55 protein-coding genes and 4 pseudogenes are annotated in these 56880 nt (G+C 55.7%); 41 read left to right on the plus strand and 18 right to left on the minus strand.

What is annotated here, in order from left to right; translation table 11 throughout:
- Positions 1–183: 183 nt before the first annotated feature.
- Positions 184–1164: a hypothetical protein gene (locus ACR0AU_RS00005; RefSeq protein WP_480438740.1), complete on the minus strand. Its 981-nt coding sequence runs from the start codon at positions 1162–1164 to the stop codon at positions 184–186.
- Between the two features lie 280 nt (positions 1165–1444).
- Between ACR0AU_RS00005 and ACR0AU_RS00010 the strand changes: the two genes are divergently transcribed.
- The 19 genes and pseudogenes from ACR0AU_RS00010 (at position 1445) to ACR0AU_RS00100 (ending at position 20963) form a co-directional block, all read left to right on the plus strand.
- A complete protein-coding gene (locus tag ACR0AU_RS00010; protein WP_480795114.1) occupies positions 1445–1702 on the plus strand; it encodes a hypothetical protein in 258 nt (85 codons plus the stop codon).
- Positions 1703–1711: 9 nt separating this feature from the next.
- The gene (locus ACR0AU_RS00015; protein WP_480795115.1) at positions 1712–2347 is read left to right on the plus strand and encodes a serine hydrolase domain-containing protein; all 636 of its coding nucleotides are present in this window, start codon (positions 1712–1714) and stop codon (positions 2345–2347) included.
- 603 nt (positions 2348–2950) lie between these two features.
- On the plus strand, positions 2951–3358 hold the full coding sequence (gene gloA2 / locus ACR0AU_RS00020; protein ID WP_480795116.1) for an SMU1112c/YaeR family gloxylase I-like metalloprotein: 408 nt from the start codon (positions 2951–2953) through the stop codon (positions 3356–3358).
- A 43-nt stretch (positions 3359–3401) separates the two neighbouring features.
- On the plus strand, positions 3402–4226 hold the full coding sequence (locus tag ACR0AU_RS00025) for a TauD/TfdA family dioxygenase (RefSeq protein ID WP_170733491.1): 825 nt from the start codon (positions 3402–3404) through the stop codon (positions 4224–4226).
- A 213-nt stretch (positions 4227–4439) separates the two neighbouring features.
- Positions 4440–5441 carry a Gfo/Idh/MocA family protein gene (locus ACR0AU_RS00030; protein ID WP_480589767.1) on the plus strand — a complete coding sequence of 334 codons (1002 nt, stop codon included), beginning with the start codon at positions 4440–4442 and terminating at the stop codon, positions 5439–5441.
- Positions 5441–7012 (plus strand): acyl CoA:acetate/3-ketoacid CoA transferase, encoded by a 1572-nt coding sequence (locus ACR0AU_RS00035; RefSeq protein WP_480795117.1) that lies wholly within the window; start codon positions 5441–5443, stop codon positions 7010–7012. The genes ACR0AU_RS00030 and ACR0AU_RS00035 overlap by 1 nt, the downstream gene beginning before the upstream one ends.
- Positions 7009–7776: an enoyl-CoA hydratase/isomerase family protein gene (locus ACR0AU_RS00040; protein ID WP_480795118.1), complete on the plus strand. Its 768-nt coding sequence runs from the start codon at positions 7009–7011 to the stop codon at positions 7774–7776. The genes ACR0AU_RS00035 and ACR0AU_RS00040 overlap by 4 nt, the downstream gene beginning before the upstream one ends.
- Before the next feature lie 4 nt (positions 7777–7780).
- Positions 7781–9304, plus strand: coding sequence for an aldehyde dehydrogenase family protein (locus ACR0AU_RS00045; RefSeq protein WP_480795119.1), 1524 nt, complete (start codon positions 7781–7783; stop codon positions 9302–9304).
- A 56-nt stretch (positions 9305–9360) separates the two neighbouring features.
- On the plus strand, positions 9361–10611 hold the full coding sequence (locus ACR0AU_RS00050) for an ABC transporter substrate-binding protein (RefSeq protein ID WP_170733486.1): 1251 nt from the start codon (positions 9361–9363) through the stop codon (positions 10609–10611).
- A gap of 101 nt (positions 10612–10712) precedes the next feature.
- A complete protein-coding gene (locus tag ACR0AU_RS00055) occupies positions 10713–11606 on the plus strand; it encodes a carbohydrate ABC transporter permease (protein ID WP_170376146.1) in 894 nt (297 codons plus the stop codon).
- Positions 11606–12487: a carbohydrate ABC transporter permease gene (locus ACR0AU_RS00060; RefSeq protein WP_068340098.1), complete on the plus strand. Its 882-nt coding sequence runs from the start codon at positions 11606–11608 to the stop codon at positions 12485–12487. Before ACR0AU_RS00055 ends, ACR0AU_RS00060 begins: the two co-directional genes overlap by 1 nt.
- A 6-nt stretch (positions 12488–12493) precedes the next feature.
- A complete protein-coding gene (locus ACR0AU_RS00065) occupies positions 12494–13606 on the plus strand; it encodes a sn-glycerol-3-phosphate ABC transporter ATP-binding protein UgpC (protein ID WP_170612595.1) in 1113 nt (370 codons plus the stop codon).
- Entirely contained in the window at positions 13603–15093 is a 1491-nt protein-coding gene (locus ACR0AU_RS00070; RefSeq protein ID WP_170612593.1) for a GMC family oxidoreductase, read from the plus strand. The genes ACR0AU_RS00065 and ACR0AU_RS00070 overlap by 4 nt, the downstream gene beginning before the upstream one ends.
- Positions 15090–15848, plus strand: a complete 759-nt coding sequence (locus tag ACR0AU_RS00075; protein ID WP_480795120.1) for a 3-ketoacyl-ACP reductase — start codon at positions 15090–15092, stop codon at positions 15846–15848. The genes ACR0AU_RS00070 and ACR0AU_RS00075 overlap by 4 nt, the downstream gene beginning before the upstream one ends.
- A 16-nt stretch (positions 15849–15864) precedes the next feature.
- Entirely contained in the window at positions 15865–17451 is a 1587-nt protein-coding gene (locus ACR0AU_RS00080; RefSeq protein WP_170635339.1) for a GMC family oxidoreductase N-terminal domain-containing protein, read from the plus strand.
- Between the two features lie 2 nt (positions 17452–17453).
- A complete protein-coding gene (locus tag ACR0AU_RS00085; protein ID WP_170424020.1) occupies positions 17454–17762 on the plus strand; it encodes a Dabb family protein in 309 nt (102 codons plus the stop codon).
- 4 nt (positions 17763–17766) lie between these two features.
- Positions 17767–18936 (plus strand): dihydrodipicolinate synthase family protein, encoded by a 1170-nt coding sequence (locus ACR0AU_RS00090; protein ID WP_480795121.1) that lies wholly within the window; start codon positions 17767–17769, stop codon positions 18934–18936.
- A gap of 5 nt (positions 18937–18941) precedes the next feature.
- On the plus strand, positions 18942–19949 hold the full coding sequence (locus ACR0AU_RS00095) for a LacI family DNA-binding transcriptional regulator (RefSeq protein WP_480795122.1): 1008 nt from the start codon (positions 18942–18944) through the stop codon (positions 19947–19949).
- Positions 19950–20255: 306 nt separating this feature from the next.
- Positions 20256–20963 (plus strand): annotated as a pseudogene (locus tag ACR0AU_RS00100) (IS6 family transposase).
- A gap of 598 nt (positions 20964–21561) precedes the next feature.
- Here ACR0AU_RS00100 and ACR0AU_RS00105 read toward each other — a convergent pair.
- Positions 21562–21708, minus strand: coding sequence for a GntR family transcriptional regulator (locus tag ACR0AU_RS00105; RefSeq protein WP_480795123.1), 147 nt, complete (start codon positions 21706–21708; stop codon positions 21562–21564).
- 82 nt (positions 21709–21790) lie between these two features.
- On the opposite strand from ACR0AU_RS00105, the gene ACR0AU_RS00110 reads away from it, so the two are divergent.
- The 11 genes and pseudogenes from ACR0AU_RS00110 (at position 21791) to ACR0AU_RS00160 (ending at position 31148) form a co-directional block, all read left to right on the plus strand.
- On the plus strand, positions 21791–22798 hold the full coding sequence (locus tag ACR0AU_RS00110; protein WP_480795389.1) for a LacI family DNA-binding transcriptional regulator: 1008 nt from the start codon (positions 21791–21793) through the stop codon (positions 22796–22798).
- Between the two features lie 114 nt (positions 22799–22912).
- Positions 22913–24220, plus strand: a complete 1308-nt coding sequence (locus ACR0AU_RS00115; RefSeq protein WP_170511702.1) for an ABC transporter substrate-binding protein — start codon at positions 22913–22915, stop codon at positions 24218–24220.
- A 120-nt stretch (positions 24221–24340) separates the two neighbouring features.
- Positions 24341–25207, plus strand: a complete 867-nt coding sequence (locus ACR0AU_RS00120) for a carbohydrate ABC transporter permease (protein WP_170800117.1) — start codon at positions 24341–24343, stop codon at positions 25205–25207.
- 10 nt (positions 25208–25217) lie between these two features.
- Entirely contained in the window at positions 25218–26048 is an 831-nt protein-coding gene (locus ACR0AU_RS00125; RefSeq protein ID WP_170403632.1) for a carbohydrate ABC transporter permease, read from the plus strand.
- 12 nt (positions 26049–26060) lie between these two features.
- A complete protein-coding gene (locus ACR0AU_RS00130; protein WP_170383437.1) occupies positions 26061–27065 on the plus strand; it encodes an ABC transporter ATP-binding protein in 1005 nt (334 codons plus the stop codon).
- Positions 27062–27835, plus strand: a complete 774-nt coding sequence (locus tag ACR0AU_RS00135; protein ID WP_480438860.1) for an L-iditol 2-dehydrogenase — start codon at positions 27062–27064, stop codon at positions 27833–27835. The genes ACR0AU_RS00130 and ACR0AU_RS00135 overlap by 4 nt, the downstream gene beginning before the upstream one ends.
- Complete coding sequence (locus ACR0AU_RS00140; RefSeq protein ID WP_170733478.1) at positions 27823–29298, plus strand: mannitol dehydrogenase family protein; 1476 nt, start codon at positions 27823–27825, stop codon at positions 29296–29298. The genes ACR0AU_RS00135 and ACR0AU_RS00140 overlap by 13 nt, the downstream gene beginning before the upstream one ends.
- Positions 29299–29462: 164 nt before the next feature.
- Positions 29463–29720, plus strand: coding sequence for a helix-turn-helix domain-containing protein (locus ACR0AU_RS00145; protein ID WP_480795124.1), 258 nt, complete (start codon positions 29463–29465; stop codon positions 29718–29720).
- A gap of 2 nt (positions 29721–29722) precedes the next feature.
- Entirely contained in the window at positions 29723–29986 is a 264-nt protein-coding gene (locus tag ACR0AU_RS00150) for a hypothetical protein (protein WP_480438732.1), read from the plus strand.
- Between the two features lie 15 nt (positions 29987–30001).
- A pseudogene (locus ACR0AU_RS00155) lies at positions 30002–30409 on the plus strand (glycogen/starch/alpha-glucan phosphorylase); the annotation flags it as partial.
- A gap of 31 nt (positions 30410–30440) precedes the next feature.
- Positions 30441–31148: pseudogene (locus ACR0AU_RS00160) on the plus strand (IS6 family transposase).
- A gap of 258 nt (positions 31149–31406) precedes the next feature.
- On the opposite strand, the gene ACR0AU_RS00165 reads toward ACR0AU_RS00160, so the two are convergent.
- From ACR0AU_RS00165 to ACR0AU_RS00190, 6 genes are all read right to left on the minus strand, one after another.
- The gene (locus ACR0AU_RS00165; protein WP_170733476.1) at positions 31407–32264 is read right to left on the minus strand and encodes an SDR family oxidoreductase; all 858 of its coding nucleotides are present in this window, start codon (positions 32262–32264) and stop codon (positions 31407–31409) included.
- A 63-nt stretch (positions 32265–32327) separates the two neighbouring features.
- Positions 32328–32891, minus strand: a complete 564-nt coding sequence (locus ACR0AU_RS00170) for a TetR/AcrR family transcriptional regulator (RefSeq protein ID WP_170399724.1) — start codon at positions 32889–32891, stop codon at positions 32328–32330.
- A gap of 6 nt (positions 32892–32897) precedes the next feature.
- A complete protein-coding gene (locus ACR0AU_RS00175) occupies positions 32898–33959 on the minus strand; it encodes an NAD(P)/FAD-dependent oxidoreductase (protein WP_170399728.1) in 1062 nt (353 codons plus the stop codon).
- 3 nt (positions 33960–33962) lie between these two features.
- Entirely contained in the window at positions 33963–34646 is a 684-nt protein-coding gene (locus ACR0AU_RS00180; RefSeq protein WP_170399731.1) for an SDR family NAD(P)-dependent oxidoreductase, read from the minus strand.
- Positions 34647–34649: 3 nt separating this feature from the next.
- Positions 34650–35318, minus strand: coding sequence for a cupin domain-containing protein (locus tag ACR0AU_RS00185; RefSeq protein ID WP_170399734.1), 669 nt, complete (start codon positions 35316–35318; stop codon positions 34650–34652).
- A 36-nt stretch (positions 35319–35354) separates the two neighbouring features.
- Positions 35355–35975 (minus strand): glutathione S-transferase, encoded by a 621-nt coding sequence (locus ACR0AU_RS00190; protein WP_170635331.1) that lies wholly within the window; start codon positions 35973–35975, stop codon positions 35355–35357.
- A 160-nt stretch (positions 35976–36135) separates the two neighbouring features.
- Here ACR0AU_RS00190 and ACR0AU_RS00195 point away from each other — a divergent pair.
- Positions 36136–36842: pseudogene (locus tag ACR0AU_RS00195) on the plus strand (IS6 family transposase).
- Positions 36843–36902: 60 nt separating this feature from the next.
- Here the strand turns inward: ACR0AU_RS00195 and ACR0AU_RS00200 are convergent.
- The 5 genes from ACR0AU_RS00200 to ACR0AU_RS00220 all read right to left on the minus strand — a co-directional run bounded on the left by ACR0AU_RS00200 (position 36903) and on the right by ACR0AU_RS00220 (position 41216).
- Positions 36903–37418 (minus strand): redoxin domain-containing protein, encoded by a 516-nt coding sequence (locus ACR0AU_RS00200; RefSeq protein WP_170733474.1) that lies wholly within the window; start codon positions 37416–37418, stop codon positions 36903–36905.
- Between the two features lie 84 nt (positions 37419–37502).
- Positions 37503–38783 carry a TRAP transporter large permease gene (locus ACR0AU_RS00205; RefSeq protein WP_480795125.1) on the minus strand — a complete coding sequence of 427 codons (1281 nt, stop codon included), beginning with the start codon at positions 38781–38783 and terminating at the stop codon, positions 37503–37505.
- Between the two features lie 9 nt (positions 38784–38792).
- Positions 38793–39320 carry a TRAP transporter small permease gene (locus ACR0AU_RS00210; protein WP_170511735.1) on the minus strand — a complete coding sequence of 176 codons (528 nt, stop codon included), beginning with the start codon at positions 39318–39320 and terminating at the stop codon, positions 38793–38795.
- Positions 39321–39395: 75 nt separating this feature from the next.
- Positions 39396–40379, minus strand: coding sequence for a TRAP transporter substrate-binding protein (locus tag ACR0AU_RS00215; protein WP_170512686.1), 984 nt, complete (start codon positions 40377–40379; stop codon positions 39396–39398).
- Between the two features lie 51 nt (positions 40380–40430).
- Positions 40431–41216, minus strand: a complete 786-nt coding sequence (locus tag ACR0AU_RS00220) for an SDR family NAD(P)-dependent oxidoreductase (protein ID WP_480438726.1) — start codon at positions 41214–41216, stop codon at positions 40431–40433.
- A 260-nt stretch (positions 41217–41476) separates the two neighbouring features.
- Between ACR0AU_RS00220 and ACR0AU_RS00225 the strand changes: the two genes are divergently transcribed.
- Positions 41477–42157: a GntR family transcriptional regulator gene (locus ACR0AU_RS00225; RefSeq protein WP_170512688.1), complete on the plus strand. Its 681-nt coding sequence runs from the start codon at positions 41477–41479 to the stop codon at positions 42155–42157.
- Positions 42158–42192: 35 nt separating this feature from the next.
- Positions 42193–42504: a cupin domain-containing protein gene (locus ACR0AU_RS00230; protein WP_480795126.1), complete on the plus strand. Its 312-nt coding sequence runs from the start codon at positions 42193–42195 to the stop codon at positions 42502–42504.
- Between the two features lie 140 nt (positions 42505–42644).
- Here ACR0AU_RS00230 and ACR0AU_RS00235 read toward each other — a convergent pair whose 3' ends face one another.
- Together ACR0AU_RS00235 and ACR0AU_RS00240 are read right to left on the minus strand one after the other, a co-directional pair.
- Positions 42645–44282 (minus strand): GMC family oxidoreductase, encoded by a 1638-nt coding sequence (locus ACR0AU_RS00235; protein WP_480561289.1) that lies wholly within the window; start codon positions 44280–44282, stop codon positions 42645–42647.
- 10 nt (positions 44283–44292) lie between these two features.
- Positions 44293–45321 (minus strand): LacI family DNA-binding transcriptional regulator, encoded by a 1029-nt coding sequence (locus ACR0AU_RS00240; protein ID WP_480795127.1) that lies wholly within the window; start codon positions 45319–45321, stop codon positions 44293–44295.
- Positions 45322–45568: 247 nt separating this feature from the next.
- On the opposite strand from ACR0AU_RS00240, the gene ACR0AU_RS00245 reads away from it, so the two are divergent.
- The 8 genes from ACR0AU_RS00245 (at position 45569) to ACR0AU_RS00280 (ending at position 54532) form a co-directional block, all read left to right on the plus strand.
- Positions 45569–47026 carry an aldehyde dehydrogenase family protein gene (locus ACR0AU_RS00245; RefSeq protein ID WP_480438858.1) on the plus strand — a complete coding sequence of 486 codons (1458 nt, stop codon included), beginning with the start codon at positions 45569–45571 and terminating at the stop codon, positions 47024–47026.
- Between the two features lie 54 nt (positions 47027–47080).
- Positions 47081–48055 carry an ABC transporter substrate-binding protein gene (locus ACR0AU_RS00250; protein ID WP_170403556.1) on the plus strand — a complete coding sequence of 325 codons (975 nt, stop codon included), beginning with the start codon at positions 47081–47083 and terminating at the stop codon, positions 48053–48055.
- Between the two features lie 67 nt (positions 48056–48122).
- Positions 48123–49658, plus strand: a complete 1536-nt coding sequence (locus ACR0AU_RS00255; protein WP_480795128.1) for a sugar ABC transporter ATP-binding protein — start codon at positions 48123–48125, stop codon at positions 49656–49658.
- The gene (locus tag ACR0AU_RS00260) at positions 49643–50620 is read left to right on the plus strand and encodes an ABC transporter permease (RefSeq protein ID WP_170403552.1); all 978 of its coding nucleotides are present in this window, start codon (positions 49643–49645) and stop codon (positions 50618–50620) included. The genes ACR0AU_RS00255 and ACR0AU_RS00260 overlap by 16 nt, the downstream gene beginning before the upstream one ends.
- A 3-nt stretch (positions 50621–50623) precedes the next feature.
- The gene (locus ACR0AU_RS00265) at positions 50624–51619 is read left to right on the plus strand and encodes an ABC transporter permease (RefSeq protein ID WP_170396133.1); all 996 of its coding nucleotides are present in this window, start codon (positions 50624–50626) and stop codon (positions 51617–51619) included.
- Entirely contained in the window at positions 51619–52728 is a 1110-nt protein-coding gene (locus ACR0AU_RS00270; protein WP_480795129.1) for a mandelate racemase/muconate lactonizing enzyme family protein, read from the plus strand. Before ACR0AU_RS00265 ends, ACR0AU_RS00270 begins: the two co-directional genes overlap by 1 nt.
- Positions 52725–53765: an alcohol dehydrogenase catalytic domain-containing protein gene (locus ACR0AU_RS00275; RefSeq protein WP_170396137.1), complete on the plus strand. Its 1041-nt coding sequence runs from the start codon at positions 52725–52727 to the stop codon at positions 53763–53765. Before ACR0AU_RS00270 ends, ACR0AU_RS00275 begins: the two co-directional genes overlap by 4 nt.
- Positions 53762–54532, plus strand: coding sequence for an SDR family oxidoreductase (locus ACR0AU_RS00280; protein WP_170733469.1), 771 nt, complete (start codon positions 53762–53764; stop codon positions 54530–54532). The genes ACR0AU_RS00275 and ACR0AU_RS00280 overlap by 4 nt, the downstream gene beginning before the upstream one ends.
- A gap of 30 nt (positions 54533–54562) precedes the next feature.
- Here the strand turns inward: ACR0AU_RS00280 and ACR0AU_RS00285 are convergent, their stop codons facing one another.
- The 3 genes from ACR0AU_RS00285 to ACR0AU_RS00295 form a co-directional block, all read right to left on the minus strand.
- Positions 54563–54982, minus strand: coding sequence for a secondary thiamine-phosphate synthase enzyme YjbQ (locus ACR0AU_RS00285; RefSeq protein WP_170733468.1), 420 nt, complete (start codon positions 54980–54982; stop codon positions 54563–54565).
- A 112-nt stretch (positions 54983–55094) separates the two neighbouring features.
- A complete protein-coding gene (locus ACR0AU_RS00290) occupies positions 55095–55958 on the minus strand; it encodes a sugar phosphate isomerase/epimerase family protein (protein WP_170733467.1) in 864 nt (287 codons plus the stop codon).
- A gap of 11 nt (positions 55959–55969) precedes the next feature.
- On the minus strand, positions 55970–56860 hold the full coding sequence (locus ACR0AU_RS00295; protein WP_170733466.1) for an NAD(P)-dependent oxidoreductase: 891 nt from the start codon (positions 56858–56860) through the stop codon (positions 55970–55972).
- Between the last annotated feature and the right edge of the window lie 20 nt (positions 56861–56880).

The raw sequence follows: 56880 nt of genomic DNA on the forward strand, positions 1-56880 counted from the left end.
GGTCCCATCATTGCTAAGTCCTCCACTCTCAAAACGAGTGAATCAGCGCCAGACCAACCAATCAACCGACTTTTTCAACACTATCTCCGCAAAGCAGACATTGAGTGAAACTCACTGAAAGTCAACATCGAGCCCACAGCAGAAAGGCTTGAAGGGTAGCGCGCCAACGGTCTGCTTTGCAGTTTACTTGCAGATCGGCAATTCCAGTGGTGGCTGTTTAGGCAAGGATGCTCTCCAACTATTTATGATAGGTTGGAGGCTACTTTTGGGCCAAAACTTTGGTGCGCCAATCGCTTTTAGGCAAGCTGCGTTCCAATAAACTCCAGCTCGAGAAAGTGATTTTCCCTTTTTTAACGCTTTGGTGACAGCGTTTATGTCTTTGGATTCTGGGTAGATGTAGAGGGTCGTCGGGTTCCCTTCTACAAGCGCCAAAATCTCTTTTGAGGCGGATTGTGACCAGGTTGTGCAACCATTGCTACGACCACCAGTGTAGTTCACAAGTTTTCCGTATGGGACATAACCGTCGTTGTCTGCATGAGTGCTTCTAGGTTTTTTGAACCTACACTGCCACTTCAGGAAGACAGCCGGATGGCCTCCGATGGCGCGCTCGCGAGCATTGCTCGTTTCTCCTTCACCATCAAACAAAAGAAACGTGCGGTAGAAAGGCTGCGTTTTGCCGGAATGACTGTGGTAACCTTTGAAGGACGTGCGGGTTTCAGCCGTCACATAGGCACCTCCGGCGGTTAGTTTAGAGCCCTCTGCATTGCTGAAGTTCTTCGCACATTGTCGGCCATTCGAAAAATTGGCGCGCAGGAGTTTTCTGCCATTGCCATAGCCGGACGAAACCGCTCGGAAGGACTTTTGTGACTCGCAGATGACAAAAAAACGCTTGCCTGGATTGCCGTTACTTGCAGTGCTGGGGCGGGTCGCATCCTTGGCAAGGTAGCAAGGGTTCCTGACTTCGCCTCGGCGTAGTTTCTTGATGTAAAGCGCTCGTGCCCTTTCCAAAACGATTGGCGCGATTTGCCCCTCACCTGTACCGACGTGCTTTTGTAGCCACGCTGGAACATCTTGCGTTATCGCATTGGCGCGGTCCGGTAGGGTACCCACCGACATGGCGATTGTTATGACCGAGAGTGCGAGACGGAGTGAATTCGTTAGCAACGGGAGATCTCCTGCTAGAATGTCCTCGGGGTCAGTCTAACACAATTCGTAAACGCAAGGATGCTGGTCAATTGTACGAACGAAGCCTCCCGTTGCCTCAAATCCTACTTTTCGTTTGTGGAAGCTTTCTTACATCTTGGACAATAAATCTTGGGATGTTGCGTAGGTGTCTGGACATTCCGAGATTTGCTTCCAAATGAAGGCCATGATCACACGTCGAAAGCTCCTGTTGGTTACCGCAACCGCAATTTGTGCTCCGTATATTGCGCGGGGACGAACGGTGGCGCTGAATGATGCAATCAGCGGTCTTCCGCAGTTGCATTCACTTCAAATTCAACGCGGCGACGATGTCATTTTCGCGCAGGCCCATCAGGGTGCAGGCCTGGATAGGCCGGCCAATATTAAGTCTTGTTCGAAAAGCATCGTGGCTTCGTTGCTGGGGACAGCGATTGACCGGCAGGAAATTCCATCTGTAGAATCCACCTTGCAGGAGGTCGCTCCACGGCTTTTGCCCGCTAATACGACAGCCGGTTCCTAAAGCATTACGATGGAGGATCTGGTGACGCTGCGCGCAGGGCTCGAAAGAACTTCGGGCAGCAACTACGGAGAATGGATCAACTCTCCCAACTGGATCGCAGACGCGTTGACACGACCGATGGTTGCTGAGCCCGGACAGCAGATGCTCTATTCTACCGGATCGACCCATGTGCTTGGTGCAGCATTGACCGTTGCAACCGGACAAAGCCTATTGAGACTGACGCGTGAAAGGCTGGGTGCACCGCTTGGTATCGAGATACCTGCTTGGACGAGGGATCCACAGGGCTACTACTTGGGTGGAAATGAGATGGCGATTACGCCAAGATCGATGTTGAAAATCGCGGTCCTGCTTCGGGACCGCGGGGCTTTTGCCAATAGGCAAATCATTCCTGAGCGTTGGGTCTTGGAATCGACCAAGCCACACGGCCGTTCGCCTTTCTCCGGTTTGGATTACGGCTATGGCTGGTTTCTGTCCCCTTCAGGCTATGAGTTGGCACGTGGATATGGGGGCCAAATCATAGCGGCCCATCCTGATCGAAACCTTGCTGTCGCAATTACATCTGATCCTACGCGTCCGGCGCGTTCTGGAGGCTATTTTGGAGAATTGGTCAGATTGTTAGATGGTCCGATTTTGAATGCTACCTAGACGTTTCATAAACACTGCTAGTTGGTCACGCTTGGCCTGGACGGCGCTGAACTATCAAACAGCCTTCGTCTTCCGTGGGCGGTGGAGCAATAGGAGCGCCGATTAAATTGCTATTTTGAAAGGTGAAAGAGGCGGTGGCCAGCTTTACTATGTTTCCAAAATCTCGCTTTGCCGGTCCAGTCATGTCGGTCAAAGATCCCGTTCAGATTTGGCTTGCTTGAGTGGCGCGATCCGTGCGCGGCATTGAGGACACTCCCAATTGGCGCAACTAAGACCGCTTCGAATTTGTCTTAGAGCAACACTCATTTGTTTCAAACGAGTTTGTAGACAGCCTAGTTTGGCGGCATAATCGCTCAACTCAGAGCTCACGAAGCTTGGTATTTAAGGTGTGTCTCGAATCGCGACCTGCCACCGGCACGAGTTGCCTAAAACAACGACGTTGAGCCCACAGACGCTTGATGAATACTGCTTTGTTTTCCTGTATTGTTCGGTTGCCAAATTTGGCCAAACGCCTCTTGGTTTTCTCGATCAGTTTTGAAAATGAAGCGAAGAAATACCTCAAGAGTTCGGCTTAGCTAATTGATTAAATAAGGATACAGGCCCGTGACCAGTCTGAAAGCAATCCACCATGCTGCAGTCATTTGTTCGGACTATGAACGGTCCAAGGCGTTTTATTCAGAGACGCTTGGTTTGAGGATTGTTGCTGAGAATTTCAGGGCTGAGCGGCAATCTTGGAAGCTGGATTTGGCGTTGCCGGACGGTTCTCAGATTGAACTGTTTTCCTTTCCCAACCCGCCCAAACGCACGTCTCGCCCCGAAGCGCGAGGTCTGCGGCATCTTGCGTTTGTTGTGGATGATATCGAGGCGCTGAAAGACAGTCTGGAACAGAAAGGTGTCCTCGTCGAAGACATCCGTGTCGATGAATATACCGGCCATCGGTTCACTTTCTTCAGCGATCCGGACGAGCTTCCATTGGAGTTGTATGAAGCCAAGCCGATTGCATTGAAGTGATATGTCTCGTCTTCTAGGCTGAGCGAAGCAGGGAGGAGGGCGCATGGAAGTAAAACCTCTCACGGGTGGATTGGGTGCGGAAATCGTCGGGGCGGACATCCGGTGTGAAGATCAATTCGACGCAATTAAGTCAGCCTTCGCAGAGTATTCCGTTATCGCACTGAGGGGCCAAAGCGTTAGTCCACAAGAGCATCTGACCTTTGCGAGAAAGTTCGGCCCAATCAACGTGAACCGATTTTTCAAACCGGTTGACGGCCACCCAGAGATTGCCATGGTGTTGAAAGAGAAGGATCAGAAAGAAGCTGTGGGAGAGGGGTGGCATACTGACCACTCTTATGATCAGGAGCCTGCTATGGGCTCGATCCTGCACGCCCTAGAGGTTCCGCCCCAGGGTGGCGACACGCTGTTTGTGTCGATGGCTGCTGCCTACGAAGCTTTGTCGCCCACGATGCGTGGTTTCTTAGATGGTTTGTGGGCGGTGCATTCCTCTCGCCATGTCTTTGGCGCCAGCATCATGGACACAGAAGCCGCAAAAAGCGGCCGTTTGGGTAACGCCGAAGCTGCCACGCAAGACGCTTTGCACCCCGTGGTCATCACGCACCCTCTCAGCGGTAGGCGAGGGTTGTTCGTCAATCCCGTGTTCACGACCGAAATCAGAGGCTTGAGCGCGGATGAGTCTGCCGCGGTGCTGGGTATGATTTACGATCACTGCAAGCAGCCTGAATTCCAATGTCGTCTGCGTTGGCAGGAAGGGGATATCGCCATTTGGGATAACAGAGCGACGTGGCACAAGGCGATCAACGACTACCATGGGTTTCGACGTCTTATGCACAGGGTGACCGTGGAAGGGGTCGCTCTGACGCATTGATGCAAGTGGCGCTCGGCGAATTTCTGCGACTCAGTCAGAGTGTCGGCACGCCGTGAATCTCTTCGGTTCCCTATGATCGTTTTGGATGAGGCATCTAACGTCGCGTTTTTAGACATGTTTTCTGAACTTTAAGGCGCGCATAGAGTTTTTTCTTGCCAAATTTGGAACGTTCCACTAATTTTTTTGGAACGTTCCAATTTTTGGGGAGGTCAGATGAATTGGGTATTTGTCGGAGCGAGCACTATAGCTTCGCAATATATGTTGGACGCGGTGCGTCAGCAGGCAAGCAACGACGTGACCTGGGTCGTCAGCAATTCCCCTGACCGGGTGCAAACATGGGCTAAGGAGCACGGAATTCCCAATGCAACCACAGACCTGAACGCGGCGCTGTCTGACGACGGCGTGAAAGCCGTCTACATTTCCTCCACAAATGAGAAGCACCATGGTCAGGCGATGGCTGCCATCGCGGCTGGTAAGCATGTTCTATGTGAAAAGCCGCTCGGGATGACGCAAGCGGAAGCTGTCGAAATGGTGCGCGCAGCCGAAGCGGCTGGCGTGACTTTTGGTACAAATCACCACCTGCGATGCTCTGGCAGCCATCGTGCCATTCGTGATCTCATTGCAGACGGTCGCGTCGGCGACGTTCTTTCGCTGCGTATACATCACGCGGTACATTTGCCCGGGAACCTACAGGGGTGGCGCATTAACTCAGCAGATGCCGGCGGCGGCGTGATCCCCGACATCGTCGTTCATGATGCGGATGTCACGCGGTTCCTGCTCAATGAGGACCCGATTTCCGTCGTCGCGCAAATGGCCAGCTCTGGGATGGGGCAGGGGGTCGAAGACTCGTGCATGTCCGTGTGGACGATGCCATCGGGGGCGATGGTCACGACGCACGAAAGCTTTACGCACCCCTTTGCCGGGTCGGGCCTGCAAGTGCACGGGACCAAGGGCTCGATTTTTGCGGATGGCGTCATGACGCAGCGCCCTGTTGGGGCAATAAAACTGGTGACTGAAGCCGGAAGCGAAGAGATTCCGTTTTCGGACCACTCTCTCTATGTTCAAGGCGTTTCGGAATTTGTCTCCGCAGCGGCGGGACAAGGCCGTCCTGCTGCCTATGGACCTGACGGAGTGAAATCGCTGTCAATCGCGCTAAGCGTTCGTGAGGCCGCAGCGTCGGGTGAACGTATCAACATAGATTATGGCGGTTTCTGATGACCAAGCTTGTTTCCGTTTCCGAGGCCGTTTCTCGTATCCCAGACAATGCTGTCGTAACCGTTTCATCGTCCTCGGCACTGGGGTGCCCTGACCTTGTGCTGAAGGTGCTAGGAGAGCGGTTTCGCACAGAGGGGCATCCGCGCAACATTACAACGCTGCACCCTATAGCCGCCGGTGATATGTATGGCGTGAAGGGCATGGATTATCTGGCGCAGGATGGATTGCTAAGCCGCGTTCTTGCCGGATCGTACCCGTCGGGCCCTTCCAGCCTTGAGATGCCGGAAATCTGGAAAATGATCGTCGAGGATCGGGTCGCCGCATATAACGTGCCGTCGGGAATTCTGTTCGACATGCATCGCGAGGCCGCAGCGCATCGGCCTGGTGTTTTGACGCAAGTCGGGCTTGAAACCTTCGTGGACCCTGTCCGCGAAGGGTGCGCGATGAATGCGCGTGGCGTGGCAACGCCCATCGTGAACCGGAGAGAGTTCGACGGTCAGACCTGGCTGCACTTCCCAAACATCAACCCGAACGTATGTATTTTGCGCGCTACCACAGCGGATGAGTTCGGAAACCTGACCTATGAGCATGAAGGCGCTTATTTGGGCGGGCTAGAGCAAGCGATCTGCGTCCGCAACCACGGTGGGATCGTGATCGCACAGGTTCAACGTGTGACTGCCGCCGGAAGCCTGCGCCCCCATGAAGTGCGCGTGCCGGGGCATCTGGTCGACCTGATCGTTGAAGACCCGGAGCAGATGCAAACGACTGAAACGTCTTATGATCCTTCGATTTCTGGCCAGATCATGCGCCCTTGGGACAGCTTTTCACTGGCCGAGCATGGCGTCGAAAAGGTCATCGCGCGTCGCGCCGCTCAAGAACTCCGCAGCGGCATGAGCGCCAACTTGGGCTTTGGAATCAGCGCTATGGTCCCGCGTGTTTTGTTGGAAGAGGGCCATCCTCAGGCGGTGACATGGGCGATTGAACAGGGGGCCGTCGGTGGTGTCCCACTAACCGGCTTTGCCTTTGGGTGTGCATCCAACGCGCATGCCTATGTGCCGTCACCACAGCAATTCATCTATTTCCAGGGCGGCGGGTTCGATATGTCGTTCCTCTCGTTCCTCGAGGTCGATGTCGAAGGCAATGTGAACGTCTCCAAACTTGGTAAAAAACCCTATTTGACAGCAGGGTGCGGCGGTTTTGTCGATATCACCGCGCGGGCCAAAAAGATCGTGTTCTCGGGCTGGTTCGAAGCTGGCGCCAAGATTGATCTGGCGGAGGATGGTATCCGTGTGAATGCCCCAGGAAAATTCACCAAGATGGTGGATCAGGTCGAACATGTCACATTCTCGGGCCGCCGTGCCCGGGAAACCGGTCAGGATGTGCTCTATGTAACCGAGCGTTGCGTTATTCGCCTGACGGATCAGGGGCTGGTCGCGACGGAAATCATGCCCGGCATTGAGGTGCAGCGCGATATTGTCGAAGCTTCAGGCGGTCGCGTCAAAGTCGCGGAAAACGCGGTTCAGATGCCCAAGTCGCTATTCGCAGTTGGCTCGATGGGGATGACACTTTGAGCAAACTGCGCATTCATATCGAGGGTGCAACCGCCGTCCTGACTTTGGACAACGAGGCCAAGCTCAATGCGTTAACTGTAGATATACTGCGCGCGCTGGAAGCTGGCCTGACAGAGGTCGAGCGTGACGTGTCTATTCGTGCGCTTGTTCTGACGGGCGCGGGTGAAAAAGCGTTCTGTTGTGGGGCCGATATTGGCGCTTGGGGTGGTCTGAGCCCCGCTGAATTCGCGCGCCATTGGGTCCGTGATGGACATCGCATCTTTGACCGCCTGGCGCGGATCGGCAAGCCAACAATTGCTGCGATCAACGGTCATGCGTTCGGCGGTGGGCTAGAGCTGGCCAGTTGCTGCGATCTGCGCCTGATGACCCCGCGGTCCACGCTGGCTTTGCCTGAAGCTCGGGTTGGGATTGTACCCGGCTGGTCCGGGACACAGCGGTTGACCCGGCTGATCCCCGAAGCTGCGGTGAAAGAGATGGCACTCTTTGGGCGCCGTATTGGTGCTGACCGCGCCGTGGCCTTGGGCTTTGCGACCGAGGCGACTGACGACGTTCTGGCGCGCGCGCTTGAGATCACCGCCGAATTTAGCGAACTTTCGCCTCGCGCCACCGAAATCTCAAAAAACATGATCCATGCAGCGGTCGGTGAAGACACTCATGCCGTGGTCGAAACCCTTGGTAGCGCAGCGATTGCCGCCTCAGCGGACCGCGAAGAAGGCGTTGCCGCATTCATGGAAAAACGTAACCCCACATTTTCTGGCCTTTGACAATATGAAAGATATCACCATCAACCCTGCCATCCCGTTCGAGTTGCCGCCGTTGTTCGAAGGTCGGCATCTCATCGATGGCAGGTGGCAGAATAGCGCATCGGGTGAGACGTTCGAACGGCGCTCGCCCTCGCACGGGCACATCGTCAGCCGTTCGGCCTTGGGTGGCGAGGCTGAAGCCGAGGCCGCGATCCAGGCGGCGCGCAAGGTGTTCGACAGCGGTGATTGGAGCCGGGCATCAGGCAAAGAACGGGCCACCGTTTTGCTGAAGGTTGCCGACCTGATTGAGCAGAATGTCGACCGGATCGCGCTGATCGAAACGCTGGAAAGCGGTAAGCCGATCAGCCAATCCAAGGGCGAGGTCGGCGGTGCAGCAGACCTTTGGCGCTATGCGGCCTCATTGGCACGCAGCACACACGGCGACAGCCACAACACTATTGGCGCAGACATGATGGGTATCGTGCTGAAGGAACCCATCGGTGTCGTGTCCATCATTACGCCGTGGAACTTCCCCTTCTGGATTCTCAGTCAGAAGCTGCCCTTCGCGTTGGCGGCTGGTTGCACCGTTGTTGTGAAGCCGTCTGAGATGACACCGTCGACAACCTTGATGCTGGGCGAGTTGCTGGTCGAAGCTGGATTGCCCGCCGGTGTATGCAATATCGTTCTGGGCTACGGAGTTCCCGTTGGCAGTGTGATGTCGAGCCATGACAGCGTGGACATGATCAGCTTTACGGGCTCAACAGCCGTGGGCAAGACGATCAGCGCAGTTGCGTCGGACACGCTCAAGAAAGTCGCGCTAGAGCTTGGGGGCAAAAACCCGCAGGTCATTTTTCCCGATGCCGATCTGGATGCAGCCGCTGATGCGGTTGTGTTTGGTGTCTATTTCAATGTTGGCCAGTGCTGCAATTCAAGCAGTCGCATCATTGTGCACGAAGACATAGCCGACGATTTCCGTGAGCGTGTCGTTGCCCTGTCGCGCAAAGTCAAATTCGGCGATCCTCTGGACCAGACGACGCAGGTTGGTGCTATCGTAACGTCCGAGCACAACTCAAAAATCGACGCGTACGTCAAGCAGGCGCAGGCTTCGGGTGCAACTATTGATCTGGGTGGTGAGCCGCTGGAGGTCGAAGGCTTGGGCGCTCAGTTCTACCAGCCGACGGTGATTTCTGATGTCTCGCCCGACATGCCAATAGCCCGGGATGAGGTATTCGGACCAGTTCTGTCTGTTTTGACGTTCAAAACACTGGACGAAGCAATCGCGCTAACCAATGATAGCGCTTACGGTCTGTCGGCAGGAGTCTGGAGCGAAAACGTTCACACCTGCCTCGAATTCGCCCGTCGTGCAGAAACGGGAACGGTCTGGACCAACACCTGGATGGACGGGTTCCCCGAGGTTGCATTCGGTGGGTTCAAGCAATCCGGGCAGGGGCGGGAAATCGGACGTTACGGGTTCGAGGAATTCTTCGAAGTGAAATCAGTGGTCATGCGCATCGGCAACAACCGAGCGCCATGGGTTCCGCAAGACTAAAGCCGGGCACCGGATTGGTCCCGAATAAGAAGAACGCATTAAGGGAGGAAACAAGAATGCGTAAATTTTTGAAGACAAAATCGCTGTTTGTGGCAGGTCTACTGTGCACGACCAGCCTTGCGCACGCTGAAGACGTGGAAGTTCTGCACTGGTGGACTTCTGGCGGTGAGGCTGCAGCATTGAACGTTCTCAAGGACGACCTGTCCGGACAGGGCATCGGCTGGACCGACATGCCTGTTGCAGGTGGCGGTGGTGAGCAGGCGATGACCGTTCTGCGCGCACGCGTCACCGCAGGCAACGCTCCAACAGCCGTTCAGGCTCTGGGCTTTGACATTCTAGACTGGGCCGATCAGGGCGCGCTGGCCGATCTGAACGAAGTGGCAGCCCAGGAAGGTTGGGATGACGTCGTCCCAGATGCGCTGAAAGCCTTCGCCAAGCATGACGGCAAATGGGTCTCGGCCCCTGTGAACGTGCATTCGACCAACTGGGTCTGGGCTAACAAGGCGGTGCTGGACGCCAACAGCATTGCACAGCCCACCAACTGGGACGAATTCGTCGCCGCAGTTGAGGCGTTGAAAGCTGCTGGTGTCACTCCGATCGCGCATGGTGGTCAGGCATGGCAGGACGCGACCGTGTTCGATGCTATCGCGATGTCGACGCTGGGGCCTGACGGCTACAAAGCGGCCTTCATCGACTTGGACGAGGAAACGCTGGGTGGCGACGCGATGAAAGAAGCGTTCGACCGTATGGCCTTTATCCGCGACAACGTGGATGAGAACTTCTCGGGTCGAGACTGGAACCTGGCGACAGCGATGGTCATCAACGGCGAAGCCGGCTTCCAGATGATGGGTGATTGGGCCAAAGGCGAATTCCTGAACGCGGGCAAAGTGCCGGGCGAAGACTTTTTGTGCTTCCGCTTCCCGGGTACTCAGGATCAGGTCACCTTCAACGCTGACCAGTTCATGATGTTTGATCAGGGCGGTTCGGTATCGGCCGAGCAAGCCGCGCTGGCCAGCGCGATCCTGTCGCCATCCTTCCAGATTGCTTTTAACAAGGTGAAGGGCTCTGTCCCGGCTCGTACTGACGTGGATGGCAGCGATCTGGATGCGTGTGGTCAGCAGGGCATGAAAGATTTGGCCGCCGCGGCTTCATCAGGCAACCTGTTCGGCTCGATGGCACACGGACATGCCGCGCCCGCGTCAGTCAAGAACGCCGTCTATGACGTGGTGACCGCCCACTTTAACGGCGAGTACGGCAGCGAAGATGCCGTGACCGAACTGGTTGACGCCGTTTCGATCGCCAAGTGATCCACAAGTGATCCTCCCGATGGGGCGGCGGTCTGGCCGCCCTGTCACCAAACGGGCGCAAAAGCTCCGATCTAACACGACTCGAACGAGGAGGGCGCGCCATGGCTGCTTCAGCCGACGCGGATTTTAAGACACGCCTTCAGAACTGGATACCCAAGCTGGTCCTGTCACCGTCGCTGGCGATGATGCTGGTCTTTGTCTACGGGTTCATTCTGTTTTCGGTCTACCTGTCATTCACCGACAGTCGCATCCTGCCGTCCTTTGGATGGGTCGGATGGGAAAACTACGACAAACTGTGGCGGCTGAGCCATTGGGAAACCTCGTTGATCAATATGGGGATTTTCGCGAGCCTATACATCGTGATCTGCACCTGTATCGGCCTGGGTCTGGCGATCTTCCTTGATCAGAAAATCCGGGGGGAAGGGCTGCTGCGTCCCATCTACCTCTATCCGATGGCTCTGAGCTTCATTGTCACCGGTACAGCCTGGAAGTGGTTCCTTGACCCTGGCATCGGGTTGGAAAACGTTATGCACACATGGGGCTGGACCAGCTTCGAGTTCGACTGGATAAAAAACCGTGATTACGCCATCTACACAGTTGTTCTAGCAGCCGTCTGGCAGACGAGCGGCTTCGTGATGGCAATGTTTCTGGCTGGCCTGCGTGGGATCGACAATGAAATTCTGCGGGCTGCGCAGATGGACGGCGCGTCGAACTGGAACCTCTATCGCCGGATCATTATCCCGCAACTACGACCAGCCTTCTTGTCGGCCTTCGTGATCCTCAGCCACCTGGCGATCAAGACCTTTGACCTTGTCATCGCCCTGACCGGGGGTGGCCCCGGTCGCGCCACAGAACTACCCGCGACCTTCATGTATTCTTACACGTTCACGCGAAACCAGATGGGGATCGGTGCGGCCTCGGCCACGATCATGCTGATGACCATTGCCGCGATCATGATCCCGTATCTCTACGCCGAATTGCGGGAGAAACGCTGATGTCTCAAGCTACTCAGGATACCGCAATCCGAACGGGCCGCGTTACGCGCACGTTGATATATCTGGTGCTGCTTCTGTTCGGTCTGTTCTACCTGCTGCCGCTTTATGTCATGCTGGTGAACTCGGTGAAGCCATTGGAAGAGATCACCGGCGGCGGCATGATGAACCTGCCGCAGGTATTCACGATTGAGCCGTGGCTCAAGGCGTGGTCTTCGGCGCAGATCGGCGTCGATCCGACAGGGCTGAAGCCCTACTTCTGGAACTCGATCAAGATGGTGGTTCCGGCGGTGATCGTCTCGACCATTCTTGGGGCGTTGAACGGCTATGTGCTGACCAAATGGCGCTTCAAGTACGACACCATCTTATTCGGTCTGATGCTGTTCGCCTGCTTCATCCCGTTCCAGATTGTTCTTATCCCGATGGCACGGATGTTGGGCATAATCGGGCTGGCAGGCACCACCTGGGGTCTTGCACTTGTCCACGTTGTCTACGGGATTGGCTTTACCACGCTGTACTTCCGCAACTACTACGCTGTGTTCCCGACCGAGCTGATCCGCGCGGCGCAGATTGATGGCGCTGGGTTCTTCCAGATTTTCTGGCGCATTCTTCTGCCCAGTTCCGGGCCGATCGCCGTGGTTTCGATCATCTGGCAGTTCACCAACATCTGGAATGACTTTCTGTTCGGCGCGTCCTTTGCCGATGCCAACAGCCAACCGATGACGGTGGCACTGAACAATCTGGTGCAGTCATCAACCGGTGTGAAGGAATACAACGTTCATTTTGCAGGCGCCATTCTGGCGGCCATGCCAACTCTGCTCGTCTACATCGTGGCCGGTCGATACTTCGTCCGCGGCCTGATGGCGGGTTCGGTGAAAGGATAAGACCTCATGGGTTTTCTAGACATAGACAACGCGACCAAATCCTACGGGGCGGTCGAGGTTCTGCACAAAGTCGACATCTCGGTGCAAGAAGGAGAGTTCCTGGTTCTGGTCGGCCCCTCGGGCTGTGGCAAATCCACTCTGCTGAACATGATCGCGGGGCTGGAAGAGATCACCAGCGGCGAAATCCGCATCAAGGATCAGGTGATGAACGGGGTGCACCCGTCCAACCGCAACATTGCCATGGTTTTCCAAAGCTATGCTTTGTATCCCAATATGACGGTCGGGCAGAACATCACTTTCGGTCTTGAGATGCATGGTGTGCCCAAGCCTGAACGCGACAAAGCGATGCAAGAAGTTGCCAAGCTCTTACAGATCGAGCAGTTGCTGGATCGTAAGCCCGGTCAGTTGTCGGGCGGTCAGCGCCAGCGGGTTGCAATGGGTCGCGCGTTAGTACGGAACCCTGATGTCTTTCTGTTCGATGAACCGCTCTCGAACCTCGATGCCAAGCTTCGCGTCGACATGCGAACCGAAATCAAGAAGCTGCATCAAAATCTCGGGACCACCATCGTCTATGTGACGCATGACCAGATCGAGGCGATGACGCTTTCAAGCCGGATCGCCGTGATGAACGGCGGTTATGTCCAACAGCTGGGTACGCCGCAGGAAATCTATGACATGCCTGCGAATATCTTCGTTGCAACATTCATGGGCTCGCCTGCGATGAACGTGGTACCGGCCAAGGTTACGGTTTTGAATGGCCACCCTCATGCAGAGGTCGCCGTTCATGACGGATCTATGGCGCAACTTCCGTTCAGCCAGGACAACTTGGCCGCATGGGATGGGCGCGAGATCTTGTTGGGAATCCGCCCAGAGACTATCACCGATATGGATGGCGCGGATCGAAAGTCGTCGAACATCGCGCAGATGGCCAACCGTATCGTGGTGACGGAGCCCGCTGGATCGGACACCTTCGTCTCGATGCAATTGGGCGGACGGGATGTGATCGCGCGTATGCGTTCGGATGCCGAAGTGGCACCGGGTCAGGATTTCAACTTTGCAGTGAACATGGAAAAGGCCGTGGCTTTTGATCCCGAAAGCGAGATGCGGATCCTTCCATGAATCGAGCTGACGTCATAATCATTGGGTCGGGTATCGGGGGGGCAACGCTGGCTGCTGCGCTGGCCCCGTCCGGTCGCCGCATTCTGATCCTTGAAAGAGGAGAGCGGTTGCAGCCCTCACCGCAGGATCGAGACCCAAAAGCGATCTTTGTCAATGGGCACTTTCGTCCCGATGAAACATGGCTGGACGGTGCAGGCAAACCTTTTAACCCCGGAAACTACTACTGCGTTGGTGGAAATTCTAAGTTCTACGGCGCAGCTTTGATACGCTATCGGAAAGAGGATTTTGAGCCGCGTCAGCATATGGGTGGTTACTCGCACGGCTGGCCCATGCCCTATGAAGAGCTGGAGGCGGATTACACCACCGCGGAACAGCTTTACGACGCACGTGGGACCACCAAAGATGACCCCACCGAACCGCCGCACAGTAGGGGTTACCCGCACCCACCTGTGCCGGATGAGGTTGATATTGCAGACCTGAGGAACCGGCTAAGCCACGCAGGCCTGACGCCATCCTCAGTGCCTTTGGGCGTGGATATCGAAACCTGGTTGCGGGCTGGGCAAACAACTTGGGATGCGTTTCCCAATACATGCGGCGGCAAAATGGACGCCGAAACCTGTGCCCTCGCCGAGGCATTGAAGCATGGGAATGTCGAGCTGTTAACTGACGCGCGTGTCCGAAAATTGAAGGCTGATGCCGTTGGTCGTGTCACAAGTGTCGAAGTTGATGGCCACGGTACCCTGCGTGCGCCGGTCATCGTGCTTGCAGCAGGTGCGGTACAGTCCTCGGCACTGTTGCTACAGTCCGCGAACGACAATTGTCCAACCGGTCTTGCCAATCGGTCCGATCAGGTCGGACGGAACTTCATGAACCACAATTGTTCGGCGGTGCTGGCCCTTCATCCGCTGCGTCGAAATAGGGCGGTCTATCAGAAAACGTTGATGTTTAACGACTATTACAACAGCGGCGGGCAGGGTGGTTTGCCATTGGGCAATATTCAGATGCTGGGAAAGATCACCGGGCCGATCCTTTCGTCGCAAACCAGCCTGCCGAGGCCAATTGCAGCGCTAATCGCCAATCGCAGCTTTGATTTCTATGCCATGTCCGAAGACCTGCCGAACCCAGACAGCCGGGTGACGGTCGAAGGAGACCAAATCACGCTGGACTGGAAACGCTCGAATTGGGCGGCGCACGAGGCCTTGGTTGCGCGGCTAAAGGCGCATCTGAAGCAGGCGGGGTTTCCTGTGGTACTGTCGCGACCATTTGATCGGCGCACTCCGTCGCATCAATGCGGCACAGCGCGGATGGGTAATGACCCGGCAAGCAGTGTCGTCGACACGTTCTGCCGCAGCCACGACCACAAGAACCTGTTCATCGTCGACGCGTCAGTTCTTCCGACATCTGCGGCAGTGAATCCGGCTCTTACTATAGCCGCACTCGCACTCCGGGCAGGTCGTCACATTATTGAAACGGAGTTTGCCGCATGACCGGAACAGCATTGGTGACCGGAGGACAACAGGGCATTGGACTCGGGGTGGCGCGCGCCTTGATCGCCGCAGGGTACAAGGTCGCTATAGCCTCTCGCTCGGCGCCCTACAAACCGGTCGTTGAGGCGACTTTGGCAGAGCTTGGCCCAAGCGCAATTTATGTGCAGCACGACGTGTCCGACATTGATCACATTCCGGCGCTACTCGATCAGATCGAAGCCGATTTGGGCCCGATCACCGCGTTTATAAACAACGCAGGCGTAGGGGCGCCAGTGCGTGGTGACATGCTGGACCTGAAGCCCGAGAATTGGGATTTCGTGCAGAACATCAACCTGCGTGGCGCGTTTTTTCTGGCGCAAGAGGTGGCCCGGCGCATGTTGGAGCAGACGCAAGATACCTATCGTTCGATCACCTTTGTCACCTCTGTCAGCGCGACAATGGTATCGATCGAACGCGCCGATTACTGCGTGTCCAAGGCGGCCGCAGCGATGATGGCTCAGTTGTTCGCAGTACGCTTGGCCCCCGAAGGCATCGGTGTCTTTGAGCTACGACCGGGAATCATCGCGACCGAGATGACGGCGGGCGTGCGCGACAAGTATACCGACCGTATCGAGGGCGGTCTTGTTCCCGCGGCACGCTGGGGTGAGCCCGAGGATATTGGGTCAGTTGTCGTCCCACTGGTTCAAGGGCACATGCACTTTGCGAACGGTGCCGCCATCCCGGTGGATGGCGGCTTGTCGATTTCACGTCTGTAAGTCAGGGCACACAAGAATGTCTGAAGGATATGATTTCATTGTCATTGGTGGCGGCTCGGCAGGCTCGGTGATCGCTGCGCGTCTTTCGGAAGAACCATCGACGCGTGTGTTGTTGCTAGAGGCTGGCTCCACCGACCGTCACCCGTTCTTTCACCTGCCAGCCGGGTTCGCGAAGATGACCAAGGGTATCGGCAGCTGGGGCTGGTCCACGGTTCCGCAAAAGCACATGCAGAACAAGGTCTTCAACTACACCCAGGCCAAGGTGATCGGCGGAGGCTCTGCAATTAACGCGCAAATCTACACGCGGGGTGCAGCTCAGGACTACGATGACTGGAGACAGATGGGGTGCGAGGGGTGGAGTTATGCCGACGTGCTGCCCTATTTCAAAAAGTCCGAAGACAACGACACCTACGACGACGAATTTCACGGCAAGGGCGGACCGCTGGGCGTGTCCATGCCCGCAGCCCCTTTGCCAATCTGCGATGCCTACATCAAGGCCGCTGGGGAAGTGGGGATACCTGAAACACGCGATGTGAATGGGGCCAAACAAGATGGAGCGGGGTACTATCAGCTGACCCAGCGCAATGCGCGACGATCCTCTGCTGCGATGGCGTTTATCGCGCCGAACCGCAGCCGCCCGAACCTGACAGTGCGCACTGGCGCACAGGCCCGCCGCATTATGGTGGACAAGGGCAGGGCGACTGGTGTCGAGATGATGAACGGGGACAAGATCTCCGCCGCGAAAGAGGTCATTCTGTCCTCAGGTGCCATCGGTTCGCCGCGCTTGTTGCAACTGTCGGGAATTGGACCGGCGGATCATTTGGACAGCCTTGGCATCGACGCAGTTTTTCATCAGCCGCAGGTGGGCGCAAATTTGCAGGACCATCTGGATTTGTATTCCATCTGCGAAGTGACCGGCCCGCACACCTACGACCGTTTTGCTAAGCTGCACCTTTCAGCTTTTGCAGGCCTGCAATACCTTTTCACCCGCAAGGGACCGGTCGCGTCCAGCCTGTTCGAAACGGGTGGGTTCTGGTACGCAGACCCGGATGCGCGTTCGCCGGACCTTCAGATGCATCTAGGGCTTGGTACCGGCATTGAGGCAGGGGTCGAGGCGATGCCCAACGGTGGGGTTACACTGAACGCCTGTTTTCTGCGACCCAGGTCACGCGGATCCGTCCGATTGCAAAGCTCGGACCCTGCGATGATGCCGCTGATAGATCCCAACTATCTGGCGGATCCCTACGATCGCGAGATGTCCATTCGGGGCCTGAAGCTGGTGCAGAACATCCTCGCTCAGGATGCGTTGAAGCCGTACATCTTGGCAGAACGTTTGCCGGGCCCGGACGTGCGGACCGAGCAGGAGTATTTCGATTATATCTGTGTACACTCCAAAACATCGCACCACTGCGCTGGTACCTGTCGTATGGGCAGCGATGCCGAAGCCGTTCTGGACCCGCGCCTGCGGTTCAATGGGATCGAAGGGCTTCGCGTCGCGGATGCGTCGATTATGCCAACAGTGAATTCATCGAACACCAATGCACCTACAATCATGATCGGGGAAAAAGCTTCCGACATGATCAAACAAGATCAGGGTTTCTAAAAATGATCCGCCATATCGTACTGACCAAATTCCGCGCCGACGTGACCGAGGAGACAATCGGAGCCATCTACAAAGGTCTCGAGGACGTGTCCAAGGCCCTTCCCGGGGCCAGCGGGTTTACCGGGGGCCGCAGTGAGAGCCCCGAGCAGATCGAACGCGGATACATGCATGGGTTCGTGATCGACTTCAACGATTGGGGCGTGCTGGAGGCCTATCAGAACAACGAAACGCACAAGGCGCTGGGCGCGCAACTGGTCGAGAACGCCGTGGGTGGCATCGACGGCATTCTGGTTCTGGATTTGGAGGTTTGAGACAATGAAATTGATTTTGCCAAATCCTGAGGGGCAGCTGGAACCCTATGCGCTGACCGGAACGCCGTTAGTACCGCGCAAGCCGCAGGTGCCTCTGACGCGCACGGCCTTTGCGGCGGCTCATGTGGTTTCAGACCCGCTGGTGGAACGTAATCCCTGGGAGGGGCGTCCCGCAGTTGATTGGGAAGCGACCCTGCGATTTCGTCAGGGACTCTGGGATCAGGGGCTGGGTCTGGCCGAAGCCATGGATACCGCACAACGGGGTATGGGCGTCGATTGGGAGACCGCGCTGGAGCTGATCCAGCGCACAATGAAGGCTGCGCAGGCGCATCCGTTGTCGCCTCGGGTGGCTTGTGGGGCAGGGACTGATCACCTGCCTCTAAGCGCGTTGAACACAGCAGGTGAAATCCTGTCAGCCTACGAGCATCAGGCCGAGGCGATCGAAGCCGCCGGAGGGCAATTGATCCTCATGGCGTCACGCGCCTTCCCATCGATCAAGGCAGGTCCGGACACCTACCATGATGTATACCGCGCGCTGATCGATGGGGCTGCGGAGCCTGTAATCCTGCACTGGCTGGGCGATATGTTCGATCCTGCATTGACGGGCTATTGGGGTAGCACGGATATCGACGCGGCCAGCGACTTTGTACTGTCCCTGATCAACGAAAATCCCGCCAAGGTTGATGGGATAAAAATATCCTTGTTGGATCAGGCACATGAAGAATGCTTTCGCGCACGTTTGCCGGACGGCGTGCGCCTCTACACTGGTGACGATTTCAACTACGCCGAGCTTATTGCCGGGGATGGAGCGCATTTTTCCCACGCTCTGCTCGGCATTTTCGCTGCTATCGCCCCCGCCGCCAGCCAGGCGCTTGAGGCGTTGGCTATGGGCGACATGGATCGCTACAACGCGCTGTTCGCACCGACTATTCCCCTCAGTCGAGAGATTTTTAAGGCTCCGACGCGGTTCTACAAAGCCGGGATTGCCTATCTGGCATGGCTGAACGGAGCCCAGTCCCATTTCATCATGCCGAGTGGGTTCCAATCCAGCCGTGACATCTGCCACTACGCGCAAGTATTCAGATTGGCGGATCAGGCCGGTTTACTCTCAGACCCTGAACTGGCTAAAGCACGGATGACCACGCTTCTCAGCTTGCATGGAGTTGAACAATAGCCTGAATGCGAAGACCCACGATCATAGATGTCGCCAACTCGGCGGGCGTTTCCAAGTCGACGGTAAGCCTTGTGTTGCAGGGCAGTCCGCAGGTGAAGCCGGAGACACGCAAGCTCGTCCATACCGCGATGAAAGAGATCGGGTATGTCTATAACCGATCGGCGGCAAATCTGCGATCCACGGGAACGGCGCTAATAGGTTTGGTGATAAACGACCTGACCAACCCGTTTTTCACCGAGTTTGCGACTTCGTTGCAGATGGCGCTGGCGTCCCGAGGCTATGCGGTCGTATTGGCGAACACAAACGAAGACCCCGAACTTCAGGATCAAGTGGTGGGCGCGATGCTTGAGCACGGTGTTTCTGCTTTGATCCTATCGCCTGCTTATGGCGATGTCACAAACACCCTCTCCGCGGTAGAGCGAGCTGGCATTCCGTTGATGCAAGTCTTGCGACGGGTTGAAAGCGAAACAGGCAGATTTCCCTTTATCGCCCCTGATTACGCAGAGGGCGGACGCGCGGCAACGCAGTATCTGATCGAAACGGGCGCGCGGAACATCGCCTTTGTCGGTGGTCTGGATGGTGCCGAAGTCACTCAGGAAAGACTGTCCGGCTATATCAGTACGATGAAAGACAACCACTTGCAGCCTATTGTAAAAACAGGGGAATCCAGCCGATCATTTGGACATGAAACAACGGTCAACCTCTTCAAAGAGCATCCTGCGTGCGATGCCGCAGTCTGTTTCAATGATCTTGTTGCTTTTGGGATGATTAATGCCTGCCATGAAACTCAGGTAAAGATTGGCACGGAGTTTCAGATTGTCGGTTTCGACGACATCAAGGAAGCATCAGAATGCTGGCCAGCTTTGTCTACCGTACATTGCGGCGTCTCTGAGTTTGGAGAACAAGTTGCGGACACTGTTTTGCAGTGGTTGCAGGATGGTGCTACGCCAGCACAACCCACGCGGACTTCAACGCGCTTGGTATTGAGGCAAACTACGAAAGACACGGTGTAGCAAAAGACTATACCAGCCTTTGTCGAGAGGTCTTGTCAGAAGAGCTTTTGTTGAGCGGGACATAGCGGTCGCGTGCTTTTGCCATGACCAGACCTGCCTCTTTCAAAATCTTTGAAATTAGTCCCGTGATCATCCGCATTGCGGTGACGCTATACAATCGATTGCCGCTCTCGCTTCGAAATCTCGAAGATCTGCTGCAAAAGTTTGGCATCGAAGTGAGTTCCGAAACTTTCCACCAATGTGCTTATTGGTCTTGTCAGAAGAACTTTGATTGAGCGGGGTAGGGTTGTTGTGTAGCTTTTGCCCATGACCAGGCCTGCCTCATTCAAATACTTTAAAACCAGTCCCGAGATCATCCGCCTTGCGGTGATGCTGAACATCCGTTTCCCGCTCTCGCTTCGGAATGTCGAAGACTTGTTGCACGAGCGAAGCATCGACGTGAGCCAGGAAACCGTCCGATACTGGTGGAACAAGTTCGGCCCGATGTATGCATCAGAGATCCGAATATAACGGGTTCAGCAACTCCGTGCCTTTTCAAGATGGAAGTGGCACGTAGACGAAGTATTCGTGAAAGTGAACGGCAAACGCCACTACTTCTGGCGTGCCGTCGATCACTAAGGTGAAGTGCTTGAGGCCGTCGTCACCAAACGCCGAATAAAAGCTGCAGCACTGAAATTCCTCAAGAATTTGATGAAGCGGCACGGTTGCGCCGAAGAGATCGTCACAGATCGCTTCGCTTTCTACAAGGCTGCGCTCAAAGAAATGGGCGCGCTCAAAAAACAGCAGACGGGCAGGTGGCTCAATAAGCGCGTCGAGAATTCGCACCTACCGTTTCGACGACGCGAACGCGCGATGCAGCGTTTCAGGCGCATGCGAAGTTTGCAGAAATTCGTCTCCATCCATTCCTACGTCTACAACCACTTCAACCAGGAAAGATCGCTTGCCAGCAGAGACACCTTCAAGCTGACACGCAGCGCTGCTCTCGCCGGGTGGCGTCGACTTTGTTCCGGATAGGCTCGCGGTTTCCGCGGCAAACTGAGACTGGTTCGAATTCGTCTGACAGCACCTCCAGAACTGGAAACCCTGATATAGGAGATCAGAAATGCTGAATTTTCAGTCCTCGATGCTTCGCGCGGCAGGCGCAGTAGCCCCTTAAAGCGGTCTGACAGATTACCGATCTGAAGGCCGCCTCGTGAGCGGCCTTTTTTGTGTTTTCTTCACGTGGCGGCTTTCCATCATTAACATAGAGAACAATGCCAACCTTATCACTATACATCCCCTTCAAACGGTCGCGTGGCCTCTTGCTGCGGCTGGATGCTGTACTTGCCTTACAATCCAGCAAAGAACGGCCTCTTCTGCGCAAGCTAGCTGAACTGCCGGATTACCATAGGGAGGACGTCGGCCCCCCGCCACAGATTGAACGCCCACCGCCTTCACACCATCGGGTTCCTTTCTGAACAGCAAATCAAGCAAGGGCAGCTTGCTGCCCTTGCACTCAACTATGTCACAATGCCCGGTTTGCGAAATGAGGCTGTCTTTCCTATCGTGCAAGCTCGTCCGCACGCGAACCAAACCGTCCCTTCGCACCAACGATAACCAGTTGCCAATCGTTCTACACAGTCCAACGGCAGGTAAGTGCTTCGCGAATAGGGCTTGCGCCGGTGTCCAGAAGCCCGCGAAGCTGTTCAACTTTGAGTTTTTGTCTAGGAGGCAGCTCGCCGGTTAGGATCATTTCGCGTAACTTGACACCGCAGGTCATTCACTACTAAATTTGACAAAAGTTATCGCGCGATAGGTTGTAATTTGGTGTGAGGTAAAATTTGCAACGTAAAATCCGAAATATGGAAGAGTTTGCAGCTATCAGTGGGATTTCTCGACCTACCGTCTCGAAGTATTTCAACGATCCTGAAAGCGTGCGTGCTTCCACAAGAAAAAAGATCGAAGCAGCGCTGGAAGAGTATGATTATCATCCGAATGTTTTCGCGATGAACCAAAACAGACGCACCACCAAGAACATTGGCGTTATAGTACCTAACTTAGCTGACCCGTTCTTTTCCGAGATCGGCAGACGTGTGGAGCTTGCATGCATTGAGGCCGGTTACAGCCCGATTTTACTCAGTTCACACGGTAATCCCGAAATGGAGCGAGATAACCTTAACTCGCTTAAATCCTTGAAACCAGCGGGTGTATTATTGGCACCATTCGGCAAGCTGTCTGATACAGACGCCGTAAAGGCATTTGATGCGGATATTCCGGTCGTCTTGTTTGACGCCAATATGCATAATGTCGGACGGGCATTTGTTGGTACCGATCATTTTCAAAGTGTTGACTTAATGGTTGAGTACCTCTGCCGCAGTGGCGAGCCGCCTTGCTTTTTCGAAATGAAGAAACCTCTGAACCCGAACGCCAACAAACACCGACAAGCCTATATCGAAAGCATGGAGCGGCACGGTAAAACGCCGAGCATTTTTCGAGTAAACGGAGAAGGCTGGGACTTCGAGGAAATTGGAAAAGTTGAAGGGGGTCGGCTTTTATCCGAGGGAGCATTCAGCACTAACACGATCCTGTGCAGCAATGATCGCTTTGCAATTGGTCTTTTGTCGGCCGCCTATGGCCTTGGCTTTAAGGTTGGTCATGGTCACGAATGTAACCTCAGGATTGCAGGCCACGATGATCACCCTTTTTCCAGATTTACTTGCCCCCCCCTGACGACAATCGCGCAAGATTACGAAGCTATCGCGAATTGGTCGGTGTCCACCCTGTTTGCATTGTTCGAGACGGGAGAAGCCCCGACCGAAAGGCAGGAAAAACTGTTTGAGGGCCGTTTGATCATGCGGGAGTCGGCCTGAGGCATTATTGGTCGCGCAACCATCCATAATTTTACGCGCGTAAATTTCTAATTGACTTCGCGTTGTGGTTTTGACTAAAGTCAAAGTCATCATCCAACGAGGAGGAGAATTAGGATGTCATTCAAACAAGCTCTATATGCGGCGACGGCAATGACACTCGTCACTGCAAGTGGCGCACTAGCAGAGAATCTTGTCATCGCCACCGTGAACAATGGTGACATGATTCGCATGCAGGGGTTGACTCAGGACTTCACTGATAAGACCGGCCACACGGTCGAGTGGGTCACATTGGAAGAAAACGTATTGCGCCAGCGTGTCACAACGGACATCGCCGCAAAGGGCGGTTCTTTCGACATCATGACCATTGGCATGTACGAAACACCGATTTGGGGCGCCAATGGATGGTTGGTATCGCTTGACGATCTTTCTGCTGAGTACGATGCGGATGATATTCTGCCAGCCATGCGAGCCGGTCTGAGCCACGACGGTACTCTCTATGCCGCGCCATTTTACGGCGAAAGCTCGATGATCATGTACCGGACTGACCTTATGGAGAAGGCCGGTCTGGAAATGCCTGAGGCGCCAACCTGGCAATTCATCCGCGAAGCTGCTGCAGCGATGACAGACCGTGACAATGACATCAACGGAATCTGCCTGCGCGGAAAAGCAGGCTGGGGTGAAGGCGGTGCCTTTATCACCGTAACCGGCAATTCCTTCGGTGCGCGCTGGTTTGACGAAGACTGGAATGCCCAGTTCGATCAGCCAGAGTGGAAAGAGGCGCTGACCTTCTTTGTCGACATGATGCAGGAATCCGGCCCAACCGGCTACGCGACCAACGGGTTCAATGAAAACCTGAACCTGTTCCAGCAGGGCAAGTGTGGCATGTGGATTGACGCCACCGTTGCGGCTTCGTTTGTGACCAATCCTGATGACTCAACTGTTGCCGACAAGGTTGGTTTCGCGCTAGCGCCGAACAGTGAAGGTGTCGACAAGAAAGCAAACTGGCTTTGGGCATGGGCGCTGGCGGTTCCCGCCGGAACGCAAAAGGAAGCTGCAGCAAAAGCGTTCATCGAATGGGCAACGTCAAAAGACTATATTGAACTTGTCGCAGAAAACGAAGGTTGGGCGAACGTACCTCCGGGCGCGCGTACATCGCTTTACGAAAACCCCAACTATCAGGCGGTTCCCTTTGCCCAGAAGACGCTGGATTCAATTCTAGCTGCGGACCCGACAAACCCGACTGTGAAGCCGGTTCCGTATGTTGGCGTCCAGTTCGTGGCAATCCCGGAATTTGCGGGCATCGCGACGGAAGTGAGCCAGGAATTCTCTGCTGTCTATGCAGGTCAGCAGACCGTTGATGAGGCGCTTGCCAAAGCTCAGGCGCTGACAAACGACGCTATGGAAGCCGCTGGCTACCGCTAAGCGCTCCACCGGTCTCGGGCAACACTCTTCTCCCAAGTGTTTCCCGAGGCACCATAAATTTTCAATAACTATGCACTGTTTAAGATAGCCTCATGGCAATCAACAGAGGAGGTATGCCCGATGGCTACTAAACACTCCCGATCAGCGGCGCGGCTTATGATGGCCCCAGCAGTCATCTTGCTCCTCGGCTGGATGCTCGTGCCTCTGATCATGACGCTCATTTTCTCATTCAAGCAATACCTTCCACTGCGTGGAGGAGATCTTGGGTGGGTCGGTTTCGATAACTATGTTCGTTTCGTTAGCTCCAGCGCGTTCTGGCCGTCAGTGATAGCAACCCTGACCATCGTCGGTGGAGTTCTTTTAATCACCGTGATCCTTGGTGTGTTGCTGGCGATCTTGTTGAACCAACCAATGTGGGGGCAAGGTGTTGTCCGCATTCTGGTGATCGCACCATTCTTTGTCATGCCAACTGTTTCTGCGTTGGTGTGGAAGAATATGTTCATGGATCCGGTAAACGGTCTGTTCGCCCATCTGTGGCGCTTTTTCGGGGCTGAGCCGATCGCGTGGCTGTCTGAGGCTTCACTGCCTTCAATCGTCATGATCGTTTCCTGGCAATGGTTGCCGTTCGCAACGCTTATCCTGTTGACGGCAATCCAGTCTCTGGACGGTGAACAATTGGAAGCAGCAGAAATGGATGGTGCTCCGCCGCTGAAGCGGTTTGGTTACATCACTCTGCCACATCTCAGCCGTGCGATTACGATCGTGGTTCTTATCCAGACGATCTTCCTGCTGGCAATCTTTGCAGAAATATTTGTCACGACCGGAGGCGCGTTTGGCACCCGTACTCTGACCTATCTGATTTTCCAACGTGTTCTTGAAAGTCAGAATGTTGGCCTCGGTTCCGCTGGTGGTGTCTATGCAATCATTCTCGCCAACATCGTTGCGATCTTCCTGATGCGCATCGTCGGCAAGAACCTGGACGCGTGAGGAGGAAAAGATGGCCCGCGCAGTAACTCAACAACGTAAGATCATCAACACAGCCGCCGCTTGGGGTGTTGGACTGCTGATCTTTTTTCCGATCCTCTGGACTGTCCTGACCAGCTTCAAAACCGAAGCTACCGCAATCGCAGACCCTCCGGTGTTCCTGGCATTTGACTGGACGCTTGAAAACTACTCTGCGGTGATGGAGCGGTCCAACTACGCCCGGTTCCTTTGGAACTCGATCATCATCGCCGGGGGTTCGACAATATTGGGTATCATCGTGGCGGTCCCTGCGGCCTGGTCGATGGCTTTCGTTCCTTCCAATCGCACCAAGGACATTCTCCTCTGGATGCTGTCCACTAAAATGCTACCGGCGGTTGGTGTTCTGTACCCGATCTACCTGATCTGCATCAAACTTGGCATCCTCGACAGCCGAGGCGCGCTGGTCATCATCCTCATGCTGATGAATCTGCCGATCATCGTCTGGATGCTGTACACATACTTCAAGGAAATCCCAGGTGAGATCCTTGAAGCGGCCCGAATGGACGGTGCGACGCTGAAAGAGGAAATCCTTCACGTTCTCACACCGATGGCAGTTCCCGGCATAGCTTCGACCTTGCTGCTGAACTTCATTCTGGCCTGGAACGAGGCGTTTTGGACACTGAACCTTACAGCAGCTAATGCGGCTCCGCTGACGGCCTTCATTGCTAGCTACTCCAGCCCCGAAGGCCTGTTCTTTGCCAAACTCAGTGCAGCATCAACCATGGCCATTGCGCCGATCCTCATCCTTGGCTGGTTCAGCCAGAAACAACTTGTCAGCGGCCTGACCTTCGGCGCCGTCAAATAAGGAACTTGACCAATGGGACAAATCAAACTCAACCAAGTGACCAAAAGCTTCGGCGACGTTCAAGTCATTCCGCCGCTGGACCTGACAATTGGAGACGGCGAGTTCACGGTTTTTGTCGGGCCTTCGGGCTGCGGTAAATCCACACTATTGCGCCTGATCGCGGGACTCGAAGACATCACTACGGGTCATATCGAAATTGATGGCTCGGATGCTACTGACGTGCCCCCCGCAAAGCGCGGCTTGGCAATGGTCTTCCAGTCTTACGCCCTGTACCCGCATATGTCGGTGCGCAAAAACATCGCGTTCCCGATGAAAATGGCAGGGATCGATGAGGACGAACAAAATCGCCGGATTGAAGGAGCCGCAAAGGCGCTGAATCTTACCGATTATCTGGATCGGCGTCCGGGGCAATTGTCGGGCGGTCAGCGTCAGCGCGTTGCTATTGGCCGGGCAATTGTTCGGGAACCGGCGGCATTCCTTTTCGACGAACCGCTGTCCAACCTCGACGCGGCCCTGCGTGTTGGTATGCGGCTTGAAATCAGTGAACTTCACGAACGGCTCAAGACGACAATGATCTACGTGACCCACGACCAGGTTGAAGCCATGACCATGGCGGACAAGATCGTCGTTTTGCGGGCTGGCGTGATCGAACAGGTGGGGTCACCGCTAGAGCTCTATCACAGTCCACGTAACGAATTTGTCGCGGGGTTCATAGGGTCTCCGAAAATGAACCTGATCTCAGGTGCTGAGGCCGAGAAAAACGGGGCAACCACAATCGGCATTCGTCCTGAACACACAGATGTCAGCATGACTGATGGAATGTGGAAAGGCGTCGTTGGTGTGGCGGAGCACCTGGGATCGGACACCTTCATTCACGTCCATGACACGGGTCTTGCTGACATGGTCACCGTGCGGATTACAGGTGACATTCAGGCCAAGCACGGCGACACGATCTACCTGACACCGCAAATGGACAAGTTGCACAAGTTCGACGCTCAAGGTCTAAGGATCGAATAATGCAACTGGCTGGAAAAACAGCCCTGATCACAGGTGCCGCCCGAGGAATCGGGCGGGCCTTTGCCGAAGCCTACGTCAGTGAAGGCGCTCGAGTCGCCATCGCCGACATCAATATTGATGGCGCTCGCCAAAGCGCTGCCGCACTTGGAGAAAATGCAATCGCGGTGGCTATGGATGTGACCGACCAGGCCAGCATCGACAACGCTGTGGGCAATACAATAGGGGAGTTCGGGCATATAGACATTCTGGTCAACAACGCAGCACTTTTCACAGCAGCCCCGATTGTTGAAATCGAACGCGCCGACTATCAACGCGCTTTTGACATCAATGTAGCGGGTACTCTCTTTACGACGCAGGCCGTAGCGCGGTGCATGATTGAGCGCGGGAAAGGTGGCAAGATCATCAACATGGCAAGTCAAGCCGGACGGCGCGGTGAGCCGTTGGTTGCAGTCTATTGCGCGACAAAAGCGGCGGTCATCAGCCTGACTCAGTCGGCGGCGCTGAACCTGATCAAGCACGGCATAAACGTGAATGCGATTTCTCCGGGTGTCGTCGACGGCGAGCACTGGGACGGCGTGGATGCGTTCTTTGCCAAGTATGAAGACAAGGCACCCGGACAAAAGAAACAGGAAGTTGATGCCGCCGTGCCCTACGGACGCATGGGCACACCGGACGATTTGACCGGAATGGCTGTTTTTCTGGCAAGTGATGCGGCGAACTACATCGTCGCACAAACTTATAACGTGGATGGTGGGCAATGGATGAGCTGATCTCCCTTTCGAATGCGACACTCGACCAGCTCACCGTCGAGCGCCCAAGATATGACCGTACCACCCTGAAACCAGGTATTATTCATGTGGGCGTCGGCAATTTCCACCGCGCGCATCAAGCATGGTACTTGCACCGATTAATGCAGCAAGGAAAAGCTGAAGATTGGGCCATCATCGGCGCGGGCGTACGACCCTATGATGCGACTATGCGGGAGAAACTGCTTGCACAGGATTGCCTCACGACCCTGATCGAGCTCGATCCTGAAAAAATCTCAGCTGAAGTCATAGGCTCGATGATCAACTACCTGCCTATTGAAGACGGCAACGGAGCGCTAATTCGCACGATGTCGAATCCGGCCATTCGCATCGTTTCTATGACTGTAACCGAAAGTGGCTACTACGTTGATCCAGTCACGAACGGGTTTGACGCCAACCACCCTGACGTTCAGCACGACGCCAAAAATCCTTTGGCGCCCCGAACAGTCTTTGGTGCCATAGTGGCCGCCCTTCGCGTGAGACGAGACGCAGGGCATGCGCCCTTCACCGGGCTAAGTTGCGACAATCTGCAAAGCAACGGTGACGTCCTTAGGCAAACCGTTGTTTCGATGGCTCGCATGTCCGACCCTGAACTGGCCGATTGGATTGACACCAACGCCACATTTCCGAATTCGATGGTGGATTGCATCGCCCCTTCGACCGGTCCAAGCGAACTTGCACTTGCCATAGATTTTGGCATTGACGATGCTGCTGTGGTCACGCACGAAGCGTATCGCCAATGGGTGATTGAAGACAATTTCTGCGCTGGGCGTCCGGACTGGGGTGAGGTTGGCGCAATCTTCACTGACGACGTTCATGCGTTTGAAGCTATGAAAATTCGAGTCCTCAATGCCGGGCATCAGGTGCTCGCAAATGTGGGTGAGATATTAGGGCTCAAGACGATTTCCGAATGCATGAGACACCCGGTTGTTTCGCAGTTTTTTGGTAAAGTTCAGAGAATAGAGATTGCGCCAACGGTTTCATCGGTTTCCGGAAAAAGTCCGGAAGAGTATGTAGGCCTCGTTGAAAGCAGGTTTTCAAATCCAAGGATTGTGGACACGACCAGACGCGTGGCTTTCGACGGTTCAGCGCGCCATACAGGTTTCGTTTTGCCGATATTGCGAGACCAGTTGAAGGCTGGGCGTTCCGTTACCGGTTTAGCGCTCGTCGAGGCGCTATGGGCACGTATGTGCGCAGGCACACGCGAAGATGGTAGTGTGATCGAGGCGAATGATCCGATTTGGGATAGACTGAGTGAGGCAGCCCTTGCCGCCAAGTCAAACCCGGCGGTCTGGCTTGAACAAAGTCGGATTTACGGTGACTTGAAGGACGCCAAACCGTTTTCCAGTTCGTTTTCCAAGTGGCTCGACATGGTTTGGCAGAATGGTTGCGAAGCTGCTCTTATCGCGTACGTTGATGAGGCTTGAGGCAAATCTGTGGGTGGTGTCACTCGTGCTTTTGGTAGGAAATACTGGTTGACCGATCAGGAGTGTAAATCGCGTAGATCGCGGATGTGTTGGACCCGTTATTAAGAAAGTCAGATAGGGCAGGCTTGCTCATCTGTGATCCCCCAAAGATTCTGGAGAAAAACGTGAAACCAGAACAGCTTAGAATGGCCCGCAACGCGCCTGGATTGTCTATGAAGGGATTTGCCGATTTGTCGCGGGTTTCTCATATGACCGTACACCGGTTTGAAGCCGGAAAAAGCGGCGTGAAGCACGCTATTATCGAAGCGATGCGCACAACTCTTGAAGCCGAAGGTGTTCAATTCCTCAATTATGGAAGTGTGTCTGACGGCATAGGCGTCGCAATCAAACCCAACCCGACCAAAACAATTGGCCCTGTTTAATCATGCACTCACAAATCCTCAGACATCTCAACTATTCGCTCGGCAAAGACGCAGTACATGCGTCGACCTATGATTGGCGAATGGCGGTTTCGCTAACGTTGCGCGACCGCATAGTTGACCCTTGGTTCGAAAGCACGCGCGAGACGTATCAGTCAGGCGCAAAACGTGTTTACTACCTTTCAATGGAGTTTTTGATTGGCCGACTTGTCGAAGACATGACCGCGAATCTGGGGCTGTTGGAAGAGGTTATGGAAGCTCTTGCGTAACTCGGCCAAGATGCGTCGGTCGTATTCAACGACGAACCTGATGCCGCCTTGGGGAATGGCGGCCTCGGACGGCTGGCGGCCTGTTTCATGGGCTCACTCGCTACTCTTGGCTTCCGGCTTATGGTTACGACATCCGCTATGAGCATGGCTTTTTTCGAGCAGAGTTTTGTCGAAGGTCAGCAGGTCGAAAAAGCGGAAACCTGGTTAAACCAGCGCTTCGCCTGAGAGTTTGAGCGTCCCGAAGTCCGATACCGGATCGCCTTTGGCGGCTATGTTTCCCATCACGATGGGAAGGCGGAATGGCATCCCGCCGATACGGTTCTGGCCCAAGCATTTGATACGCCGGTAGTTGGTTGGAAGGGCGCGTGGGGTGACACTCTGCGCCTATGGTCAGCCCGGTCTTGTCAGAAGAGCTTGTATTGAGGCGGGCAGGGGTGTTGCATAGCTTTTGCCCATGACCAGACCTGCCTCTTTCAAATACTTCAAAACCAGTCCCGATATCATCCGTCTTGCGGTAGTGCTGTACATCCGTTTCCCGCTCTCGCTTCGGAATGTCGAAGACTTGTTGCACGAGCGAGGCATCGACGTGAGGCACGAAACTGTCCGATATTGGTGGAACAGGTTTGGCCCGATGTTTGCTGCTGAGATCCGAAGAAAGCGTGCTCAGCAATTGAGAGCATACTCCAAATGGAAGTGGCACGCGGACGAGGTTTTCGTGAAGGTGAATGGTAAGCGGCTTTGTCTTTGGCGGGCCGTCGATCATGAGGGCGAAGTGCTGGAAGCAATCGTTACCAAACGTCGAAACAAGCAAGCAGCATTGAAATTCCTCAGGAAATCGATGAGGCGGCGCGGTAAAGCTGAAGAAGTAGTCACCGATCGCTTCGCGTCGTATCGAGCTGCGTTCAGAGAAATGGGCGCGCTCGAAACACAAAAGACGGGAAGGTGGCTCAACAACCGCGTCGAGAACTCGCACCAGCCGTTTCGACGACGCGAACGCGCGATGCAACGTTTCAGGCGCATGCGAAGTCGACAGAAATTCGCCTCCGTCCATTTCTCCGTCTACAACCACTTCAACTAGGAAAGATCGCTGACCAGCCGAGACACCTTCAAGTTGACACGAAGCGCCGCTCTTAGCGAGTGGCGCGAACTTGGTGCTGGATAAAGGACAGCGTCACTGGCCTAATAGAGACGAGTTCGAATTCGTCTGACAGCACCCTTTTCATGGCGCTGCTCGCGAAAAGCTTAAAGACATTGCCGACAGAAACCGATCCGAAAAGGATCAGGGATTGTACGCATGATCGACGCGTGCTGGTGTTCCTCGACATCGCAAAAAGCGGACGTCGCCGTTGATGCAGCATGGAAACCTGTGGCAATTGCAGCAAGGCTGCCGCATTCCTAGCAGACTTACACGAGTAAGGTTTTAGCGTAGGAACTGCTCAATCACGGCTGCTTGTTGCTTTTTTCCATCCGGGTCTGCTTCGGTTTTCAGGCGAGTAAACGCCTCACCCCAGTTTGAAGTGCGAACGCGGATCGGCGGGTCAGAGGCTTCAATCACGCCCAAGACAACTGATGCCACTTGTTCCGAAGTTTGATAGTTATCGCTGCCATCCATTCGCGCCTGAGCGCCGCCAATATACTTCTGGAGAATAGGTAGATACTCATCCTCAAGCATCCCGCCCGTGGCCTCGACATGTTTCAGCACATTGGTCGCAAACTCGGATTGAATACCGCCCGGTTCAACTGTCGAGAAATGGATACCGAAATTGGGCGTGACGTAGCTGGCCAAAGCCTCAGTGTACCCCTCAACCGCGAACTTTGCGGCGCAGTAGATCTCGTTGAACGGCTGACCCACTAGGCCGCCTACGGATGAGATTGTGATGACGTGGCCCGAGCGTGCTGCGCGCATGTGTGGCATCACCGCTTTTGTGCAGCGCACGACACCCATGAAATTCACATCCATGACCCAGGCGACCTCTTCTTCGCTGGCTTGTTCGGTTGTACGAATAAATCCGGCACCCGCATTGTTGATCAGCTTATCGATCCGCCCCTCGTTCGCGATGATCTGATCGACTGCGGCGTTTACGCTGGCGCTGTCTTGCACGTCCAGCTCAAGCACGTTGAAATTGACGCCAGCGTCAGAGGCGGCCGCATCCAGGATGCCGCGCTTGGCGAGGTTTCGCATAGTAGCGTAGACAGTATGGCCCGCATGGGCCGCTTGTACGGCGATTTGAACACCAAGGCCGGTTGACGTGCCGGTGATCAGAATGACTTTGGGCATAATGGAAGCTCCGAATATCAAATGAATTGCTTGCGGCAACGATCCGATGTGTCGGGGCGAAGGTCAACAGCGGGACTTTAAAACGCCCAAAGCCTCATCGAAGGTATTCACATTCTCTTCTGCGCGCGCGGTCAGATGCGCGCCTTCCAAAAGGGCCAGTATCGCGCGGGACTCCGAGATCGGATCGGTGATACCGGTGATTGATTTATCCTCTTGGCCAAGCTTCAGGATCTCTTCGATTTGGGTAACCATCATGGCGCGGAATTTTCTGATCTTTTGGATCACGTCATCCGAAAGGCTTTCACGGCTGCTGATGAGCGACACGCAGAGACACAAGGTTTTCCCGTCATTGAGTGCATCCCGGTAGAGGTCGATCAGGGCCAGCATTTGCTCGGCCCCGGTTTTGTGTTCTACCCGGATGCGGTTGCACTCTGCCTGCAGGGTCTCATGATAGCGATCCATGAGTGCCGCCGACAGCGCTGCTTTGGTCGGGAAATGATAGTGGATTGACGCCTTGCGAATACCCACCGCCTCTGCCAGATCGGCATAGCTGAACCCGTCAAACCCCCTCGCGCGCGCAGCGTGTTCGGCAACATCCAGAAGGGCAGTCTTGGTATCACTCGTCATACGTGCTCAAACCTTTTCCGTCATGATCAGGGCCAGCGCGTTTTCCGCAGACTCCAGGGCGCCTTCGATATAGCCCCCGAACTGTGGTGCAACTTCGGTCCCGCCAAAGATTAGACGGCCATCCCACAGACGGGTCATCGCATGGGGCAGCCCGTATTGCGGATGAGCGTATAACGGCTGTTGATCCGCTTCGATAGAGGTGAACGGGTCAAAGGCCCAATCTTTAACAAAGAGTGTCTTTGGCTCCGCAGCTTCGGCGCCGAACAGCCTGGACAGTTGCCCTTTGAGCAACTGCCGCAGCCGTTCTTCGTTGCTCCGGGTGCGCGGGGGTAAGCCGATAAAGCCGAACAACGCGTAAGGTCCGCCCTCGGCAGGGGAGGCGTCGTGTACTTCCACCATCGGCCCCCTGCGGCTCATCGCGTGACCGGACAGCCCGGCCGTGCGCCAGAACGGGGTATCATAGACAGCGATGACTTTGGCCTGGCCGGCCATCCAAGTCGCGATCCCAGTCATTGCCGCTAAAGCTTCATCTGGTAAAGCAGGTGAGAACGCGATCTTGCTCGCCACGCGAGGAGGGAGGGCCAGTACGACTTCCTGAGCATGGATGACCTGCCCAGTTTGAGCGGTCGCGGTGATCCCAGACGCAGACTTCTCTAACCCGACGATAGGCGCGGATAAGATGAGCCGCTTCGGCGGTATCTCAGCGGCAAGCGCATCAGTGAGGGCGCCCAGACCACCTTTCAAGCGATACGATCCTTGCATCGAGGCAAACCCGCGATCGCGCTCGACCTGGCCGATCTCGTTTTCAAAGCTGAGAGCGCCTGTTGAATATTGTTCGAACCACTCCAGACCGAGCCGCTTTATTAACGCTGCAATACGCGGCTGCCCGGGCCAGAACCAGGCGGGACCCATGTCGAAGTACCCACCCTCCAGCCTTTCCGTCAAGATACGTCCGCCCGGTCGACCCCGCGCTTCGACCAGCAGGTAGTCATGGTTTCGTGCCTGTAGCTGTCGCGCAAGGCAGAGGCCAGAAAGGCCTGCGCCAATGATCAGAGTTTGCGTCTGCATCGCTCAGAACCCCTCAGATGCCGGGCGCAGGTCCAGCTCATGGGTCCAGGTGGATTGCGGTTGATGGGCTAACTGCCAGTAGGCCTCGGCAATCTCGTCCGGTTTCATCATCTTCGACGGATCCAGCGAGTGCAAATCCCGCGAGCGGGGTGTATCGATGATCCCGTCCAAAACGACGTGCGAGATATGTACGCCAGCCGGTTGATATTCACGTGCCAGCGATTGTGTCAGCCCGCGCAGGGCGAACTTAGCCGACGCAAAAGCGGAAAACCGTGGGCCGCCGCGCAGCGACGCTGTGGCCCCCGAAACGATCAGCGCGCCACCACCGCCGCGCACCATCGGTTGCAGAACACATTGCCCCAGCAGGACCAAAGATTGCACCATTGATGTCCACGTTCTCTGATAGTCTTCCAATGCGGTTTCGGGGAATGGCGCGATCACCAGCTCAGCCGTATTGTGTACCACGAACTTCGGCGGGCCATGCGTAGCGATCAATTCAGAAATCACTGGCGCAACCGCACTCGGATCGGACAGATCGACCTGATGAAACGGCGCGATCGTTTCCTGCGGCTGCGTCCGTCCAAGACCAATGGCCGTCATGCCACCTGCCTGAAACCGCGCGAGAAGGGACTGGCCAAGGCCAGCCCCCGCACCGGCGACAATCGCCAGAGGTTTCTTGCTACTCATGAATTAAACCACCGGTGGCTGTGCAAAGGGCAGGTGGCCAGTCTTCATCCAGACCTTCGCCCCGTCTGGGCCAGCCATAGCCGACAGCGCTTCACCCTCAGGCAGGCGTAGCCAGTCGTTCTTTTTCAGAACGTCACCGCCTGAGGTCAGAGATCCGCCAATCATTAACAGCTCGATACCACCCGGCGCATTCGAAGTAATCTCGGTGCCTGCATCAACATGGCTGTAAGTGACAACCTCGCGGTCATCCTTGTGCAGGGTCGCAGTGGCGACCCCGTTCACGGGTGCGGCCAGTTCGTCGGCCATGGTTTTGCGGAACTGATTGCGGTCCTCCATGTCGAACTGCCAGAGTTTGACGAAGATCGTGCAGCCGGGTTCTGAGCCGGGCGTGTGCCCGGTTGTGGGCGGATTGCGCACATAGGTGCCTTCCGGGAAATCGCCATGCTCATCCTGAAAGACGCCGTCCAGAACGATGAACTCTTCACCGCCTGTATGGGTGTGGGCCGAAAACTTGCTGCCTGGTGCATAGCGCACAATGGTGGTGGCGCGGGCGACTTCGCCACCAATTCGGTCCAGCATGCGCCGGTCCACACCCTTCATGGGCGAGGCCTGCCACTCAAGCTGATCAGAGTGAACAACGACACGCGAAGAGAAGTCCGAGTTGAGTTCCATGGGAGGGGTCCTTTCAACTTAAATGGCAGTTCTCGCTTAGCCGGCGATAGATGGACGGGCCGCCATCTTAGCACGCCAAGCTTGCAGGTTGGTCAGGGTTTCAGGAATTTCAACTTTGGCAAAATCGGCGAACGCCAATCCTGCAAAGGCGGTGATATCAGCCACCGAGAATGTGTCTCCGGCCAAGTATTCGTTTTCGGCCAATACCGCATCCAGATAGGCCATAGTGTTTCCGGCAACCTCTTTCTGTTTGTTGCCCCATTCGGCGCATTGATAGGTTTCCAGTTCCGGGCCGAGGCCAGGTGTGGCATGGTGGAAGTAGGTGCCGACCGCATTCAACAGACCGTTTTCCGCGCGCAGATTCATCATCGAGATTCGGGCGCGCTCTTGCGCAGTCACGCCGGTCAATGATGGGCCATCGAAGGTTGCGTCGATATATTCTGTGATCGCGTTGCATTGAGCGATGTGCGATCCATCTTCCAGTTCCAAACAAGGCACTGCGGCATCGGGGTTTTTGGCTTTGAACTCAGGGGTGCGATGTTCGCCGCCCATCACATCCACAGGGATGAATTCAACTTTGTCTGACGCGCCTTTTTCAGCCAGCGCAATACGAACACGGGCAGGGTTCGGGAACCCTTCGACATCATAAATCTTCATCTGAGTACCTCCGTCGGGGTTTGTACTTCATGTAATCTACCTATCAATAGGTAGATATTATTGCAAGCCTTTTTTACGTCTTGTCAGATTGAATTGCTCTGATGGTCTTTTCAGAAGAACTTTGCTTGAGCGGGGTAGGGGTGTTGCGTAGCTTTTGCGCATGACCAGACCTGCCTCTTTCAAATACTTAAAAACCAGTCCCGAGATCATCCGCCTTTCGGTGATGCTGTACATCCGTTTCTCGCTCTCGCTTCGGAATGTCGAAGATCTGCTGCACGAGCGAGGTATCGATGTCAGCCACGAAACTGTCCGATATTGGTGGAACAGGTTTGGCCCGATGTTTGTTGCTGAGATAAGGCAGAAGCGTGTTCAGCAACTCCGAGCCTTTTCAAAATGGAAGTGGCACGTTGACGAGACTTTCGTGAATGTGAATGGCAAGCGGCATTACCTCTGGCGGGCCGTAGATCATGAGGGCGAAGTACTGGAGGCCGTTGTCACCAAACGCCGAAACAAAGCTGCAGCGCTGAAATTCATCTAGAAACTGATGAAGCGATATGGTTGCGCCGATGAGATCGTGACCGACTGTTTTGCATTCTATAAGGCTGCACTCAGACACTAGGGCGTGCTAAAAAACAAAGGACGGGCAGGTGGCTCAATAACCCCGTCGAGAACTCGCACCTTCCTTTCCGACGGCGTGAACGCGCCATGCAGCGTTTCAGGCGCATGCGAAGTCTACAGAAATTCGCCTCCGTCCGTTCCTCCGTTTACGACCACTTCAACAAGGAAAGATCGCTAGCCAGTCGAGACACCTTGAAGCTAACCCGCGCCGCCACACTTAGCGAGTGGCGTCAACTTTGTTCCGGATAGGTTCGCTGTTTCTGCGGTAAACTGAGACTGGTTCGAATTCGCCTGACTGCACCGTTGCAGTTATAAAACTGTTCCCCGAGTCGGGCGGTTGTTTTCGATATTGAACTTCATTCCGTCTAGCAATTCTTCAAGATCCGGGCGCGCAGCAGGGCCATTCGAAATGTCGACCAACATCAAACTGCCATCTGGCCGAATTCCGAATGCGCCGGGCTCTGCAAACAGTGTCGTTGTCTCAGCCTCTGAAAGAGGGGCCGACACGTAGAGGCCAAGTGATCGCATCTGCGTTTCGGTCAATCCAAAGCCCAAATTAAATGTCCAACCGAACTCTTCCTTGTCGGCCAAAGCCTTTTCTTTAGAGTCGGCAGAAACGACCACCACATCCATGACGCTGCTCCAATCAGCCAGCATGGCGTTCAATTTATTGAGAAATCGCTTGCATCTGGGACAGTGACGCCCGCGATAGACGAAAAGCATCGTCCATCGATCTTTGGGCCGACCAATCTCTATTTCGCCACCGCAGACATCAAAAACACTGATCTGCTCGACGGGAGCATTCACTTTGGGTTTTTGCGACATGTCAGCTTCCTTTTTTTATTAAGAGAGAAACTCGAACACAAGCTTAGCTTCAAGTGTCTGCCTTTAAACTTGAATGTACTTTATTCACCCAACCAAGCTTGGCAGTGTTAGTGAAATCGCGGGTACAAAAGTGATAATCATTAATGCGAAGAGAATTGCCAAGTAGAAGGGCCATATTGTTCGCACGGCTTTCTCCATTGGCAATTTACCCACGGCGCAACCGACAAACAGGCAGGATCCGACCGGTGGTGTGCACAATCCTAATCCCAAATTCACGAGCAAGATCATCCCGAATTGCAGCGGATCAATCCCAAGGCTGTTGGCAACGGGTAGAAAAATGGGTGTGCAGATCAGAATTAGAGCTGCCATATCCATAATCATTCCAAGCAACAACAAAACCGCATTTACCATCAGCAGGATGAGTATCGGATTTTCTGTCAACCCAGTAAGCAGATCTACGGTTCTGTCCGGAACTCTGTAAAAGGTCAGCATGTAGGCAAACGCACCAGCGCATGCGATTAATATCATTACCATCGCCGTCGTGCGCACAGCAGAAGAGACGGCAATACAAAAGTTTTCCCACGTTATGCTTCTGTAGACGATCAGAGTGACCACAAATGCGTAAATGGCCCCAAAAGCTCCGGACTCCGTAACGGTGAAAATACCCGACAACACACCGCCGACGATAATCACAGCCGTCAAAAGTCCTGGAATTGCACTGAAGAAGCTCACTACGAGCGCTGACCAACCCGGGAAAGTCTCAGCTTGATAACCTCTGCGCACCGCTACAAGGTACGCCGCCACAGCAAGGCAAAGGCACATTAAAACTCCTGGAACAACGCCCGCAAGAAACAGCTTCGAGATCGATATTCCACCCCCGGCTGCGATCGCGAAAATGATCATATTGTGACTGGGTGGAATAATTATACCGGCAATCGAGGACGTAACGGTCACGTTTACGGCGTAATCTGCATCGTAACCTTTCTCTTTCATCACAGGAACCAAGATAGACCCCAGTGCGGAAATGTCTGCGATGGCCGACCCTGAAATCCCCCCAAAAAGCATCGAAGAAAACACGTTCACAATTCCCAAGCCGCCGCGCACGGCCCCGACAGCGGCTGAAGCAAACCTGACGAGACGCATGGCTATCCCGCCGTGGAACATCAGTTCACCTGCAAAAATGAAGAACGGGATCGCCATCAACGAGAATACATTGATCCCGGAGACGATCCGCTGAAATCCGATCATCAAGGGTAAGCCTTCGAACCAAAATGCCGAAATGGCCGCTATTCCAAGCGCGAATGCTACAGGCGTTCCGATCAGAACGCAGAGGGCGAACACGCCAAGCAACAGAAGTATTCCCATCATTCGCCTCTATTCTATGCTGTCATTGCGCTCGTCAAAACCGACATAGAGGCGGATTAGATGACCAACGGAAAAGAGTAATATGAGTCCTCCGCCAATCGTGAGAGGCAATGAACGCAAGCCTTCGGGGACTTGAATCAATGGGATTAGCGATCCCCACTTAAAGATCGTAAGTCGAGCTCCGAACCACAGCATCAAGGCGCCGAACCCAGCCATAAGCACGTCTGTGCAGATAACCAAAATGGTCCTCACACGTGGAGGAACCGCAGAACGCACGAGAGACACGGACAAGTGCGTGTTATCGTGTACACCTACTGCCGCACCGAGAAACGCAATTGTCATGACGAGAAGCAAGGCGACTTGCTCGACCCAGGTCGGCGTCGCATTCAGAACATAGCGACCAAATACTAGCCATCCGAATATGACCGTGATGACAACCAGTGCGACACCGGTCAAAACCCGGCACACGTCGGCGATCCAATCCAGGATCTGGATCATCTTGCGCACAGATGTCGGGGGCAGGGAAGTATAACTCATTGGCTCACAACTCTTGATCAGGCGTCCGGACCCGCATGTGCGGGACCGGACAATATCAGACCCAATGTAGCTAAATCAGTCCGTCGCCTGGATAGTCTCGACAAGCGGGCGTAAATCGGGGTTCGTAGCAAAGTAGGCTTCGTAAACCGGGCCCATAGCCGCTTGGAACGGGGCTTTGTCTGCCACTTCATTCACGACCACACCAGCTTCTTCGACGGCTGTACGGCTGGCTGCTTCGCGCTCGGCCCACAATTGCCGCTGAAGTTTTGCAGATTCCTGAGCTGCCTCTCGAACCGCGGCCTGCATCTCAGGTGACAGTGCGTTGAACGTGTCGGTATTAATGCAGATACATTCGGGTATTATCAGGTGCTGAGACAGCGAATAGAAACCTGCAACTTCGAAGTGGCCAGTTGACTCGTATGATGGCCAGTTGTTTTCGGCACCATCGACGACACCGGTTTTCAGCGCCTGATAAACTTCGGCAAACGCCATTGGCGATGGGTTGCCACCAAGCTCAGAAATCATGCCTGTAAAGAGGTCATTATTCATGACCCGAACTTTCATTCCCTCAACATCGGCAGGTGCGTTGATTGCCTTTGTTCCGTTGTAGAAGGAGCGAGCGCCAGCGTCATACCACGCAAGAGGTGTCAAGCCTTTGGCTGCCATGCCCGCCGCAATTGCCTCGCCACCCTCACTGTCCAAGACGCGGAACATGTGCGGGACGTCTTTGAATATAAAGGGCAACGATACAACATTGGCCTCGGCGACAATCGGGCCAATTGGGCCCAGGTTAAAGTTGCCGACTTCCAATGCGCCTGCGCGGACCTGTTCAACCGCGTCGGGCTGACTGCCCAGCGTGCCCCCATGGAACATTTGAAGGCTGATTTCACCGCCAGTTTTTTCCGTAACGAGTTCTGCGAATTTGTCCATCGCGATGGTGTTTGGGTAACCATCCACGTGGATATTCCACCCGCGCCAATCCTCTGCGAAGGATGCGCTCCCGGTAATTGCGACCACGGTCGCGGCACTCATCAGCGTTTTAGTCAGTTTGATATTCATAATTTCCTCCCTAGAAAACAGACAGTTGACTCGATGCCCGGCGAAGGCCGGTTATGAAAAGAGCAGGCCTCCGTTGATGTCGATGTTCGCGCCCGTAATGAAAGCAGCGGCGTCTGAGGCCAGATAGGCGACCAGATTGGCGACATCTTCAGATGTGCCTTCGCGTTTAAGCGGCGTGGCGCCGGCCACGTTGGTCCGCACTTCGCTTTTTGTGAAGACATTGTGAAAATCGGTGTCGATCATGCCCGGGCAAACCGAATTTACCCGGATGTCCGGCCCCAGTTCTTTGGCCAATCCACGCGTCATCGTCATGACCGCACCCTTCGAGGCCGCATAGGCGACCGCGCCTGGGCCACCCCCGTCACGCCCCGCCTGACTCGCAAACCCGACGATCGCGCCGCCTTTTTTCATATGCGGCAACACGGCCTGAACAGTGCGAGCAAAAGAAGTGGTGTTCAGGTCCATGACATGGCACCAATGTTCCATATCCATCTCAGACAGGGTCTTCCGGGCCAGCAATCCGCCGGTCACGTGGGCAAGAATGTCGATCCGAGGTCCGAATGTCGCGATAGTCTCCGAGATCAGCCTTTCCACATCTGCACCGGAGGTCATGTCGCCCTGTATGGCAATCGCCTTACCTCCGGCAGCCGTTATTTCCTGAACCGCCGATTCCGCACCCGAAGATGAGCTGTGATAGTTGATCGCGATCGACGCTCCAGCCTTGGCCAGTTTCATGACGCAGGCGCGGCCAATGTCCCGTCCGCCGCCGGTTACGATCGCAACCTTCCCTGCCAGTTCCATGTTCGGGCCAATCTGTTCAGCGTTCAATTCGGTCATTTTCTTGCCCCCTTGGCTCCCCGGTCATCCAGTCAGTGCGCCCGTTTTGGTCTTTGAGCCTTAACGAGCATTCAGCCGTGTTGCCTATTGTAGTCGACTAGGATACTAGTATTGTCAACAAATTTGTTTGGGAGCCACAAAAGGCTTCGCACGGCCCGTGCTAAATGGATTGGCTGGAGATACATTGAGGAGTATCGGAGGGAGAGGCCTAGTGGCCCAGAATGCCGCCGGTGTTGGTCACGCGCAGAAAAAGGCAGGAAATGCAAAGTATTACGGATAAAATCGAGCGGCGCACAACCACTGACATCGTATATGAGAGTTTGTACGAGGCGATCGTTTCACTGGAAATTCTGCCGGGAACAAAACTGTCCGAAGCAGATATTGCAAAAAAGTTCGAAGTGTCGAGGCAGCCGGTCCGCGATGCTTTCAACAGGCTTGAGGCGCAGGATTTGCTGCTGATCCGACCACAGAAAGCCACGCGGGTACGTAGTTTTTCCATGGAACGGATCGGTCATGCGCGCTTTGTTCGCCTCTCGGTCGAGTTGGAAGTGGTGCGCGCTGCATGTCGGAACTGGAAGCCCGAATATTCGAAGCTGCTGGAGGACAATCTCAAGCAGCAGAAAGACGTCGTTTCAAGGAACGAAGCCGAGAAGTTCCATCAGCTCGACTATGACTTTCACCGGCTGATTTGTGAGTTGAGCGGCAACCCGCTGGCCTTCAACACGATTCAGGAATGCAAAAGAAAGATCGACCGCCTTTGCGTTCTAAGCCTTGGGCGCGAGAGCGAGGCCGACATTCTGGTTCGGGATCATGTTGAGCTGGCAAAAGCGCTGGCAGACCGCGACGAGGCGACTGCGACCGAGATGATACGCCGCCATCTGGGCCGCATCGACAAGACCATCGAGGAGGTTCACTCGAAACATGCCGAGTATTTCGAATAAATTGAACGCCGCCAACTGACTAAGGACCTCGCATTATGACCAAGAGCTATCCGATTGTATCACCTGCCTCAGGTGTCACGCGCCAGGTTTTGGCGAATAATGAAGACCTCATGATGGTTTCATTCCGGTTTGAAGAAGGTGCCGAAGGCGTGTTGCACGACCATCCGCATGTGCAGTCGACATTTGTGCGGTCCGGGCGGTTCAACTTTGTCATCGGAGATCAGGAGCGAGCGTTGGAACCCGGTGACAGCCTGATTATTCCGTCCGGTGTAAGCCATGGTTGTGTTTGCCTGGCTGCCGGAGAGTTGATCGACTGCTTCACGCCCAGGCGGGACGATTTTCTGTAAGGCGTTTTCCGTCCGCGCCATGACCTTTGGCCACGTTCTGCGCATTGAGGCAGGGTAGTCTATTTTCGGTGGGTCGGGCAGGGCGACGCCATATTCTGCGTTAGAAATAGGATCAATGACGGGCGACGCCGCAGCTCAGGTTAGGAATTGCGTATCTCGCGGGCTGATCCGATGCCGAGGATCAGGTCGGCGCATCGTTCGCCCAGCATCATGGCAGGTGCGTTTGTATTGCCGGCGTTGATGTCGGGCACGGCTGACATGTCGCACACCCGCAAGCTCTCAATTCCGCGCACGCGCATCCTGGCGTCCAGCACGGCCATTCCGTCGCCGTCCCGGCCCATTTTGGCAGTGCCCGCCGGGTGATAGTTGGTTTTTACGAATCGCTTGCAATGTGCTCGTAGCGTCTGGTCGTCGTCCGCTGTGGGAATGACGATTTCGCGAACCCTTTGAGCAAGCGGGCCCGAAGTGAATGCCCGGCGAAAGAACCGCTGCCCCCGGATCATCTCCTGCATGTCGTCTTCATGCTTCAGAAGGTTGGGCGAGACCACTGGCATGGTGTGAGGATCGGCCGAGCGAAGCCGGACCTCTCCGCGTGATTTCGGTTTGACCACGACGGTCGTAACGGTCAGGCCAAAGTCATCCTGCACCTCGTCCAGAGCGTCGCGATCCAGATAAACAATTGGCACGCAAAAAGCTTGAATGGTTGGTTCTCCATCAGGAATCGACGGATTGACAAACGCGCCGGCTTCGACTCCGGCGGAAGTCACCGGTCCGCTGCCGAACAGTTTGAACTGGATGCCGTTGCGAAGCATCCGCCAGCCCTCACCTTGTTTGAAGTATCCGTAGGGACCGTTGGCAAAGGCGGTAATTGGAACTTCGGGGTGGTCGATCAGGTTCTGGCCAACCCCAGGCAATGGGCAGATCACGGGAATACCGTGATCGGCAAGATGTGCATCGGGTCCGATGCCTGATAGCATTAGGATTTTTGGCGTCACCAGAGCGCCCGCCGCAACGACAACTTCACCATCGCACCGGACCGTGTGGGCTCCGCGTTTGTCTCGGTACTGCACGCCGACGGCCTTATCGTTTTCGATGATGACTTTGCTGACCGTTGCGCCAAGCTGGATGGTCAAGTTCGGGTTCGTCTCGAGAGGGGCGAGAAACGCATAGGCAGACGAACTGCGCTTACCGGCGCGATTGGTGAACTGATAGAACCCGACACCGCGCTGCGTTGCGCCGTTAAAGTCCGTGTTGAATGGTTCGCCAAGGGCCTGCACCGACTGAACAAACCAACGTGACATGTCGTCGATATGCCCCGGATCCGAGACCTGCACCGGACCGTTGCTGCCATGCAGGTCATTGTGAAGCCTGTTATTGTCTTCCATTCTACGGAAGTAGGGCAGCACATCATCCCATCCCCAGCCGACCCCGTCGTTGGTCTGTCGTAGCAGGTCGTCCCACGCGTCATAATCAGAAGGGCGGCCGCGCATATAGACCTGGGCATTCACAGACGACCCGCCACCCAGCACGTTGGCCTGCGGAATGTCATGCACGCGACCGTCCAGGTGGTCCTGCGGTTCGGTCTGGTGGTAGGTCATGAACTTGGACCCGTTGATCATCTTGAAGATACCCGGCGGCATGTCCAGCAACGGATGGCGGTGCGAATGCCCGGCCTCCAGCACCAGAACCCTGCACTTGCCCTGGTTGACCAGTCGCGCTGCAGCGGCTGCGCCGGCAGAGCCGCCGCCGATGACGATATGATCGAAGGTTTCCGTCATGAGTTCGCCTTCAGGCCCGGCGTTTGGGTTCGCTGATCGAGTCGCGCTCCACCAGTTCGCATTCAAGCTTCACGAGAGGGTGTCGCTGACCATCCGTCGGACCGTGGAACAACTGTTCGATGACCCAGCGTCCCATCGCCCTAGTTGGAAGGATCATCGAGGTCAGGGGGGGCGACAGGTGTCGCGCGGTTTCGTCATCGTCAAATCCGATGACCGAGATGTCTTCGGGGATGGATAGGCCAAGTTCCTTGAGCGCCTCATAGCAGCCGATCGCCATTCGGTCATTCTGACAGAAAATGGCGGTTGGCGGAGAGGGCAGGTCCATCAATTCGCGCGTGGCAGCATAGCCTGCGCTGGGCAGCCAGTTGCCCTCGATGACCAAATCCTCGTCAAATGGGATGTCGGCGGAAGCAAGGGCGTTTCTGTACCCGGTCGTTCGCCCTGCGGCGCATTCCATGAACGGCTCACCGGTGATGGTGGCGATTCGTTTGTGCCCCGCCTTGATCAGGGCGTTGGTCGCCGTATGTCCAGCAGCGACTTCGCCGGGGATCACCGCAGGAAAAGAGAGGTCGTCGCAAAAGCAGTTCAGCAGCAGAACCGGGGTTGCGGTCTGCCTGAGTATTTCCGGAACGACCACCCGCCGGGTGAAAACGGTTGCGTAAATGATGCCCGCAACATGTTGGTCGAGGAAATACCTAAGCGTTCTGGGTTCGACCTCGGGGTCGTTTTGGGTTTCTGCCAGCAATACAAGATTTCCCGTGTCCCGAACGGCCTGTTTCACGCCATTAAACGCGTTTACCATTTCGGGGCTCGACGCCAGATCGTCCACGACAAAAGCGATGGTGCCGTCTAACGCCGAGGGTCGAGGCGCGCTGTCCTGGGGTTTCCTGAGTTGAGAGGGCATGGCGTATCCAAGCGTGTTGGCGGCATCCAGGACTCTTTGCTTTGTGTCCTCGGAGATTTTGACGGAATCGTTCTTGTTTAGAACCAGCGATACTGTCGTCTGTGAGCACCCGGCGACGCGTGCAATATCATGCATCGTTATGCGCTGCCGGCCCGCGACTCGTCCCACGCCCCTGTGCTGCCCGGTCTTGTTCGCTTGATCGTTCATCGCTCAACCTTTTTGTTCGCTTCCTTTTTATCGACTATGCGGAGGACACGCAACTAATATTAGTGAATAGTAATTAATATTAGTGTTGACGAAATAATATTATTAGTGTTTTGATCGGCAGTGCGGTCGCCAATGTGGTCTGACCGAGCAAACGCGGGAGGCGAAATTGCGGTCTGTGGTGGGGGAGTTGGGTCAGGTGGTTCGGCATTCGATGTTCATCGATGGCCGCTTTACCGACTCTGACGCGGACACGGTTGGTGTCGAGAACCCTGCAAATGAAGAGATCGTTGCGCAAGTTCCAGATGGCGGTGCCGCTCATGCGGATGCGGCCGTCGAGGCGGCCCATCGTGCTTTTGGCTCGTGGTCCTCGCGCCCGGCGATCGAGCGGGCGCGACTGGTTCAGCGGTTGGCCGAAGCCATCCGGATTGACGCCGGGCGTCTGGCAGCCTTGATCACGGTCGAGCAGGGCAAGCCGATCACGCAGGCCCGAAGTGAAGTTGATGCTGCTGTTACCTTTCTTTGCCATGCGGCTGAAGAGGCCCGGAGGATTTCGGGTGACATAGTGGCTTCGGACAACAAGTCCGAGGAAATCCAGATCCGGCGTCATCCTTATGGCGTTGTTGTTGCGTTGACGGCCTGGAACTATCCGTTGGCATTGGCCGCCAGGAAAGTCGGGCCTGCGCTGGTCGCGGGCAACACTGTCGTTCTGTTGGGGCACGAAATCACGCCGCTGTCCGGTCTCGCGATCGCCGAGCTTGCCGAAAAGGTCGGGTTTCCGCCCGGTGTTCTGAATGTTCTGACAGGCAAGGGGCCGGTGGTAGGGCAGCGGTTGGTCGAACACCCCGATACCTCACTGATCACAATGACCGGCAGTACGCGCGCCGGCAAAGAGATTTTTCGCGCCGCGGCCGACCGGATCAAGGTTGTCCGGCTCGAGCTTGGCGGCAAGGCTCCGTTCATCGTGATGGAGGATGCGGATATTGACGCTGCTGTTTCGGCCGCCATTGCCGCCCGGTTTGCCAATTGCGGCCAGATTTGCACCTGCAACGAGCGTATGTATCTACATCGCGGCATTGCGGATCAATTTCTTGAAAAATTCGTGTCTGCGGCCTGCGCTTTGTCGATCGGGGATCCGATGGAGGACTGCGATCTGGGTCCCAAAGTAAGCAAGGCCGAGGTGTCCAAGGTCGACGAAATCATCAAGCGCAGCATCACGGAAGGTGCCACGGTCCATCTGGAAGGCGGCCCCCTGTTGGACAGCGCGCACCGCAAAGGACACTGGATGTCCCCGACGGTTCTCGAGGTCTCCGACAACGGCAATGCCGCGATGCAAGAGGAGGTATTTGGCCCTGTGGCGACAGCCATGCGAGTCGAAGATTTTGATCAGGCGATAGACGTAGCGAATGACACATCATTCGGGCTGTCTGCCTATCTCTTTACGGCATCGCACCGGCGATTGATGGAGGCCCCGAGCCGTTTGAAGTTCGGCGAATTGTACCTGAACCGCTCCAATGGTGAGGCCGTACAGGGATTTCACACCGGTTGGGGTTTGTCCGGGGTTGGGGGCGAAGACGGCGCGTATGGCTTCGATGGCTATCTGAGGAAACAGACGACTTACATGAATTGGGCATGACCTAAAACTCGCGGTCAAAACGGAGGCGACCGCACCAATGGAGGAGGAATAACCATGAAACGCAGAACTCTTTTGATCTCGACGGTTGTCGCAGGTGCGCTGTTGGGCACCACGGTGATCGCGCAGGATCTGCCACCGCTTGAGCAGAAGGATCGCTACAAGGTCGGCTTTGCGCAGATGGAGTCGAACAATCCGTGGCGCATTGCCGAGACAAAATCGTTCCATGATACGGCCGAGGCCTGTGGCTGGGACCTTATCGCGACGGATGCGGCCGGATCTGCGGCCAAGCAGGTTGCGGATGTGGACAGCATGATCGCCCAAGGCATCGACGTTCTGTTTCTGCCCCCGCGGGAAGAAAAGCCGTTGATCCCAGCCGTTATGAAAGCACGCGCCGCCGGCATTCCCACTTTTCTCGTGGACCGCTCGGTTGATCCGGCCGTCGCCAAGCCAGGCGAGCATTTCGTAGCATTCCTGGGATCGGACTTCATTGATCAAGGCAACCGGGCCGCACAGTGGCTGATGGAGAATTTCGACGGCGACAATGGCGTCATCGTCCAGTTGGAGGGCACGACTGGTTCTTCACCTGCAAATGACCGCAAAAAAGGTTTCGACGACGCGATTGCAGCGGATGACCGCTTTGAGATCGTGGCTTCTCAGACCGGTGACTTTGCGCGCGACCTGGGTCGTCAGGTGATGGAAACCCTGCTGCAGGCGCACCCCGATGTGAACGTGGTCTACGCCCACAATGACGAGATGGCGATCGGTGCGATCCAGGCTCTGGAACTGGCCGGCCGCAAGCCCGGCGAGGACGTGACCATCGTTTCGATCGACGGGACACGCGATGCACTTCAGGCTATTATCGATGGCAAGATGGGGGTGACGGTGGAAAGCTCGCCCTTCTTCGGACCTCTGGCTTGTGAAGTCATGAATAAATACGCAGCTGGCGAGACGATCCCGGAATGGGTGAAAGTCGAAGATCGCATCTTTACCAAGGACAATGCGGCCGATCACATCGACGAAGCCTATTGATTCTCCCTGGTGGGTGGTGCTGGCCTGTGGTCGGCGCCGCCTGCAAGCAATCGGAGGAAGACATCTCATGAATGCGCTCGTCTCGATGTCGGGAATTGAAAAGTCGTTTGCCGGCGTACCGGCACTTAGCCAGGCCAACCTGGAAATCGCGCCCGGCGAGGTTCATGCGCTGATCGGCCAGAACGGTGCCGGAAAATCGACGATGATCAAGGTTCTGACCGGAGTTTACGATCGGGATGCCGGCGACGTTCATCTGGCGGGTGTGCCGAGCCGCATCTCCACTCCGCGCGAAGCGCAGGAATCCGGAATTGCCACCATCTATCAAGAGCTCAACCTGGTACCGCTGCGGTCAGTGACTGAAAACATCATCATGGGGTACGAGCCCAAACGTCTCGGCTTTCTGGTCGACTGGCGCGAGGGCAACAGGCGCGCACGCGAGGTGCTTACGCGCTTTGGCATAGATATCGACGTGACCGAGCCGCTAGGAAATTTCTCGACAGCGATCCAGCAGTTGGTTGCAATTGCGCGGGCTGTTTCGCTGGATGCGAAACTTGTCATCATGGACGAACCTACGTCGTCGCTGGATGCCAGCGAAGTCGAGGTGCTGTTCGGTGTTGTGCGCGAGTTGAAGAAACAGGGCGTGTCTGTTCTTTATGTTTCGCATTTCATCGATGAGCTGTTCCAAATATGCGATCGAGTCACAACGATGCGAGATGGGCGCACCGTCAGCACGCGTAACGTCCAGGACACGACCAAACTGGAAATGATCGCGGACATGCTGGGCCGCAACAAGGATGAGATCGCGGCAGACGGTTTGACGGACTTCGCAGGTGCCAAGGCCAAGAAAGGCGATATCGTTTTGCGGGCGGACTCTGTTTCAACAGGCCCGCGGCTGACGCATTTCGACCTCACGCTCCACCGCGGGGAAATCGTTGGGCTGGGCGGATTGCTGGGCTCTGGCCGGACCGAGGCGGCGCGCGCTTTGTTCGGAGTGGACGGGAAACGCAGCGGCGCAATCGAGTTGCATGGCACGGTCGGTCAACCGTCCGGACCGGGTGACGCGATCGCAAACGGCGTCGGCTTTCTGACCGAAGATCGCAAGGCCGAAGGGATCGTTCCAGACATGTCTGTGCGCGAGAACATGACGCTGGCCCTGCTGCCGAAACTGGCCAGCCGTGGTCAGATCGACTTTGCCCGCGAGCGCGAGATCGTTCAGGCCTTTATCGACGATCTGGGCATCAAGGCGGCGCATATGGACCAACCCATTCGAGAACTGTCCGGTGGCAACCAGCAAAAGGTGCTGCTTGCCCGTTGGCTGGCGACGCAGCCCGACATCCTGATACTCGACGAGCCGACCCGAGGCGTGGATGTTGGCGCCAAGCGAGAGATCCAATCGTTCATTCGGTCTTATGTCGAGAAGGGGTTTGGTGTCGTCCTCATCAGTTCGGAATTCGAAGAACTGGTGGAAGGCGCTGACCGCATCGTTGTCATGCACGAGGGACGCTCGGTCAAGGAACTGACCAACCCCGGGGTCACCGAGAACATACTGGTGCGCGCGCTTGCGCATCATGAAGAAGGAACTGGTTCATGGACCGCGCAATGAAGTTGCCGCAACGGGTCGCATCAATGCCCTTCCGCTTTCACGGCGGCATCGCCGCGTTGGTCGCCCTATTAGTATTCAACGCGTTTTTCACACCTAATTTCCTGCAACTGCAAACCCTGTTCGTAAATATCAGCCAGGTCGCTACGATCGCCATCGTGGCCATGGGGATGACGCTGGTAATCGCCACGGGTGGGATCGATCTGTCGGTTGGGGCGGTCATGGCGCTGGCGGGGGCGCTTGCTCCGCTGATCTTTCTGTCGGATCTGGGCGCTGCCAATCCGATGCTAGGCGTCACTTTGGCCATTGTCCTGCCGCTGTTCATTGCGGGGCTATGCGGGGTATTCAACGGCGTGATGGTTGCCGTGTTGAACGTGCAGCCCATTGTTGCGACGCTCATTCTCTTCATCTCTGGTCGCGGTATTGCCCAAGTCTTGACGAACGGGAACCTGCAGACGTTTTCAAACCCTTCATTCAGTTATCTTGGAACTGGTAAAGTGCTTGGTTTGCCGTTCCAGGGCTGGCTGGCGCTGGCCATTGCCTGTGTGCTGTTTTGGGTGATCACCAGAACCACATGGGGCCGTTACCTGTTGGCCATAGGGGGCAATGAACGTGCGGCCTATCTGTCGGGTGGTCCCGTCCGACGGGTCAAGATCGGGGCCTATGTCATCTGCGCGGTGCTTGCGGGCCTAGCCGGTTTGATCGTGGTTGCAATCAACTCGGCCTCGGACGCCGCGCGCAACGGCAATCTGATGGAGCTTGATGCCATCGCGGCCGCGGTTGTTGGCGGGGCTCTTTTGCAAGGCGGGCGAGCGCCGATCTTTGGTGCCATACTGGGTGCCGTCATCATCCAGTTGGTCAAATATACATTGTTGGCCAACGGGGTAGAGGACGAAGTTGCACTGATCGCCAAGGCCGTCATCATTATCCTGGCCGTTTGGGTCCAGCAGTTTCGGAGGGTTTAATCGATGTTGGATGAAACGGCTTTTGACCTGCGAAAATACCTTCGACGTAATTCGGCCTCGGTGACGGTGTGGATCGCACTGCTGGCTTTGATTCTGTTCGGGCTGATGCGCTATGACAACTTTGGCAGCGCCTACAATTTCTCGTCTTTCCTGAATTACAACGCGATGTTCATCGCGATTGCGCTGGGCATGTGTTTTGTGATCATGACCGGCGGGATTGATCTGTCGGTCGGATCCGTGGCGGCGTTTACCTCGGTTGTTGCGGCCTATCTCAGCCCGTATGGGATTCAGGTTGCGTTGCCGGGGGCCGTTCTTGCCGGGGTTGGTTTCGGGGCGATCAACGCCTTTTGCATAATCATCCTTCGGATCCCGCCCTTCATCGCCACGCTGGCCACCATGCTGGCCGCAAAAGGCGGCGCATTGGTGATTTCGGGCGCCCAGACAATTTCGGTCGATTGGGGGTCGAACTTCACCAAGCTTGGCATGGGGCAGGCGTTTGGCATGTTTCCATGGGCAATCGTCATCGTGGCCGGACTGACTCTGGCACTTTGGTTGGTGCTGGAAAGAACAACCATCGGGCGGACCGTCTTGGCGATCGGTGGCAGCGAGGATGCCTCGAACCTCATGGGTCTCAAGGTCAATCGCGCCAAGGCTTTTGTCTACCTGCTGTCGGGGGGCTGTGCGGGGCTGGCCGGAGTCTTTCTGGCCTCGGGTTTTGGAGCTGGGCAACCCCTTGAAGGCATCGGATGGGAATTGTCAGCCATCGCTTCCGTGGTTGTAGGCGGTACTTTGTTGACGGGTGGGATGGGATCGATCCCTGCGACGGTCGCCGGAGCGCTGTTGCTGGGGCTGGTCTTCAACGTTCTAAACTTTGAAAACGGTCAGGGCACCATCAGTTTCAGTGCCTATTGGCAAATGGTCATACGTGGAGGCTTTCTATTTGCGGTCATCCTTTTACAGTCTCGGGTTATTGCTAGGCAGCAGAAGGTCTTAGGTTAATGAATCGCATAGAAAGTGTATCAGCGCGGCTGTTCAACGTTCCGCTCGCCGAAGTCCTAGTCGATGCCAAACATGGGGATCACACGTTTTTTCAATTGATCACTGTCACCATTCAAACCTCTGATGGGGTCGAGGGGGTCGAGGGGGTCGGGTATACCTACACCGGGGGCAAGGGTGGTCATGCCATCTTAGCGATGATCCAGCATGACCTGGCACCGTTCCTTGTTGGACAAGACGCCGAACAGATCGAAAGCCTGTACGATGCCATGCAGTGGCACGTGCACTACGTCGCACGGGGTGGGATCGCCTCGTTTGCCATCTCGGCCGTGGATATTGCACTGTGGGATATTCGCGGCAGAACGCAGAATGCGCCATTGTGGCAGATGGCCGGTGGAGCGTCCAAACGGTGCAAGGCCTATGCCGGCGGGATCGACCTGAATTTCTCGTTGGAGAAACTGCTGCGTCAGACCGAAGGGTACCTTGCGCGTGGGTTCAACGCAGTCAAGATCAAGGTCGGTCAACCAGACCTGGCCGACGATCTTGCACGTGCCCGGGCGGTACGCGAGATGCTGGGGCCGGACCGGTTCTTCATGGTCGATGCGAATTACTCTATGAGTGTCGAACAGGCCATCGTCGCTGCCAGAGGGTTCGCCGACTGCGATATCCTGTGGTTCGAGGAACCGACAATTCCAGACGACTACAAAGGTTATAGCCAAATTGTCGAAGCGACGGGCGTTCCCCTTGCCATGGGTGAAAACCTGCACACCATACACGAATTTGAATACGCCTTTGATGACGCGAAACTGAGTTTTATCCAGCCCGATGCCTCAAACTGCGGTGGAATCACCGGCTGGCTGCGCGTGGCCGCGCTAAGCGCACAGCACGGCATTCCGGTTTGCAGTCATGGGATGCAGGAGCTGCACGTCAGCCTTGTTTCTGCGCAACCCAACGCAGGCTGGCTAGAAGTACACTCATTCCCGATAGACCAGTACACGACCCGTCCACTAGTTGTCGAAGACTGTCTGGCCGTGGCCCCGGATACCCCGGGAACCGGAGTGGAATTCGACTGGGACAAATTGAATGCGGAACACAAGGAGATGCATAGATGACGACCCAGACGATCACTGCCGCATACTACAGAGGTGAGAAGAGCTTTGCAGTAGAGCAAGCCCAAGCGACAGATCCGGGTCCCGGCGAGGCTGCCATTCGTGTTGCCTATTGTGGGATTTGCGGGACGGATATGCACGTCTACCACGGCAACATGGATGCCCGCGTCGGCCTGAACCGGGTGATTGGGCATGAGATGTCAGGTGTGGTCGAAGCGGTGGGCGAGGGCGTCGATACGGTCGAACCCGGCCAGAAGGTCGTTGTCCGACCGCTTGATCACTGCGGAGAATGCCCAGCTTGCAAGCGGGGGCATCAGCATATCTGTCAGAATCTCAAGTTTCTCGGCCTCGACACCGATGGCGCTATGCAAGAGATCTGGACTGTTCCGGCCCACACGTTGCACGTTCTGCCGGATGACTTGCGCATGGATCATGCGGCGCTGATCGAGCCGGTTGCCGTTGCCTGCCACGATGTGCGGCTGTCTGACCTGCAACCTGGAGAGGACGTTGTCGTTATCGGCGGCGGCCCGATTGGCATCCTGGTTGCCATGGTTGCGCGGGACGCGGGTGGAAATGTCGTAATTTCCGAAGTGAATCCGAACCGTCTTGCGATAGCTGAAAAACTTGGCTTTGACACGATCAACCCAATCGAAACCGATCTGGTGTCCACAATCAACGCGCGCACGGGCGACAAAGGGGCAGATGTAGTTTTCGAAGTGTCGGGAACGCAGCCCGGTGTTGATGCGATGACCGCTGTTGCAGCGACTCGGGCCCGGATCGTAATGGTCGCGATCCATGCTCAAAAGCCCCAGATCGACCTGTTCCAGTTCTTCTGGCGAGAGCTGCAACTGATCGGTGCTCGGGTCTATGAGCCAGAGGATTACGAGAAAGCCATTGCAGTTGTCGCCTCGGGCGGAGTGGACGCGGATGTTGTGATCACGGACGTCAGCCCTCTGGCAGACATCCAGGCCGCGTTCGAAGCACTGGATCGCAGCCCAACCGCAATGAAAAGCCTGATCGAAGTAGGACCGCGTTCATGAGTGTTTTGCAAAGTTTCGACCTGACGGGAAAGACGGCCCTTGTGACCGGGTGCAAACGCGGTATCGGGCGCGGTATGGCCGAAGCATTGGCATCGGCCGGAGCCAATATCATCGGAGTGTCCGCATCGCTCGAGCTGTCTGGCTCGGATGTCGAAAAAGCCGTGACGGCGATGGGACGCAATTTCCGGGCCTACCAATGCGACTTCTCGGATCGCGCCGCGCTGCATGGGTTCATTGATCAGTTGAGGGCCGACGGACAAGCCCCTGATATACTTGTCAACAATGCCGGCACGATCAAACGCAAACCCGCCGCCGAACACCCGGACGACTGGTGGGACGAAGTGATGGAGGTGAACCTGTCCTCGCAGTTCGTTCTGTCACGCGAGATCGGCAAGGACATGCTGGCGCGCGGCTCGGGGAAGATCATCTTCACTGCATCGCTGCTGACATTTCAGGGTGGCATCACCGTTCCGGGCTATGCGGCCTCGAAAGGCGGGATTGGACAGCTGACCAAAGCCTTGGCCAACGAATGGGCCGGGCAGGGCGTAAACGTGAATGCGATCGCGCCTGGCTACATCGCGACCGACAACACCCAAGCCCTGCGGGATGATCCGGTCCGGTCGAAGTCGATCCTGGAACGAACACCCCAAGGCCGTTGGGGTACGCCTGTTGATTTTGCTGGACCGGTGGTCTTTCTGGCCTCCGCTGCGTCGGACTTCGTCAACGGTGAAATCCTTGTAGTCGACGGGGGCTGGATGGGGCGTTAGCACTGCCAACGCTCCATGTGATCCAAGGCATCACGTCCCGATGTAGTGCACCTTCAATCGGCGTGCCTTGGGTGCTTCCCGATGTTCGAACAGGTATAGGCTTTGTACGCGACCCAGCGGAAGCTGCCCCTGTTCGACCGGGATCGATACCTGAGTTTGCGTCAACAGCGCCCGCAGATGCGATGGAGCGTTGTCGTCCTCGGTCGGGCGGTGGTGATACTTGACTGGTGACTTGGGTACGAGTTTCTCGAAGAACGTCTCGATATCCTTGAGCACATCGGGATCGGCATTGGCCTGCACCAATAGCGCGGCACCGGTGTGGACGCACCAAAGGGTCAACAGGCCCGAGACAAATTCGTGTTCGGACACCGCACGCTGCACGATCCCGCTGATGTCTATGAGGGATTTGCCCGGCGTTTCAATGGACAGGTCAAAAAACTCTTGCTTCATCCAGCAGGCCCTTTCCTTGATTTCACGCGAACGCGCCCAGCTTTCTACACCCCATTTGGCATTCAGCAATGGGGATCAAACTTTTGATTTTGAACGCATATTGACTGCACGTTCATGCAAACAGGCTTTTGAACCTGTCCACACACAGACGAAAACCATCTTCGAAATTCCCGTTGCCGGGGTGATAAACGCTTTCGAAAGAAATGACGCCATCATAGCCGTCGGATCTGAGTGCGTCCGCGATGGGTTGGAACAATGGCGCAAGCTGACCTTCCCCCATGCGGCGCACTTCCAGTGTTGCCCGCGGCGTGTCGACCTTTACGTCCTTGATATGAATGTGACCCAGATAGCCGCCGCGCAGTTCTTCATAACCGTCCGGGTATGCCAGTTCATGGCACCAGCAGTTGTTTCCGGGGTCCCACAGCACTTTCAAAGAGTCTTTGGCGTCCAACTCGTCAATCAGCTTTCGGGCTGTATAGTTGGAATTGACCAGCGTGCCGTTTCCGGTTTCCACGACAAGCGTCACGCCCTCAGCTCTTGCCAGTTCAACCGCCGGCGCGATCAGCGGTGGCATCGAGTCCCATACCCCATGCGCTACGTTCCACTTCTCGGCGCCGTTTTTTCCCCACAGTATCTGCTCTTTTCGTTGCGTCATGATCCGAACCAGCGGAGACCCAACAACATGCGCCATGTCGATTACGCGTTTCAAGGCGTCCATATGCCGAGTGTGGAGGTCGTCGCCGGGCCTATTGGCAGCTGTCATCCCCGCAAAGATATGGCGCGACAGACATGACACAGGCTTGCCCCGGTCGCGCAAAAGCGCGTCGATCTCGGCAATTTGCTGCGGGGAATGATCCCCGACCTCCGCATCGCCAACGAATTGAAGCTCTGCATAGTCCAGGCTGAACTCGTCCATCACGTCCACGGCATGCCGCAGATCGCGGGAAATGCCGTCGCAAATTACACCCAATTTCATGTCCGGTCCCCTCAGCGATGCAATTCTGCGCCAACGATCTCTTCGATGACGCGAGTACACACCCAGTTGTCGCCATTCGGGTATTTAGTTTTTCCTGCGTGAAAGATCTGCATTGCGGATGACGCTGTGTGCATGGGAACGCCCAATGCACCGGCGAGTGCCAGCGAGATCGTCAGGTCCTTATGCATGGTTGCGATATGGCTGCCGGTGGCCTCGAACTTGCGATCAATGATGTTTTCAAGGGCGGAATTCACGACGCCGCACCCCGCGCTGGATGAGGAGAAAACATCAAGCAATGCCTGACCGCTGACACCGGCTTTGGCCGCCAGGGCCGCAGCCTCGAATGTGGCGGAAAAGATCGATCCGATCAGGGATTGCAGGCAGGCTTTCACGGTTTGCCCGTCGCCAGCGTTTTCTCCGACTCGATGAATTGTTGCAGACACTGCCTGCATGACTTCGGCGTTTCGGTCCAGCACATCCGCAGCACCGGCAGCCATCATCGTCAATGTGCCGTTCTGCGCGCCGGGAAACCCACCTGAGACCGGCGTGTCGATCAGATGTATGCCCGAGCCTTCCATATCCTGCCCGATGGCGCGGGCTTCGGTCGGGGTAATGGTCGCCGACAGGATGACCGTTCCGCCTTTGGCCATGTTCGCAACCAGCCCGTTTTCACCCAGAATGACATCGCGGGCCTGATCTCCGTTCATCACCATGACAAACACACTGGCGGCGTGTCGACCGACCTGTCCCACGCTGTCCTTGGGTCGGCCGCCCATGTCAGCAAATGCCGTCATGCGCGTCTCGCTCAGGTCGAAACCAGATGTTTCAAAGCCATTCTTGATCAGGTTCTTGGCAAGGCCGCTGCCCATGTCGCCAAGACCTATTACGCCTGCAGTATTCATTTGGGCTCCTCCCGATATTT

Source organism: Ruegeria sp. CG1 (assembly GCF_056537265.1).

Bases quoted from the DNA above. Each gene is read 5' to 3' on its own strand.
- ACR0AU_RS00015 (WP_480795115.1), top strand. From the start codon at position 1,712: ATGGAGGATCTGGTGACGCTGCGCGCAGGGCTCGAAAGAACTTCGGGC.
- ACR0AU_RS00025 (WP_170733491.1), top strand. From the start codon at position 3,402: ATGGAAGTAAAACCTCTCACGGGTGGATTGGGTGCGGAAATCGTCGGG.
- ACR0AU_RS00030 (WP_480589767.1), top strand. From the start codon at position 4,440: ATGAATTGGGTATTTGTCGGAGCGAGCACTATAGCTTCGCAATATATG.
- ACR0AU_RS00035 (WP_480795117.1), top strand. From the start codon at position 5,441: ATGACCAAGCTTGTTTCCGTTTCCGAGGCCGTTTCTCGTATCCCAGAC.
- ACR0AU_RS00045 (WP_480795119.1), top strand. From the start codon at position 7,781: ATGAAAGATATCACCATCAACCCTGCCATCCCGTTCGAGTTGCCGCCG.
- ACR0AU_RS00050 (WP_170733486.1), top strand. From the start codon at position 9,361: ATGCGTAAATTTTTGAAGACAAAATCGCTGTTTGTGGCAGGTCTACTG.
- ACR0AU_RS00055 (WP_170376146.1), top strand. From the start codon at position 10,713: ATGGCTGCTTCAGCCGACGCGGATTTTAAGACACGCCTTCAGAACTGG.
- ACR0AU_RS00060 (WP_068340098.1), top strand. From the start codon at position 11,606: ATGTCTCAAGCTACTCAGGATACCGCAATCCGAACGGGCCGCGTTACG.
- ACR0AU_RS00065 (WP_170612595.1), top strand. From the start codon at position 12,494: ATGGGTTTTCTAGACATAGACAACGCGACCAAATCCTACGGGGCGGTC.
- ACR0AU_RS00070 (WP_170612593.1), top strand. From the start codon at position 13,603: ATGAATCGAGCTGACGTCATAATCATTGGGTCGGGTATCGGGGGGGCA.
- ACR0AU_RS00075 (WP_480795120.1), top strand. From the start codon at position 15,090: ATGACCGGAACAGCATTGGTGACCGGAGGACAACAGGGCATTGGACTC.
- ACR0AU_RS00080 (WP_170635339.1), top strand. From the start codon at position 15,865: ATGTCTGAAGGATATGATTTCATTGTCATTGGTGGCGGCTCGGCAGGC.
- ACR0AU_RS00085 (WP_170424020.1), top strand. From the start codon at position 17,454: ATGATCCGCCATATCGTACTGACCAAATTCCGCGCCGACGTGACCGAG.
- ACR0AU_RS00090 (WP_480795121.1), top strand. From the start codon at position 17,767: ATGAAATTGATTTTGCCAAATCCTGAGGGGCAGCTGGAACCCTATGCG.
- ACR0AU_RS00095 (WP_480795122.1), top strand. From the start codon at position 18,942: ATGCGAAGACCCACGATCATAGATGTCGCCAACTCGGCGGGCGTTTCC.
- ACR0AU_RS00105 (WP_480795123.1), bottom strand. From the start codon at position 21,708: ATGACCTGCGGTGTCAAGTTACGCGAAATGATCCTAACCGGCGAGCTG.
- ACR0AU_RS00110 (WP_480795389.1), top strand. From the start codon at position 21,791: ATGGAAGAGTTTGCAGCTATCAGTGGGATTTCTCGACCTACCGTCTCG.
- ACR0AU_RS00115 (WP_170511702.1), top strand. From the start codon at position 22,913: ATGTCATTCAAACAAGCTCTATATGCGGCGACGGCAATGACACTCGTC.
- ACR0AU_RS00120 (WP_170800117.1), top strand. From the start codon at position 24,341: ATGGCTACTAAACACTCCCGATCAGCGGCGCGGCTTATGATGGCCCCA.
- ACR0AU_RS00125 (WP_170403632.1), top strand. From the start codon at position 25,218: ATGGCCCGCGCAGTAACTCAACAACGTAAGATCATCAACACAGCCGCC.
- ACR0AU_RS00130 (WP_170383437.1), top strand. From the start codon at position 26,061: ATGGGACAAATCAAACTCAACCAAGTGACCAAAAGCTTCGGCGACGTT.
- ACR0AU_RS00140 (WP_170733478.1), top strand. From the start codon at position 27,823: ATGGATGAGCTGATCTCCCTTTCGAATGCGACACTCGACCAGCTCACC.
- ACR0AU_RS00150 (WP_480438732.1), top strand. From the start codon at position 29,723: ATGCACTCACAAATCCTCAGACATCTCAACTATTCGCTCGGCAAAGAC.
- ACR0AU_RS00165 (WP_170733476.1), bottom strand. From the start codon at position 32,264: ATGCCCAAAGTCATTCTGATCACCGGCACGTCAACCGGCCTTGGTGTT.
- ACR0AU_RS00170 (WP_170399724.1), bottom strand. From the start codon at position 32,891: ATGACGAGTGATACCAAGACTGCCCTTCTGGATGTTGCCGAACACGCT.
- ACR0AU_RS00175 (WP_170399728.1), bottom strand. From the start codon at position 33,959: ATGCAGACGCAAACTCTGATCATTGGCGCAGGCCTTTCTGGCCTCTGC.
- ACR0AU_RS00180 (WP_170399731.1), bottom strand. From the start codon at position 34,646: ATGAGTAGCAAGAAACCTCTGGCGATTGTCGCCGGTGCGGGGGCTGGC.
- ACR0AU_RS00185 (WP_170399734.1), bottom strand. From the start codon at position 35,318: ATGGAACTCAACTCGGACTTCTCTTCGCGTGTCGTTGTTCACTCTGAT.
- ACR0AU_RS00190 (WP_170635331.1), bottom strand. From the start codon at position 35,975: ATGAAGATTTATGATGTCGAAGGGTTCCCGAACCCTGCCCGTGTTCGT.
- ACR0AU_RS00200 (WP_170733474.1), bottom strand. From the start codon at position 37,418: ATGTCGCAAAAACCCAAAGTGAATGCTCCCGTCGAGCAGATCAGTGTT.
- ACR0AU_RS00205 (WP_480795125.1), bottom strand. From the start codon at position 38,783: ATGGGAATACTTCTGTTGCTTGGCGTGTTCGCCCTCTGCGTTCTGATC.
- ACR0AU_RS00210 (WP_170511735.1), bottom strand. From the start codon at position 39,320: ATGAGTTATACTTCCCTGCCCCCGACATCTGTGCGCAAGATGATCCAG.
- ACR0AU_RS00215 (WP_170512686.1), bottom strand. From the start codon at position 40,379: ATGAATATCAAACTGACTAAAACGCTGATGAGTGCCGCGACCGTGGTC.
- ACR0AU_RS00220 (WP_480438726.1), bottom strand. From the start codon at position 41,216: ATGACCGAATTGAACGCTGAACAGATTGGCCCGAACATGGAACTGGCA.
- ACR0AU_RS00225 (WP_170512688.1), top strand. From the start codon at position 41,477: ATGCAAAGTATTACGGATAAAATCGAGCGGCGCACAACCACTGACATC.
- ACR0AU_RS00230 (WP_480795126.1), top strand. From the start codon at position 42,193: ATGACCAAGAGCTATCCGATTGTATCACCTGCCTCAGGTGTCACGCGC.
- ACR0AU_RS00235 (WP_480561289.1), bottom strand. From the start codon at position 44,282: ATGACGGAAACCTTCGATCATATCGTCATCGGCGGCGGCTCTGCCGGC.
- ACR0AU_RS00240 (WP_480795127.1), bottom strand. From the start codon at position 45,321: ATGCATGATATTGCACGCGTCGCCGGGTGCTCACAGACGACAGTATCG.
- ACR0AU_RS00250 (WP_170403556.1), top strand. From the start codon at position 47,081: ATGAAACGCAGAACTCTTTTGATCTCGACGGTTGTCGCAGGTGCGCTG.
- ACR0AU_RS00255 (WP_480795128.1), top strand. From the start codon at position 48,123: ATGAATGCGCTCGTCTCGATGTCGGGAATTGAAAAGTCGTTTGCCGGC.
- ACR0AU_RS00260 (WP_170403552.1), top strand. From the start codon at position 49,643: ATGGACCGCGCAATGAAGTTGCCGCAACGGGTCGCATCAATGCCCTTC.
- ACR0AU_RS00265 (WP_170396133.1), top strand. From the start codon at position 50,624: ATGTTGGATGAAACGGCTTTTGACCTGCGAAAATACCTTCGACGTAAT.
- ACR0AU_RS00270 (WP_480795129.1), top strand. From the start codon at position 51,619: ATGAATCGCATAGAAAGTGTATCAGCGCGGCTGTTCAACGTTCCGCTC.
- ACR0AU_RS00275 (WP_170396137.1), top strand. From the start codon at position 52,725: ATGACGACCCAGACGATCACTGCCGCATACTACAGAGGTGAGAAGAGC.
- ACR0AU_RS00280 (WP_170733469.1), top strand. From the start codon at position 53,762: ATGAGTGTTTTGCAAAGTTTCGACCTGACGGGAAAGACGGCCCTTGTG.
- ACR0AU_RS00285 (WP_170733468.1), bottom strand. From the start codon at position 54,982: ATGAAGCAAGAGTTTTTTGACCTGTCCATTGAAACGCCGGGCAAATCC.
- ACR0AU_RS00290 (WP_170733467.1), bottom strand. From the start codon at position 55,958: ATGAAATTGGGTGTAATTTGCGACGGCATTTCCCGCGATCTGCGGCAT.
- ACR0AU_RS00295 (WP_170733466.1), bottom strand. From the start codon at position 56,860: ATGAATACTGCAGGCGTAATAGGTCTTGGCGACATGGGCAGCGGCCTT.